At 39.5% G+C, this 57,671-nt stretch carries 61 protein-coding genes (2 of these 61 only partly in view); 46 read left to right on the top strand and 15 right to left on the bottom strand.

The genetic code is table 11. The features are described from left to right. Both MPH60_RS12870 and MPH60_RS12865 read left to right on the top strand, forming a co-directional pair. Positions 1-762 carry the 3' portion of an alpha/beta fold hydrolase gene (locus MPH60_RS12870; RefSeq protein ID WP_241594283.1) on the top strand. 3 nt of this gene lie to the left of the window's left edge, so 762 of the gene's 765 nt are visible here — the last part of the coding sequence; the start codon falls outside the window, past its left edge; it ends in the stop codon at positions 760-762. A 311-nt stretch (positions 763-1,073) separates the two neighbouring features. Beyond that, on the top strand, positions 1,074-1,763 hold the full coding sequence (locus MPH60_RS12865; protein WP_241594282.1) for an N-acetylmuramoyl-L-alanine amidase family protein: 690 nt from the start codon (positions 1,074-1,076) through the stop codon (positions 1,761-1,763). A 535-nt stretch (positions 1,764-2,298) separates the two neighbouring features. On the opposite strand, the gene MPH60_RS12860 is transcribed toward MPH60_RS12865, so the two are convergent. Beyond that, a complete protein-coding gene (locus MPH60_RS12860; protein WP_241594281.1) occupies positions 2,299-2,937 on the bottom strand; it encodes a LexA family protein in 639 nt (212 codons plus the stop codon). Positions 2,938-3,071: 134 nt separating this feature from the next. On the opposite strand from MPH60_RS12860, the gene MPH60_RS12855 reads away from it, so the two are divergent. Beyond that, complete coding sequence (locus MPH60_RS12855) at positions 3,072-3,296, top strand: helix-turn-helix transcriptional regulator (RefSeq protein WP_101221641.1); 225 nt, start codon at positions 3,072-3,074, stop codon at positions 3,294-3,296. A 768-nt stretch (positions 3,297-4,064) separates the two neighbouring features. After that, positions 4,065-5,597, top strand: a complete 1,533-nt coding sequence (locus MPH60_RS12850; RefSeq protein WP_241594318.1) for an esterase/lipase family protein — start codon at positions 4,065-4,067, stop codon at positions 5,595-5,597. A gap of 513 nt (positions 5,598-6,110) precedes the next feature. Here the strand turns inward: MPH60_RS12850 and MPH60_RS12845 are convergent. Further along, on the bottom strand, positions 6,111-6,398 hold the full coding sequence (locus MPH60_RS12845) for a hypothetical protein (RefSeq protein WP_241594280.1): 288 nt from the start codon (positions 6,396-6,398) through the stop codon (positions 6,111-6,113). Positions 6,399-6,762: 364 nt separating this feature from the next. On the opposite strand from MPH60_RS12845, the gene MPH60_RS12840 reads away from it, so the two are divergent. Continuing rightward, the gene (locus MPH60_RS12840) at positions 6,763-7,377 is read left to right on the top strand and encodes a glucosaminidase domain-containing protein (RefSeq protein ID WP_241594279.1); all 615 of its coding nucleotides are present in this window, start codon (positions 6,763-6,765) and stop codon (positions 7,375-7,377) included. A gap of 225 nt (positions 7,378-7,602) precedes the next feature. Here the strand turns inward: MPH60_RS12840 and lexA are convergent, their stop codons facing one another. Then, positions 7,603-8,226 (bottom strand): transcriptional repressor LexA, encoded by a 624-nt coding sequence (lexA, locus tag MPH60_RS12835; RefSeq protein ID WP_101221643.1) that lies wholly within the window; start codon positions 8,224-8,226, stop codon positions 7,603-7,605. A gap of 155 nt (positions 8,227-8,381) precedes the next feature. Here lexA and yneA point away from each other — a divergent pair, with 155 nt between their 5' ends. The 6 genes from yneA to MPH60_RS12805 all read left to right on the top strand — a co-directional run bounded on the left by yneA (position 8,382) and on the right by MPH60_RS12805 (position 12,919). Next, the gene (gene yneA, locus MPH60_RS12830; protein ID WP_101221644.1) at positions 8,382-8,693 is read left to right on the top strand and encodes a cell division suppressor protein YneA; all 312 of its coding nucleotides are present in this window, start codon (positions 8,382-8,384) and stop codon (positions 8,691-8,693) included. Positions 8,694-8,712: 19 nt separating this feature from the next. Continuing rightward, complete coding sequence (locus tag MPH60_RS12825; protein WP_241594278.1) at positions 8,713-9,369, top strand: YneB family resolvase-like protein; 657 nt, start codon at positions 8,713-8,715, stop codon at positions 9,367-9,369. A 65-nt stretch (positions 9,370-9,434) separates the two neighbouring features. After that, positions 9,435-9,668, top strand: coding sequence for a DUF896 domain-containing protein (locus tag MPH60_RS12820; protein WP_241594277.1), 234 nt, complete (start codon positions 9,435-9,437; stop codon positions 9,666-9,668). Between the two features lie 222 nt (positions 9,669-9,890). Beyond that, the gene (gene tkt / locus MPH60_RS12815) at positions 9,891-11,894 is read left to right on the top strand and encodes a transketolase (protein ID WP_241594276.1); all 2,004 of its coding nucleotides are present in this window, start codon (positions 9,891-9,893) and stop codon (positions 11,892-11,894) included. Positions 11,895-12,178: 284 nt separating this feature from the next. Further along, positions 12,179-12,619, top strand: a complete 441-nt coding sequence (gene sirA, locus MPH60_RS12810; protein ID WP_241615834.1) for a sporulation inhibitor of replication protein SirA — start codon at positions 12,179-12,181, stop codon at positions 12,617-12,619. An 84-nt stretch (positions 12,620-12,703) separates the two neighbouring features. Next, positions 12,704-12,919, top strand: a complete 216-nt coding sequence (locus tag MPH60_RS12805; RefSeq protein ID WP_034312934.1) for a YneF family protein — start codon at positions 12,704-12,706, stop codon at positions 12,917-12,919. A 323-nt stretch (positions 12,920-13,242) separates the two neighbouring features. On the opposite strand, the gene MPH60_RS12800 is transcribed toward MPH60_RS12805, so the two are convergent. From MPH60_RS12800 to MPH60_RS12790, 3 genes are read right to left on the bottom strand one after another with little or no spacing between them, the layout of a single operon-like run. Next, positions 13,243-14,379 carry a zinc-dependent alcohol dehydrogenase gene (locus MPH60_RS12800; RefSeq protein WP_241594271.1) on the bottom strand — a complete coding sequence of 379 codons (1,137 nt, stop codon included), beginning with the start codon at positions 14,377-14,379 and terminating at the stop codon, positions 13,243-13,245. Between the two features lie 13 nt (positions 14,380-14,392). Further along, a complete protein-coding gene (locus MPH60_RS12795) occupies positions 14,393-14,755 on the bottom strand; it encodes a spore coat protein (RefSeq protein ID WP_241594270.1) in 363 nt (120 codons plus the stop codon). An 11-nt stretch (positions 14,756-14,766) separates the two neighbouring features. Next, complete coding sequence (locus MPH60_RS12790) at positions 14,767-14,982, bottom strand: spore coat protein (protein WP_241594269.1); 216 nt, start codon at positions 14,980-14,982, stop codon at positions 14,767-14,769. Between the two features lie 175 nt (positions 14,983-15,157). Between MPH60_RS12790 and MPH60_RS12785 the strand changes: the two genes are divergently transcribed. The 6 genes from MPH60_RS12785 to MPH60_RS12760 all read left to right on the top strand — a co-directional run bounded on the left by MPH60_RS12785 (position 15,158) and on the right by MPH60_RS12760 (position 18,307). After that, positions 15,158-15,373: a hypothetical protein gene (locus MPH60_RS12785; protein ID WP_241594274.1), complete on the top strand. Its 216-nt coding sequence runs from the start codon at positions 15,158-15,160 to the stop codon at positions 15,371-15,373. Further along, positions 15,370-15,669, top strand: coding sequence for a spore coat protein (locus MPH60_RS12780; RefSeq protein WP_241594268.1), 300 nt, complete (start codon positions 15,370-15,372; stop codon positions 15,667-15,669). Before MPH60_RS12785 ends, MPH60_RS12780 begins: the two co-directional genes overlap by 4 nt. A 176-nt stretch (positions 15,670-15,845) precedes the next feature. Beyond that, entirely contained in the window at positions 15,846-16,265 is a 420-nt protein-coding gene (locus MPH60_RS12775) for an RrF2 family transcriptional regulator (protein ID WP_101221650.1), read from the top strand. A gap of 101 nt (positions 16,266-16,366) precedes the next feature. Further along, a complete protein-coding gene (locus tag MPH60_RS12770; RefSeq protein ID WP_241594267.1) occupies positions 16,367-16,750 on the top strand; it encodes an IDEAL domain-containing protein in 384 nt (127 codons plus the stop codon). Between the two features lie 51 nt (positions 16,751-16,801). Next, positions 16,802-17,116 carry a thioredoxin gene (gene trxA / locus MPH60_RS12765; protein ID WP_101221652.1) on the top strand — a complete coding sequence of 105 codons (315 nt, stop codon included), beginning with the start codon at positions 16,802-16,804 and terminating at the stop codon, positions 17,114-17,116. A 69-nt stretch (positions 17,117-17,185) separates the two neighbouring features. After that, positions 17,186-18,307 carry an NADH-dependent flavin oxidoreductase gene (locus tag MPH60_RS12760; RefSeq protein ID WP_241594266.1) on the top strand — a complete coding sequence of 374 codons (1,122 nt, stop codon included), beginning with the start codon at positions 17,186-17,188 and terminating at the stop codon, positions 18,305-18,307. A gap of 97 nt (positions 18,308-18,404) precedes the next feature. On the opposite strand, the gene MPH60_RS12755 is transcribed toward MPH60_RS12760, so the two are convergent. The 3 genes from MPH60_RS12755 to MPH60_RS12745 all read right to left on the bottom strand — a co-directional run bounded on the left by MPH60_RS12755 (position 18,405) and on the right by MPH60_RS12745 (position 20,606). Next, positions 18,405-18,647 carry a hypothetical protein gene (locus tag MPH60_RS12755; protein ID WP_241594265.1) on the bottom strand — a complete coding sequence of 81 codons (243 nt, stop codon included), beginning with the start codon at positions 18,645-18,647 and terminating at the stop codon, positions 18,405-18,407. A gap of 652 nt (positions 18,648-19,299) precedes the next feature. Beyond that, on the bottom strand, positions 19,300-19,698 hold the full coding sequence (locus tag MPH60_RS12750; RefSeq protein ID WP_241594264.1) for a DoxX family protein: 399 nt from the start codon (positions 19,696-19,698) through the stop codon (positions 19,300-19,302). Between the two features lie 548 nt (positions 19,699-20,246). Next, the gene (locus MPH60_RS12745; RefSeq protein WP_241594263.1) at positions 20,247-20,606 is read right to left on the bottom strand and encodes a DUF4183 domain-containing protein; all 360 of its coding nucleotides are present in this window, start codon (positions 20,604-20,606) and stop codon (positions 20,247-20,249) included. A gap of 127 nt (positions 20,607-20,733) precedes the next feature. Between MPH60_RS12745 and MPH60_RS12740 the strand changes: the two genes are divergently transcribed. Continuing rightward, positions 20,734-21,123 carry a DUF4183 domain-containing protein gene (locus tag MPH60_RS12740; RefSeq protein ID WP_405389893.1) on the top strand — a complete coding sequence of 130 codons (390 nt, stop codon included), beginning with the start codon at positions 20,734-20,736 and terminating at the stop codon, positions 21,121-21,123. A 184-nt stretch (positions 21,124-21,307) separates the two neighbouring features. Here MPH60_RS12740 and MPH60_RS12735 read toward each other — a convergent pair whose 3' ends face one another. Beyond that, the gene (locus tag MPH60_RS12735) at positions 21,308-21,481 is read right to left on the bottom strand and encodes an aspartyl-phosphate phosphatase Spo0E family protein (RefSeq protein WP_241594261.1); all 174 of its coding nucleotides are present in this window, start codon (positions 21,479-21,481) and stop codon (positions 21,308-21,310) included. A 255-nt stretch (positions 21,482-21,736) separates the two neighbouring features. Here MPH60_RS12735 and MPH60_RS12730 point away from each other — a divergent pair, with 255 nt between their 5' ends. From MPH60_RS12730 to MPH60_RS12695, 8 genes are all read left to right on the top strand, one after another. Further along, entirely contained in the window at positions 21,737-22,444 is a 708-nt protein-coding gene (locus MPH60_RS12730) for a cytochrome c biogenesis protein CcdA (RefSeq protein WP_241594260.1), read from the top strand. A 392-nt stretch (positions 22,445-22,836) separates the two neighbouring features. Further along, positions 22,837-23,313 carry a CcdC family protein gene (locus tag MPH60_RS12725; protein WP_137018031.1) on the top strand — a complete coding sequence of 159 codons (477 nt, stop codon included), beginning with the start codon at positions 22,837-22,839 and terminating at the stop codon, positions 23,311-23,313. A 157-nt stretch (positions 23,314-23,470) separates the two neighbouring features. Beyond that, entirely contained in the window at positions 23,471-24,526 is a 1,056-nt protein-coding gene (locus tag MPH60_RS12720) for a YeeE/YedE family protein (protein ID WP_241594259.1), read from the top strand. 41 nt (positions 24,527-24,567) lie between these two features. After that, entirely contained in the window at positions 24,568-24,795 is a 228-nt protein-coding gene (locus MPH60_RS12715; RefSeq protein ID WP_241594258.1) for a sulfurtransferase TusA family protein, read from the top strand. Positions 24,796-24,923: 128 nt separating this feature from the next. Continuing rightward, entirely contained in the window at positions 24,924-25,229 is a 306-nt protein-coding gene (locus MPH60_RS12710; RefSeq protein ID WP_241594257.1) for a DUF3219 family protein, read from the top strand. A gap of 80 nt (positions 25,230-25,309) precedes the next feature. Further along, positions 25,310-25,738, top strand: a complete 429-nt coding sequence (locus tag MPH60_RS12705) for a DUF2621 domain-containing protein (RefSeq protein ID WP_048685984.1) — start codon at positions 25,310-25,312, stop codon at positions 25,736-25,738. 162 nt (positions 25,739-25,900) lie between these two features. Beyond that, positions 25,901-27,046, top strand: a complete 1,146-nt coding sequence (locus MPH60_RS12700) for an exonuclease SbcCD subunit D (protein WP_241594256.1) — start codon at positions 25,901-25,903, stop codon at positions 27,044-27,046. Continuing rightward, complete coding sequence (locus MPH60_RS12695; RefSeq protein WP_241594255.1) at positions 27,043-30,174, top strand: SbcC/MukB-like Walker B domain-containing protein; 3,132 nt, start codon at positions 27,043-27,045, stop codon at positions 30,172-30,174. The genes MPH60_RS12700 and MPH60_RS12695 overlap by 4 nt, the downstream gene beginning before the upstream one ends. A 64-nt stretch (positions 30,175-30,238) precedes the next feature. Here MPH60_RS12695 and MPH60_RS12690 read toward each other — a convergent pair whose 3' ends face one another. Then, positions 30,239-30,646: an Hsp20/alpha crystallin family protein gene (locus MPH60_RS12690; RefSeq protein WP_241594254.1), complete on the bottom strand. Its 408-nt coding sequence runs from the start codon at positions 30,644-30,646 to the stop codon at positions 30,239-30,241. A gap of 51 nt (positions 30,647-30,697) precedes the next feature. On the opposite strand from MPH60_RS12690, the gene MPH60_RS12685 reads away from it, so the two are divergent. Beyond that, on the top strand, positions 30,698-30,838 hold the full coding sequence (locus MPH60_RS12685; protein WP_241594253.1) for a hypothetical protein: 141 nt from the start codon (positions 30,698-30,700) through the stop codon (positions 30,836-30,838). A 327-nt stretch (positions 30,839-31,165) separates the two neighbouring features. Here MPH60_RS12685 and MPH60_RS12680 read toward each other — a convergent pair whose 3' ends face one another. Then, positions 31,166-32,530 (bottom strand): citrate:proton symporter, encoded by a 1,365-nt coding sequence (locus tag MPH60_RS12680; RefSeq protein WP_241594252.1) that lies wholly within the window; start codon positions 32,528-32,530, stop codon positions 31,166-31,168. Between the two features lie 714 nt (positions 32,531-33,244). Here MPH60_RS12680 and MPH60_RS12675 point away from each other — a divergent pair. From MPH60_RS12675 to ttdB, 3 genes are read left to right on the top strand one after another with little or no spacing between them, the layout of a single operon-like run. After that, positions 33,245-33,553 (top strand): hypothetical protein, encoded by a 309-nt coding sequence (locus tag MPH60_RS12675; protein ID WP_241594251.1) that lies wholly within the window; start codon positions 33,245-33,247, stop codon positions 33,551-33,553. Next, positions 33,534-34,445, top strand: coding sequence for a L(+)-tartrate dehydratase subunit alpha (gene ttdA / locus MPH60_RS12670; RefSeq protein ID WP_241594250.1), 912 nt, complete (start codon positions 33,534-33,536; stop codon positions 34,443-34,445). Before MPH60_RS12675 ends, ttdA begins: the two co-directional genes overlap by 20 nt. Continuing rightward, the gene (gene ttdB / locus MPH60_RS12665) at positions 34,442-35,053 is read left to right on the top strand and encodes a L(+)-tartrate dehydratase subunit beta (protein WP_241594249.1); all 612 of its coding nucleotides are present in this window, start codon (positions 34,442-34,444) and stop codon (positions 35,051-35,053) included. Before ttdA ends, ttdB begins: the two co-directional genes overlap by 4 nt. A gap of 236 nt (positions 35,054-35,289) precedes the next feature. Here ttdB and MPH60_RS12660 read toward each other — a convergent pair whose 3' ends face one another. After that, positions 35,290-36,081 carry a GntR family transcriptional regulator gene (locus tag MPH60_RS12660; RefSeq protein WP_241594248.1) on the bottom strand — a complete coding sequence of 264 codons (792 nt, stop codon included), beginning with the start codon at positions 36,079-36,081 and terminating at the stop codon, positions 35,290-35,292. A gap of 844 nt (positions 36,082-36,925) precedes the next feature. On the opposite strand from MPH60_RS12660, the gene MPH60_RS12655 reads away from it, so the two are divergent. From MPH60_RS12655 to MPH60_RS12625, 7 genes are all read left to right on the top strand, one after another. Continuing rightward, complete coding sequence (locus MPH60_RS12655) at positions 36,926-38,527, top strand: long-chain-fatty-acid--CoA ligase (RefSeq protein ID WP_241615833.1); 1,602 nt, start codon at positions 36,926-36,928, stop codon at positions 38,525-38,527. Positions 38,528-38,620: 93 nt separating this feature from the next. Next, the gene (locus MPH60_RS12650) at positions 38,621-39,889 is read left to right on the top strand and encodes an MFS transporter (RefSeq protein WP_241594246.1); all 1,269 of its coding nucleotides are present in this window, start codon (positions 38,621-38,623) and stop codon (positions 39,887-39,889) included. A gap of 102 nt (positions 39,890-39,991) precedes the next feature. After that, on the top strand, positions 39,992-41,164 hold the full coding sequence (locus MPH60_RS12645; protein WP_241594245.1) for a thiolase family protein: 1,173 nt from the start codon (positions 39,992-39,994) through the stop codon (positions 41,162-41,164). Positions 41,165-41,300: 136 nt separating this feature from the next. Continuing rightward, a complete protein-coding gene (locus tag MPH60_RS12640) occupies positions 41,301-42,449 on the top strand; it encodes an acyl-CoA dehydrogenase family protein (RefSeq protein WP_241594244.1) in 1,149 nt (382 codons plus the stop codon). Positions 42,450-42,507: 58 nt separating this feature from the next. Next, positions 42,508-43,692 carry a thiolase family protein gene (locus tag MPH60_RS12635; RefSeq protein WP_241594243.1) on the top strand — a complete coding sequence of 395 codons (1,185 nt, stop codon included), beginning with the start codon at positions 42,508-42,510 and terminating at the stop codon, positions 43,690-43,692. Positions 43,693-43,779: 87 nt separating this feature from the next. Next, complete coding sequence (locus tag MPH60_RS12630; RefSeq protein ID WP_063576637.1) at positions 43,780-44,184, top strand: PaaI family thioesterase; 405 nt, start codon at positions 43,780-43,782, stop codon at positions 44,182-44,184. Positions 44,185-44,251: 67 nt separating this feature from the next. Further along, on the top strand, positions 44,252-45,850 hold the full coding sequence (locus MPH60_RS12625) for a long-chain-fatty-acid--CoA ligase (RefSeq protein ID WP_245406433.1): 1,599 nt from the start codon (positions 44,252-44,254) through the stop codon (positions 45,848-45,850). A 94-nt stretch (positions 45,851-45,944) separates the two neighbouring features. On the opposite strand, the gene MPH60_RS12620 is transcribed toward MPH60_RS12625, so the two are convergent. Then, the gene (locus tag MPH60_RS12620) at positions 45,945-46,709 is read right to left on the bottom strand and encodes a hypothetical protein (protein WP_241594241.1); all 765 of its coding nucleotides are present in this window, start codon (positions 46,707-46,709) and stop codon (positions 45,945-45,947) included. Between the two features lie 652 nt (positions 46,710-47,361). On the opposite strand from MPH60_RS12620, the gene MPH60_RS12615 reads away from it, so the two are divergent. From MPH60_RS12615 to MPH60_RS12590, 6 genes are all read left to right on the top strand, one after another. After that, the gene (locus MPH60_RS12615) at positions 47,362-48,384 is read left to right on the top strand and encodes a LacI family DNA-binding transcriptional regulator (protein WP_241594240.1); all 1,023 of its coding nucleotides are present in this window, start codon (positions 47,362-47,364) and stop codon (positions 48,382-48,384) included. Between the two features lie 101 nt (positions 48,385-48,485). Continuing rightward, complete coding sequence (gene deoC, locus MPH60_RS12610; protein ID WP_245406432.1) at positions 48,486-49,151, top strand: deoxyribose-phosphate aldolase; 666 nt, start codon at positions 48,486-48,488, stop codon at positions 49,149-49,151. Between the two features lie 60 nt (positions 49,152-49,211). Then, entirely contained in the window at positions 49,212-50,558 is a 1,347-nt protein-coding gene (gene fucP, locus MPH60_RS12605; RefSeq protein ID WP_241594239.1) for an L-fucose:H+ symporter permease, read from the top strand. Positions 50,559-50,636: 78 nt separating this feature from the next. Next, the gene (locus tag MPH60_RS12600) at positions 50,637-51,650 is read left to right on the top strand and encodes an aldose 1-epimerase family protein (protein ID WP_241594238.1); all 1,014 of its coding nucleotides are present in this window, start codon (positions 50,637-50,639) and stop codon (positions 51,648-51,650) included. Positions 51,651-51,663: 13 nt separating this feature from the next. Then, the gene (gene rbsK, locus MPH60_RS12595) at positions 51,664-52,584 is read left to right on the top strand and encodes a ribokinase (RefSeq protein WP_241594237.1); all 921 of its coding nucleotides are present in this window, start codon (positions 51,664-51,666) and stop codon (positions 52,582-52,584) included. Between the two features lie 545 nt (positions 52,585-53,129). After that, positions 53,130-53,702: a hypothetical protein gene (locus tag MPH60_RS12590; protein WP_241594236.1), complete on the top strand. Its 573-nt coding sequence runs from the start codon at positions 53,130-53,132 to the stop codon at positions 53,700-53,702. A 158-nt stretch (positions 53,703-53,860) separates the two neighbouring features. Here MPH60_RS12590 and MPH60_RS12585 read toward each other — a convergent pair whose 3' ends face one another. Beyond that, entirely contained in the window at positions 53,861-54,277 is a 417-nt protein-coding gene (locus MPH60_RS12585; RefSeq protein WP_241594235.1) for a PaaI family thioesterase, read from the bottom strand. A gap of 1,277 nt (positions 54,278-55,554) precedes the next feature. Here MPH60_RS12585 and MPH60_RS12580 point away from each other — a divergent pair. The 3 genes in view from MPH60_RS12580 to MPH60_RS12570 are tightly spaced (at most 35 nt apart) and all read left to right on the top strand, a layout consistent with a single transcriptional unit that may run on beyond the window. Continuing rightward, positions 55,555-56,409 (top strand): MurR/RpiR family transcriptional regulator, encoded by an 855-nt coding sequence (locus MPH60_RS12580; RefSeq protein ID WP_241594234.1) that lies wholly within the window; start codon positions 55,555-55,557, stop codon positions 56,407-56,409. Positions 56,410-56,443: 34 nt separating this feature from the next. Continuing rightward, a complete protein-coding gene (locus MPH60_RS12575) occupies positions 56,444-57,574 on the top strand; it encodes an amidohydrolase (RefSeq protein ID WP_241594233.1) in 1,131 nt (376 codons plus the stop codon). Positions 57,575-57,609: 35 nt separating this feature from the next. After that, positions 57,610-57,671, top strand: partial view of an amino acid permease gene (locus MPH60_RS12570; RefSeq protein ID WP_241594232.1) — the 5' end (the start) only. It continues 1,423 nt past the right edge of the window; 62 of the gene's 1,485 nt are visible here — the first part of the coding sequence; the start codon lies at positions 57,610-57,612; its stop codon lies off the right edge, out of view.

Here is a 57,671-nt window from a genome sequence, read left to right as displayed (position 1 = left end):
AAAATAGAAAAATATAAAGTGGAAACATCAAAAGGGACGTTACAATACAATATTAGTGGAAAAGGCAAACCAAATATAGTTTTGATTAATGGTGGTTCTGGACCGATAGAAGGTTGGATGAAAATACTGCCGGCAATTTCGGAAACAGCATCTGTATTTTCCTATAATCGCTTTGGTGTTGCTGGCAGCGATAAACCGAAGGAAAGCCAAGACGGGAAAAGTATGGTTAATACTTTACGTGAGGCATTAACAACAGTGGGGTTTGAACCTCCATACTTATTGGTCGGACATTCGCTAGGCGGCCTATATGCTAATTTATATGCCCGACTTTACACAAATGAAGTGGGGGGAATAGTTTTTTTAGAATCCAGTACAACGAAAGATATTAGCCTTAATGAATATCAAGGCAAGGCTGTAAAAGCCTTTAATAGGATGTTCAAGGTGTTTGATTCCTTATCCTCGCATAAACAATTCAATGAAGTTAATTTTGTGAAAAAAACTGTGGAACAAATCCAGCAAACTGCTACATTTCCCGAAATACCTGTATTTGTCATTACTGGTGGACAAGAAAATCGAATGATGCCAGAGGAAATTCGAAAAAAACGACTTGAGAACCAATTGGAATTGCTTTCATTGTCAACAAACAGCAAACACATTGTCGCAAAAAAAAGTGGGCATTTCCCGCAATTATCAGAACCAACTATAGTGATTGACTCAATCAAAGATTGTGCAGAACAATTAAATAAAACAAACCATAACTAGATGAATGCAAGCATTTTTAGAGTATTTTGTTAATGTTGCCTTTTATAATCTCTCTGTCTCCTTCTATCACTTTATTTTATAGATGCCCAATAATTCCTGATAGAATAGTATACAAATGGAGGAAGGCTTTTTGAAAAATTACCCGGCCATTTGGCGAATCTCATCATATAATGCCATGACACCTTTAGGGTGTATTTTTTTTGGACCTGTAGCCGAGAAGATGAATTCTTATTTTGAAATTTCATTAATCAGATAGTTATGTGTACAAGCATTTATTGATACGTAACATAAGATTAATAGAGGTGATAGAAATGGTAAAAGTATTTATTGATCCCGGCCACGGCGGTACGGATCCAGGCTCGGTGGGGAATGGATTGAGAGAAAAGGATTTAACTTTATCCATTGCAACTCGAATCAAAGACATCTTATTAGTAGAATATAATAACGTTTCTGTAAAAATGAGCAGGTACCAAGATACGTACCCCTCTTTAAACGATAGGACGAATGCAGCGAACGCGTGGGGAGCCGACTTTTATCTCTCCATTCACATAAATGCTGGCGGAGGCACTGGGTATGAGGATTACGTTTATACGTCTACGAATCAGATTACGAAAACGTATCAAGATCATATTCATTCAGAGGTCATGAAGCTTATCAACATCCAAGACAGAGGACAAAAAACAGGAGATTTACATGTGCTCCGTGAAACGGACATGCCTGCACTCCTGACTGAAAATGGATTTATCGATAATGTCAATGACGCAGCCAAATTGAAAACGGCATCCTTTATCGAATCACTGGCTCGCGGACATGTAAACGGTTTAGTTAAATGCTTCAATCTTAAAAAGAAAAATACAGCTGTATACCACACAGTCGTTAGTGGTGACACCGTATACTCCTTAAGCATTGCTTATGGCAGTACGGTTCAGCAAATTAAAGATTGGAACGATCTTGACAGTCAGTACACCATTACAGTAAACCAGAAATTGCGGGTTAAATGAATCATTAATAGTTGCCTGGTTAAATGATTTTTAACTTCCAGAAGCACACCACACAGGAAGCCCTTCTTAAAAAGAGAGGGGCTTTTCCTCGTTCACGAATAAAATAATCGTGTACATACTACTGTCCTATATGAATGCTTGAAATTAGCGGAAGAAGTGAAAGGGAAAAATAAATAATTTTGCTCAGGAGGCAAAAGAGGAATTTGATATATCTTCGCATTTTCCAGGAAACAAGCCTCTGACGGGATTCGAACCCGCACTCCTTTCGTAAGCATAGGCTAGGGGAGAACACGCTTCCCTACGGATTTTCACCGGCAGGAATTCCACCTGCCTCAGCTTATTTGCTTTTCGGTGCTTCTGAAACCCTTACCTTGCGACCCGGTGGCTACAAATGTTTTCCGGCGCTCTTCCCTTCTAGAGCTACAGAGGCAAATAAAACAATACTAAAAAGCACAAACCATGATGGCTTATACCTAATATGTATCAGTCAATAAGGAGAACTAAAGTAATTTTCCTTAAAAATTCTAAATGGATATTAATCGTATATTTTAATGGCTTGAACCACTTTTCCTAAAATTCGGACTCTATCATTTTTGATGTTATAGGTTTTTTTTTCATAAAAAGGATCTGTGCTGCAGGGAGTGAGTGTGATGTTTTCTTCATCGATACTCACTTTTTTGACCGTAGCATCGTGACCATTTACCAAGACCACTCCAATTTTTCCTTTATCGACGTAGGTTGTTTTTTCAACGAGAATCAATGATCCGTCACTGAATTCTTTGTTCATGCTATTGCCATTCACTCTCAGGAAAAAATATTCTTTATTCGTTTTTAACATCGAATTTAATGTCGGCATATATGCTTCTATATATTCATTGGTGAAATTAGGATCTCCAGCAGGGATATTGCCATAGACTCCAATTAATCTTACATTCTTTTCATTTAGAAATTCCATTCCAGGAGCATTTCTAACGATAGGTGCTCCTTCAATGAGGTGGGATAGCGGTATTTCAAAGCATGCGGACATCATGCTCAATTTATCCATTAAAGGTTTATTCCGTCCGGATTCCCATGCTGATACTGCCGTTGGCGCCACTTTTAATATATTTGCCAAATCTTCTTGTGTCATTTTTCTTTCTTTTCTTAACATTTTAATCCGTTCACCAATGTGCATATTTCTTCACCTCTTACTAGAATATACACCATGAGTGAAAGTGAGTAAACTTAAAGTGCGTGAATTTTGCGAAAAATTGTTGGTAACTATACTTCAAGTGTGATATCATTTTTTTAGATAGGTGGTGACAAGATATGACAAACGTTAAGTTCACACTTAAACAAGCGAGGAAGTATAAAGGTTTGACACAAGAAGAAATGGCTAAAGTGCTGAAAATGGCCAAAAGGACTTACATTGACTATGAGCAATATAAGATTCCTTTGCGAATCGATAAGGCTTATTTGTTTGCTGAATGTGTTGGGTTCTCAATCGACGACATCATTTTTTTTGATCCCCACCTACACTTCAAATGTAGTTAAAGGATCAAGACTATCAACCATTTCTTCACCAAAGTAACCATTCCTGGGGCAAGATTTAAGAAATGATCGAAAGAGAGTGAAAAAAAGAGGAAAGGAAAATCAGATAAACATATTGTACAATCGGAAGAACAGCATAGCCCTGAAATTATTTATCCAGTTCTCATTTGTGAAATACGCGTATGTGGGTTGAGGGAAGGCTTTAAGGAGTTAAAAATCCAAATAGACGATTGATACTGAGATCCCTATGAATGACAGCCAATTGCTGTGAAAGAATTTTTTTCAATAATTTACTTAATGTCTAGGATGGACTTCAAAACACCATGAATAGGAGCAATTGGACAGTGGCAAATTCGAAGAATAATATTTGGATGATCATAAAAAAGTCAAGCCCTATATCCTTTGCAGGAGAAGGGCTTATTCTCTTTTTTGTGAACTTACAGCAGTCGATATATGGATTTATCCTATAAGGATCATTTCATAAATGGAAAATGACTGTATACATAAACGAATCGAAGGCAAACCATCATACTATATCTCCATTTATTATGAATTCTTCTAGTTTTTTTCTCCCATCTTTGTGAAGATAGCAGGTAATGGTATGCAAAAGTACAAATATATACTAATGAAGGCTATGAAAGGCCTGGAAGGAGGGCGTTGATAATAGGATGAGTTCGAAAAAATTCCACTTGATATTGGAGGAGATAACAATTGAAAAGGAATGTAATCAATTATGTCGTTTTTCTTGTCCTCATTCTAACCATATTAATTATGGCTAATCCAGACATTTCCTCAGCAGGAAAATTAAAGCCTCCTTCCGAAACGTTCAGTCCAGGAGATTGGTTTCTTGGAAGTATTCCTCCCAATCTTGATACAAAGAAACCACCGATCGTGTTTGTTCAAGGGAAAAACGGCAGTTCAACCAGCTGGTACGGTGAAACGGATTATCATGGTGTCAATGATATGTATACCAAAGCGTATGAAGCAGGCTACCAAACTGTTTTTGTTCAGCTTCATGATTCAGCTGGAAATGGATCAGTGAGCCAATATGCTAATGGAAGGCTTTTAGCTCAAATGCTTGCAGAAATCAGTAACCATTTCGGGGGCGAAAAAGTAAATATTATAGCTCACAGCAAAGGGGGCCCAGATACCCAAGCGGCTCTAGTGCACTACGGAGCACACCAATATGTTGGAAGGGTGATCACTTTAGCTTCCCCTCATCATGGTTCTCACCTTGCTGATTTGGCTTATAGCTGGTATGCGGGCTGGCTTGGTTCCCTATTAGGTCAAAAAGATGAGGGAACTTATTCTTTACAAGTTGGTAAAATGGCGGAATTTCGTTCTGTCACGGATAACCATGTTAATTCTCGTAAAAACATGTATTTCACTGTGGCAGGCATGAACAGAGGCCCGGTTCTATCAGCCTTATCCATGGGTGGACAATATTTATCTTCATATGGGGAAAATGATGGTCTAGTGAATGTATGGAGTACAAAAATACCCTATGCAACCCATTTATTTTCAGATCCCAACTTTGATCACGACAATATACGAGTTGGCTCAGCTGTATTTTCAAGAATTGAACCATATTTAAGAAGCACTTCCGCCGCTGGAATCCCTGAATATAATGTCAATTATAAAGAACGGGTTGAAGATGATGTCATTACAACCGCACTCGCTCAAACCGTTTTGGGTGATGTCCTGAAACAAAATGTCTGGATCGAACGAAGCTTCCATGTAAATGAAGCAGCCCCAGGCAATATAAACATATATACAGCCTCAAATGATGTCGAGGTTGAATTGATTTCTCCATCCAATAAAAAGTATTCACCTTCCTTAAAGGTGCATTCAGCCAAAAATGAAACTTCCTTTTTTAATGGTGCAACCATCCACTCATTCAATAGAAACAACCTTGAAATGGGTGATTGGAAAGTGCGAATGAAGACAAAATCGTCAAAAGACGCCTACCTGCTCACTGCACAATTTAACGAAAAGAATCCCATTACATTAAGTATGGCCGGTAAAGTTAAGCAAAAAGATGCAAAATTTTTAATAAAGAACCCAATGAATGATAAAAAAAGGCCAATCAGCACAACATTTTCGGTTCATCTAATAGATGAAACCGGTAATGAAATTAGTGAAAAAAGCTCAATTAAGGCAATGGATACTGAAAATTTTACTGGCACCCTTCCAGAAGTACCTAAGTCAGGTGTTTATAATGTAACAATAGATGTCAAGGAAAAAAATGTGTATGGTACTGAAAGAACCCGGACGCTGATTCGTTCGGTCTATATTGAGAAATAGTGAAATCCTTTCTTTTCTTAAGGCTGTTTTCGCATACTTTGTTGCTATTTACTGCTATTTACCAAGTAGTGCGGTGTGGTTGATTTCCCCTCCAGATGCTCGCTTTCCGCGGGGCGGGCGGTGAGCCTCCTCGGCGTAAACGCCTGTGGGGTCTCACCTGTCCCGCTGCTCCCGCAGGAGTCTCGCACTTCCGCTCCAATCAACCTTAAATAGTTTTGTTTTAAAAACACCAATCTTTACGAAAAGAGCCTTTCTTAAAAAGGGTATCAGACTGTAGACAAATTCTAAGTTTCTTTTATTTTAAAAAAGATCCAGTCGATTGCAGAAAATCCGCTTCCTTTCCGCCGACGGTCTGCCAAGCATGCTCGGTTAGTCAGGAGTTTAAAAAACATAAAGGATAACTTACTTTTCCCGACAAATTGATCCCTTCTCTTAATTAAGGAGGGGTTTTTTGGATGTGTAAATGGGATGTAACATGGGTGTTAGTGGCAGAGAGAGACAACCTATATAGGTTTAATCCGTCTTTTTATAGGATTCTCTATAAGACAAAATATCAGTTTTGAGTGCAGCATAATTGCCTATGCTAGCATAGCCATAAAACCAGCCCATGAAAATTCCTGAAACAAAGTGATGACGATGACTGATGAAAATGGAAATGAACAAGCCAAGGGCCAAAGCGATGGCAGGGATGAATTTTGGACGAATATGAAACATGACCTTAATAAGTTGAGTAAGAATCATGATGGTAGGAATGGCTATCACTGCATCCCAAAAGTTTGTATGGATGGTTGGGTAGTCCATGATTTCACCACCTTGAATTGAAGTTTTTAAAATTAATTTTTGTTTTTCATCAATTTTTTATACAATGATTACAAATTTAAAATGAATTATTAAAAGTTTTAGACAAGTTTTGAAGATTTCCAGTGTTCAATTAAAAAAGCCGTCAATCCATTTTAATATATGGATTGGCGGCTTTTCCTGGTTGGTGGGGAAATGGATAAATAGTACGCGGAGCGAACTATTCGAGGTAAGTAATCTAAAAATCAGCCAGATCATCGGAACCTTTTGTACTGGACAAGCTGTAACCTTTTTCATAGATGAGAATACGATAAGAATGAGAATAAACAGTGAAAAATAAAGTAATGCCTATTAGTGGGAGGTTCAAATGAGCAAAGAAACATTTATTAAGGAAATTGCTCCCTATGCCCAGAAAATTCAACAGGAATTTAAAATATTACCTTCGGTTGTCATCGCACAAGCTTGTTTGGAGAGTGGATATGGGACAAGTTTATTAGCAAGCAAAGGAAAAAATATATTCGGTACAAAAGGTGACTTCAAGGGTGAGTCTGTCATTATTCAGACAATGGAATATGTCAATGGTGTGCCTGTTCAAGTATGGAACAAATTCAGAAAATATCCATCGTGGGAAGAAAGTCTTCGAGATCTTGCCAATTTATATGTAAAGGGGACTTCGTGGAACAGAAGTCTTTATACAGCTGTCATTGGAGAAAAAGATTACAGAAAAGCACTCAAAGCAATATTCGATGCGGGGTATGCATCGGATCCCAAATATATTGAAAAACTGGTGAACCTTATCGAAACAAGCGATTTAACAAAATATGATGCAAGCATTGAAGAGGTTTATCATATTGTCCAAAAAGGGGATACCGTCTCTGCGCTTGCAAAAGCATACGGTTCTACACAAGTGCAGATACAACAGTGGAATGGCTTGGTCGATCTTAACCTCATAAAGGTGAACCAAAGATTAAGAGTGAAGTGAATTTTAACTGGGAGCGATAATTGAAGCTCTCTTTTTTATTGTAATCAGATTGTTACCAAAGTAAATATTAGGCGATCGTATAACTCCGATCCGTAATAAAGGATGTTTAAATTCCCAAGAAAATCTGATTCTATTAATAAATATATCAATATCCACTCTTCCATATGCATATTGAGAGAATTCAGGACATAGATTAAACAAACAAAAAAAGCGCGGTTAGCGCTTTTAGTGTATTTGTCTATATAAGCCTATTACTTTTCCAAGGATCGAAACATCCCGTAAAATAATTGGTTCCATATTTGAGTTCTCAGGCTGAAGCCTTATGTAATCCGGTTCCTTAAAGAATCGTTTTACAGTGGCTTCATCATCTTCCGTCATGGCCACGACGATATCTCCATTATTGGCATTGCTTTGTTGTTTCACGATGACATAATCCCCATCATGAATTCCTGCTTCGATCATACTTTCACCCATGATTTCCAGCATGAATACATGGTCATCATGTGGAACCATGCTTTCGGGAAGCGGAAAGTATTCTTCTATGTTCTCAATGGCCGTTATCGGCATTCCCGCTGTTACTTTTCCAAGTAACGGCACGTTCACGACATTGACTTTGGGAATATTGTTCGCTTCCTCCAAATTCATTATTTCAATGGCCCTTGGCTTGGTTGGGTCGCGTCTAATCAGGCCTTTGCTTTCCAGGCGTGATAAATGTCCGTGTACTGTTGAACTTGAAGCAAGCCCCACTGCTTCGCCAATCTCCCGTACGGAAGGTGGATACCCTTTTTGGCGGACCTCTTCTTTAATGAAATCAAGAATATCTTGCTGCCGTTTTGATAGTTTAGTCATTTGTGCACCTCTTCCCCAATGTTCTTTGCTACATTATAGCATGGCCCCCAACTCTATACAAACATAAGTTCGAATTTTGTTGTTGACTGAAACAAACGTTCGTATTATAATTTGACCATAACATACGAACGAACATTCGCTTTGGAGGGATATTTATGAAAAATTTATACAAAAATTATATTTATACGATTCTATTAGCGGGATCAGTATTCATCTTTTCAATTTTATTCTCTTGTACATTGAACAACGATCCAAAAAAGGATTTCCTTTCTATAGAAGTAAGTGAAGGTGATACCCTATGGGGAATTGCCGAAGAATATGAAGAAGCAAATTTGACAAAAAAAGAATTCATTGGTTGGATAGAAGAGCATAATGGAGTCAGGGCGGATACAATTAAACCTGGTCAAGTCATCGTCATACCGGTTAAAGGGGAAGAGCTTGTCCAGAATTTGGCCAGTGAGCAGTAAGTAGTGAAGGTAGGGTATTATGAAGGCGGTAATCTATTGTAGGGTCAGCACAGAAAAAGAGTCACAGGAAACATCATTGGCAAGGCAGGAAGATGAGTTAGTCAAATTGGCAGAAAAGATGGACGTAGAAGTCATTTCCATAATAAAAGAACAGGCAAGTGGTTATGAGTTGAATCGGGATGGCATTTTTGAAATGCTCGAACTATTTAAAACTAAAGAAGCTGATGTACTATTAATCCAGGATGAAACAAGGCTGGGAAGAGGAAATGCCAAAATAGCCCTTTTCCATGTCATCCTTAAAGAAGATGTGAAGATTTATACGCTCTCACATGACGGGGAGCTTGAGTTATCGGATTCGGATGCCATGGTCATCCAGATAGTCGGTATTGTAGAAGAATACCAAAGGAAACTACATAACCTTAAAATAAAGCGCGGGATGATAAGAGCCGTTGAAAAAGGGTACCGTCCTCAAAAAAACCTTCAGAATCAAAGGAATTCCACTGGAAGGGACCGTATGGAAATTCCTATTGAAGAAATTATTAAACTTCGGGCCAATGGATTGACATTTGCAGAAATCGCAGCCACTTTAAGGGGCTTTGGATACAATGTTTCCAAGGCTACTGTGAATAGGCGTTTTCTCGAACATCAACTGAATAAAAAGGAAAGTCAATCTTAGAACTTGTAATTTCGCTTTTTTTTTAATACCATGACAATATCCGGAGATTATGAAGGAGCGAAATTATGTTATCAAAAGAAAAAATAACCCGTATTAATGAACTTTCTAAAAAGGCAAAGACTGAAGGTTTGACGGAAGTTGAGGCGAAAGAGCAAACCCAATTGAGAAGTGAGTATTTGGAAACATTCAGAAAGTCCATGACCGATACGTTGGAGCATGTGAAAGTCGTTGATCCAGAAGGTAATGACGTCACTCCTCAAAAGATAAAAAATATAAAAGAAAAAAGAAACTTACATTAATGCTTGAATTCCTCTCATGGAACGGGGATCCTATTAGCATTTAGGAGTAAAAAGGGAGTGCATGCATGTATGTATTCTCCTATTTAGTTTAATCTAAATAGGGGCTTCTCTTATTTCTAGGAAATTTTAATATTGAGGCAGTAAATAGTGATTTTAGTTGTGATATTATGCTTGTCACTATAATATAAAGAGGTACATTACAGGAAGGGATGTTTTTACAATATGTTAGATAAATTAGATGCACTTTCTATCAATACGATTCGTACATTATCAATTGATGCAATTGAAAAGGCTAATTCCGGCCATCCAGGTATGCCAATGGGTGCAGCGCCGATGGCGTATAAACTATGGACCGAATATATGAACCATAACCCGAAAAATCCAGATTGGTTTAATAGAGATCGCTTTGTTCTTTCAGCTGGACATGGTTCTATGCTGTTATACAGCCTTCTTCATTTATCGGGCTATGGCTTATCTATCGATGATTTGAAAAGCTTCCGTCAATGGGGCAGTAAAACTCCAGGACATCCTGAATTCGGACATACGGCTGGTGTAGATGCAACTACCGGGCCGCTTGGACAAGGTATTGCAATGGCAGTCGGAATGGCAATGGCTGAACGTCACTTGGCAGAAAGCTATAACCGCGATTCTTATAATGTTGTCGACCATTATACATATAGCATTTGTGGAGATGGAGATTTAATGGAAGGTGTTTCTGCAGAAGCCGCTTCATTAGCTGGACATCTACAACTCGGAAGACTTGTTGTTTTATATGATTCTAATGATATTTCCCTTGACGGCGACTTAAGTCAATCATTTAGTGAAAGCGTAGCAGACCGGTTCAAATCTTATGGATGGCAATATATCCGCGTTGAGGATGGAAATGATCTTCAGGAAATTGCTAAAGCGATTGAAGAAGCGAAAACCGACGATGCACGCCCAACATTAATCGAAGTGAAAACGGTTATTGGATACGGTTCACCAAACCGTTCAGGTAAATCCGCTGTTCACGGCGCTCCGCTTGGCGCAGATGAGCTTAAATTGACAAAGGAAGCTTATAAATGGACATTCGAAGAGGACTTCCATGTTCCGGAAGAAGTGTATTCACACTTCAATGAAGCTGTTGTTGATGCAGGCGCTCAAAAAGAAGAAGCTTGGAATGAATTGTTCAAAAATTACAAAGAAGCACATCCTGAGTTAGCACAGCAATTGGAGCTGGCCATCAAAGGAGAACTGCCTGCTGATTGGGATCAGGAAATTCCGGTCTATGAAGAAGGTAAAACATTAGCTTCCCGTGCTTCAAGTGGGGAAGTGCTAAATGCAATAGCCAAGCGGGTCCCTAGCTTCATTGGGGGTTCTGCGGATTTAGCCGGATCTAATAATACTGCCATCAAAGGTGAGACTGATCTATTACCTGGTAATTACAGCGGCCGTAATATATGGTTTGGTGTACGTGAATTCGCTATGGGTGCGGCTTTAAATGGAATGGCACTTCATGGTGGATTAAAAGTATACGGAGGAACATTCTTCGTATTCTCTGATTATCTACGTCCTGCCATAAGAATGGCAGCACTAATGGGACTGCCTGTAAACTATGTATTCACGCATGACAGCATTGCTGTAGGAGAAGACGGACCGACTCATGAGCCAATCGAACAATTGGCATCATTGCGTGCAATGCCTAACCTAGGGGTAATCCGTCCAGCTGATGGCAATGAAACGGCAGCAGCCTGGAAAGTGGCTATGGAGTCTACAAATAAACCAACGGCCCTTGTATTGACTCGTCAAGGATTGCCAACAATTAAAGACACGTCAGAAACTGCGTATGAAGGTGTTTCAAAAGGTGCTTACATCATCTCTGCTTCTAAGAAAGAAGTAGCCGATGCATTACTTCTTGCGACTGGTTCCGAAGTGAACTTGGCTGTGGAAGCACAGAAAGCTTTAGCGAACGAAGGAATTGATGTTTCTGTTATCAGCATGCCATCATGGGATCGATTTGAAACTCAATCTAAAGAATATAAACAAAGCGTAATCAATCCGGCAGTGAAGAAACGTCTAGCTATCGAAGTGGCTTCACCGTTTGGTTGGGATCGTTATGCAGGTGATGAGGGTGAAATATTGGCCATCAATCATTTCGGAGCTTCTGCACCAGGCGGTAAAATCATGGAGGAATTCGGCTTCACTTTAGAAAATGTAGTTGCCCGTGTTAAGGAAATGCTTAACTAATCGTAATGGAGAACTGACACCAACTAGTTTGGTGTCAGTTTTTTTATCAAAAACAATCCTGGTTTATTGCGTGCTCCTATTCTAAAGGGAAATCTTCCATTCGACAAAAAAAGAAGAAAATTTCTCCAGCAAACAACATATCTTTTTAGTTTGTCAATATATAATGAGAATAAATAAATTTCGTTTAAATGTGTCAGTTAAAGGGGAAAGTTATCAATAGTGGAAAATAGTGGAGAGGGTCCTGGTGGTTAGTCCAAAATAGGAAAGCTAGGAGGCATTGGCTGATGAGAACCTATCAAATTTATTTAATCGAAGATGAATTTGCCCATCATTATTATGGAAGAGAAAAGCTATTTTTCAATTTGTTTTTGGAGTATATTCAAGCAAAGGGCAGACTGAAGAGTATTTTGCAAAAACAAATCGAATATGTCACCAAAACAGTCCCGATTATCCAGTTGCAGTTAGCTATTGAACAACGTTTGCAAAAAAAGATGAATTATTGGACTCAAAATGGAAAATACTATTTAGAAAAAACAAACGGATCAAGTAAAGCCGTTTTAATCATTCAGCAAGATTCCATTACTCTAAAAGCTGAAGGAGACTATGAAGCGGAGACGGCTTTCTTTGAAAGTATTCGAAAATATGAAGCGAGTTTTCTGGCCATTGATTTTGAACATGAAAAATACGGTTGGTTAAAACCGATAAAAGAAAGAAAATTTGTCTAAATGGGGGACTTTTCAGTAGCGGGTATTGTATAATAACCTTTGGTCTAGTACACTGATGTTAGACAACACGAAGGAGGAAATAGTATGTGGGTTTACATTCTAGTTGGCGTACTGGCATTGATTGCTGGAGTAGTGCTGGGATTTTTCATCGCTCGTAAATACATGATGGATTACTTAAAGAAAAATCCGCCAATTAACGAACAGATGCTGAAAATGATGATGATGCAAATGGGTATGAAACCATCCCAAAAGAAGATTAATCAAATGATGAGCGCCATGAATAAACAACAAACAAAATAAGTTAGCAATTATAAGATAAGCAAATCATAACTACCGTGAAGAGTGAATCTTTCGTCATAAATTTTCCTTATTTTTGCTTTATCTTTCATTACTAATCCGAAACTTCTTTCTCTGGTGGAAACTAGATCAGAGAGAGGGGTTTTTTGTGTTGTTAGGGGATAAGCAAGAGGGCAATCATGGGGTTTAAAGGTTTCATTTAGAGGGATTCTAGTACATGTGTCTTTCAAGATACTACACAGGATTCATCAAATTCAGAAACTAACTATAATTCATGTATGGTTTCTGAATTTGAGTGCCTGGCCATTCAATTTTCTAAATAATACTTACGGCTTTAACACCACTTTAATGCATCCGTCTGTCCTTGTATCAAATACTTGGTAACCATGTTTAGCTTGATCCAATGGTAGTACGTGGGTTACGACATCGCCAGGATCAACTTTTCCTTCAGATATTAGATTATAGAGATATGGCATATAAGGGATAACGGGAGCTTGCCCGGTCTTGATATCCACGTTTCTTTGAAATATATCTCCTAGCGGAAAGCCATTATAACGCCCGCCGTAAGCACCAGTTATTTGAATGGTTCCTGCTTTACGGACCGCTTGGGAGGCGATTACAATACCACCCATGGCACCGCCATGAAGCTTAAGCCCCGTTGCAAGATATTCCATGGGCGTCATTTTACCGCTCATGCCTGAACAATCAATTACGATATCGGCTCCGCCTTTCGTTATTTCTTTGAGATAATCCCCTACGTTTTCATATTGTTCGAAATTTACAATTTCGACTTTATTTGTCCGTTTTGCATGTTCCAGACGATAGTTGAGATGATCGACGGCAATGACTCTTTTCGCTCCTTTGAACCAAGCGAATTTTTGTACGAGTAATCCAACGGGACCGCACCCTAAGATGATTACAGTATCACCTGGTTTTACTCCTGCATGGTCAACGCTCCAAAATGCGGTAGAAGCTGCATCGGCGAGTAATATCAATTTTTCATCGTCAATCTCACAATCTTCTGGAATCTTAAAAGGAGTGAAATTCCCATATGGAACCCGCATGTATTCTGCTTGTCCTCCAGCATACCCGCCAGTTGTTTCTGAATATCCAAAAAATCCGCCCATTTCCCCATGTGGATTCGAGTTATCGCACTGACTTGTAAGGTCGTTGTCGCAATACCAGCAGCTTCCGCAGCTAACGTTAAAGGGGATGATTACACGATCTCCCTTTTTCAATTTATTTACACCAGGACCAACTTCCTCGACAACACCCATTGGCTCATGACCAATAACATAATCGGTTGGCATATTGGGAATCATTTGATGAATCAAATGCAAATCCGAACCGCAAATGGCCGAAGCAGTAATTTTTACGATGATATCATCGGAATTTTTGATTTGGGGGTCCTTAACTTCTTTAACCTGCACATTTTTATTGCCCTGGTAAGTTACGGCTTTCATTAAACTTCCTCCTCTATTTACTCGGCGTTGCGAACATTCCAAGTCTATCAGTATCGTTAGGGAACAGCTTCATCCCAGCGATGCTGACTGCCATATCAGCTGATTTCAGATCCAATTCAACTTGCTTTCCAACATCATTTGGATAGAGCCAGCCTTTACTGATCATTAAATCGGTTATTTCTGCATGTAAATCAATGGAATGCTCCATTTGCCGGTATAATGCTTTACGCAATTCTGGACTTGCTGTTTCTGATAAAGCGATACCATACGTATGAATACCGCTTTTGACCGTCAGTAGGAAATCCAGGGCAAAAGAGGAATCTGCCATTTCAGGCATATGTTCAGCACCTTGGGGATCTAAAAAGTCCATTTCCATTAAAGCTCACCTCATTGTTTAAAGTTTGTTCGGGCACGATCGTAAAAAGTCTTTAGTTCATTAATGGCTACTATGGATTGCTGTACGTCTTTTTCCATTAATGCTTTCAAATCATTATCAAAACAAATTCCTTGCATTAATTTGGATTTCATTAAGCATATTGTCTTAAAATTTATTATTTCATGCGTCTCCATGGTCTCGTGAAATGCGAGCTTTTCATTTTCCATTCACTCACCTCCTAAGTCTAGGTAACAAAAGTAATTTTCCCTATTCAACACTCAGGTATACAGGGGACTACATGTTGCTTTCCAAATGGTTTTAATCTCCTAATAAAATGAAAAGGAATGAATAAGAGCTTTTGAACAACGAAAGATAAGTAAGTGATTGTTACTGAAAGGAGAGATGCTTCTAGTGGAAAAGTTGGGACTGCATGAAACGTTAGAACTGCATGAAATATTGAACTTCAAAAGCCTTTGTCTATCAAAAGCTTCTACAATGAATGGGTTAGTCCAAGATACGGAATTAAAAAACATTCTTTTACAAGACATGAGCAACGGCAGAGAGCATATTCAAAAATTACAGGAAATCCTGGTAAACCAAGGCGAGGGAAGACAATGACTAACTTTTTGCAAAATATGGCAGGAATGGGTGGTATGACCGATCAGGTGATTGCTACTGACTTTCTGAATTCTGCCAAATCAGGAATAAGAAATACGGCTTTCGCCATAACAGAAACAGCTTCACCTGAATTGAGGGCTGCATTACGGGAACAGCTGAGGTCTGCTGTAGAAACACATGGGTTAATAAGTGATTACATGGTTTCAAAAGGTTATTATCATCCTCTGGATATAAGTGAGCAATCGAAAGTGAATCTAAAAGCAGCTAATACGGCCTTGAATCTTTCTCAACGTTGATATCGGTTTGCAAAATTAGATGAATGAAATTCCCTCAATCCTTTGTGTATAGGAGGGAATTTCATTGCAAGCAAATAGTAATCAACAAAGTGCAGGACTCAGTTGAGTTTTTTGAGTTGACTTTATCAACTGTAAATATTAAAATTACAGTAATCTCCTTGAGGAGGATGCGAAAAGTGAATAGTGATTTTACAATAGCTGTGCATAGTTTGGTCTATTTAGCTTATCTACCAGATCATATGGCAAGCAGTGAGTCCATCGCAGAAAACGTTTGTACAAACTCGGCAAGGATTCGGAAAATGATGAGCTGCTTAAGAAAAAAGGGATTTGTTAAAACGAAAGAAGGCGTGGGGGGAGGCTATATTCTAGACTGTAATCCTGAAGAGGTGAGTTTGGCAGATATTTATATAACGGTCTCACATGGAACCTTGAAACCGAAATGGTGTACAGGTGATCCGGAGAAAAAATGTGTCATATCTTCCAATACCCAGGTAGTCATGGATCAAATATTCGATGAAGCAGAATTGTATTTTGAAAAATATTTGGAAGATATAACTCTCAGCACTTTTTTGGAAAAAATTAAACAATGTCCGTGATATTGATTTAGTTTTTTCTTTGCACAAAATGTATATTTTATTAATACAGTTAATAACTATAGATTTTAATATTAAATGAACATAAAAGGGGTGTTAAGGAAATGGTTGAAAACAATCTGTTCAAAAATGGGGATTGGGTACAAGGAAAATCAAGAGATGGAGAACTTATCCATGGCTTCGTTGAAAACGTGAGCGATAATCGTGAAATTATTAAAGTGAATGTGGTGGAAAGTGACAATGAAAAAGCGGTTGGGAAATCGATTTGGATTCCAAGTAAATGGACTGAAAAACTGCCGGATCTAGAAATCAGTAACGAAACTCATCTTTTGGCCTTAATTGATTTGGCTTTACTTTCTAAAGATGAAACATGGTTTATGGAGTTATCCGGTAAATTGGAATCCATCAAAATCCATCCGAAAATGAATGCGAGGAAATCTGAGGTTTTTATCCCGGGAAATAGAATCGCAAAACTTGATTTTAAATAGATGGTGAGTAAAGACCATAAATATTTCGGATAATACAAGGAGGAAATGATCATGACAATAGAACATGTTACAGATGATAATTTTGCTAGTGAAATCAAGGAAGGTTTAGTATTGGTTGATTTTTGGGCACCGTGGTGCGGTCCGTGCAAAATGATTGCCCCAGTGCTTAATGAAATCGATGAGGAAATGGGTGATCAGGTTAAGATCGTAAAACTTAATGTGGATGAAAATTCAAATACGACTAGCGAATATGGAGTGATGGGAATTCCAGCACTTATTTTATTCAAAGATGGAGAAAAGGTAGATCAAGCTATTGGCTTCCAGCCCAAAGAAGCCATTTCGGCATTAATCGCAAAGTATGCATGATATTTAAATTAGTTTGCGGATTTCAATTTATTATACAAACCGGCGGGTTACAAAATGGAGGATTACTAAATGAATTCTAATTATACACCATTATTTGAATCGTTCAATTTAGGAAAGGGAACAGAATTGAAAAATCGATTAGTGATGGCGCCCATGACAAATTTCTCTTCAAATCCTGACGGAACTGTCACCGACGCAGAAGTTAATTATTATGAACGTCGGTCAAGCGGGGTCGGCATGGTTATAACGGCTTGTACTTACGTGACGGCAAATGGGAAAGGGTTTCATGGGGAATTTGGCGGAGATCAGGATGAATTGATACCTAGTCTAAGTCGTTTGGCATCAGCGATTAAAGCGAAAGGGGCAAAGGCAATTCTCCAGATTTTTCATGGCGGCCGAGAGGTTCCACCGGAATTAGTAAATGGCGATGTTGTCAGTGCGAGCAATATTCCGTCGGAAGGCGAAGGGAAAGCAGTTCCGCGCCCACTTTCTGAAAAGGAAATAGAATCAATCATTCTCGATTTTGGTGAAACCACCCGACGTGCCATTGAAGCGGGATTTGACGGTGTAGAAATTCACGGAGCTAATGGTTACTTGCTTCAGCAATTCTTTTCGCCTCATTCAAACCGTCGTGAAGACAAGTGGGGCGGTTCCCTTGAAAAGCGCCTGACCTTTCCGTTAGCGGTTGTGGATGAAGTGAAAAAGGCTGTTGCTGAACATGCCAAGGATCCGTTCATCGTAGGATATCGTTTTTCACCGGAAGAGCCGGAAACACCAGGAATCACCATGGATGATACACTAGCATTAATTGATGGACTTGTAACAAAGGATTTGGATTATCTTCACGTTTCACTAATGGATTTCTGGTCAAAAGCAAGACGGGGAGCCGACGTTGACCGACCTCGAATAGAAATTATTAAAGAACGTATCGGAGAGCGAGTTCCCTTAATTGGTGTTGGTTCCATCTATACAGCGGATGATGCGATCAAGGCACTGCAATCCGGGATTCCATTAATCGCATTAGGGCGTGAAATCATAATCGATCCTGAATGGGTACAAAAAGTGGAACAAGGCAGGGAAGCAGAAATCGTGACAAAAATTAACAAAGATAAACAGCTGCAACTTGATATTCCAGATCCATTATGGCAAGCGATCATCCACTCTCCAGGATGGTTTCCAGGGGTCGAATAATAAAGTGAAAAATGCAGATGGTTTTCACATAACCCCGGATAAGGAACACATATAAAGTGTTCCTTATCCGGGGTTTTTTATGTTTATGGATGTGGCATTATTCTATAAATTCCGTTACAGAATCTATAACTTTAGCCTCCTCTTCAATTAATCGTCTTGAAACTTCAACAGGTAAATCCTCGGATTCTTCTTGAGTATTACCGACTTCATTTACAAGAAAACTAAACTCTTCTTGTGTCAGTATTTCTCCGCTAAGGCTTGTACCATTTTCCTCGGCAAATCCTATTGCAGCAAGACTAAAAGAGGTTAAAAATACTGTCACAAAAGATAAAAGCCTCATTTATTTTCATCACTCGGGGATTAATATTGTTTATCTAGATATGATCTTTTTTTATTAGAGTCTATATATCTATCGTTTGTATACGGAAAACCATAGGAACAAATTAAAGTACCATTGATTTCTATTATCTTCAGGATTAGATAGGAGCACTTTAACTGTCGCTGAGGGAATATATAACTTAGTTCAATAAAATAATAGCGTTCTTTTGATTCATTGAGGACACACCGGAGATAAAAAAAACATGAGGTTATGATCATTCTCATTATTACTGTACTCTTTATACCTGATTATGAGTCTTAGTTTTTAGACGTGATATTTCAAATTAGGAACTTATTGTTTTCCATCCAAAATTATCTTTTGGGGGAACAGAAAGAATGGGATTTGATGGTACTCTAAAATTTATGGCATTATTCCAACTCATTTGTGAAAATTACTGTGCTGCAGTGATTTCACAGGTAGTTTGTATTTCAATATTGAAACTATTTTAAATATGGGACATCCTATGTACACTGAAGTATCCAGTCCTAGAGTTTTAAGCTTTGATAACCAATATAAAAATTTCTGAGCAATGGGGAAAAAGAAAAAACACGGAGTGGATTAAACCATCCGTGTTATCTGTAATGTAGGAATTTAGCAAACCCAAGCGATTTCCTTAAAATAGAAAGGAATCAAGTGAGTATGGGCCAGCTCCTGTTAAAGCAACGCCAATCGCCACTGCAAGGATGGCAAGATTATATTCATAACCGTTTTGAGTAGCCCAGTAGCCATTTGCACCATGGACTTTAACGATCGCAACGAGCATTGTAAGTGCAATTAATATACCTGCAAGGGGTGTAAAGAGACCTAAAGCAAATAAAGCTCCGCCAATAAGCTCTGATAGACCAGCAAATAGGGCCATGGTAACTCCTGGCTTCATGCCAATCGAATCAAACCAGCCTCCTGTACCTTTCAAGCCATGACCTCCAAACCATCCAAATAATTTTTGAGCCCCATGACCAACAAACGATAATCCGATCACTACACGTATAACTAATAAACCTATACCAATCATTTATGATTCCTCCTGGAATTTTATTTTTAATTTAGATATCTTTAATTCGAGATTCATATCAAAAAAACAAGAGACATTATCTCGAATTAATTTATCTTTAATTAAAGATAATATGATTTTAATGATTTGTCAAACATAATTTTATCTCTTAAGGCTTTTTTCAATAGGGAGGGTTTAGAAAACAGGTGAGCTTCGCCTGGAGAAGAACAATAAATCAGTAACATTCCTTTATCGTAATGTAGGTTAGTTTCAGCATGAATGTCACAGTCGCAATTACTCGTGAAATTCACACTTTTTCGCGTGAATTTTGCACTTTTATGTGTAAATTTCACTTTACTCGTGAGTTTTGCACGTTTACTCGTAAATTTAACTGATTTACTAGTGAATTTGGCGCATTTACTCGTGAGTTTCCTACTTTTACTCGTGAGTTCCGCGCAATTACTCAAAATTACTCAATTTTACTCAAGATCAGTATATGGAATTCAAGTTCAATGTTATTGAAGGAGTCGACCTGGAATTAAGGAATCGTTTAGGAACAGGCAGCTTATTTAAATAATGAACATTTGCAGTATGATTGGTGTCCCTTTTATTGGGATATCAATCGTATTCAATTTAAGTTTTCCTTTTTCAACAGTGTAATTATCATGGGGCTGCAATACGCCATTTATGAATAAATTCATATAGGATACCTTTGATGGATCCAGTATTACCTGATTTTCTATGTCAGTTATTCCGTCTTTTTCTTCATAAATCCGTTGGCAGCCATTTGCAATGGCGTAAAATTCATAAGAAATGATTCTTTTGGGGATCCTTGTGCGAACTTCGTTGGGAGAGCACATAGGGAAAAACAACAAAGGTCTCGGGATTTTTGTATCCTCTTTAATGAATCGGCAATATTTATTGTCCATTTCTAAAAATTCTCCCCTTTTCTTATCTCCTATACATTTTATAAAAAGTACAGATTATCGTGAGGACCATTTTTGAAAATTGTCTATACAATTCCTTTCGCAAAGTCATAGCATGGAGAGAAGAGAGGTGAATATTTTGCCGTTAAAAATAATGAAGTTAGCGATTGCGGCTACCTCGGTGATCAATGTGAATCCATTGGTCACCCGATTATTTTATGAGGCGACTGCCACATCGACTGGTCCAACCACGCTTTCAATTGATCCAGCAAGCTTTTTCTCGGATACTGGTGATCCTGCAACTGTACTGCCTGCATTAAGTGCTGAAAACAGTTCGTATGAGGTGTTTATTAATGGGGTGCTGCAAATGGAGGATTTAACAGCATACACACCAGGTGCCACTGGGGTAGGAAGTCTTGTAATCACTGTTCCGGACGGTTCTTCCATCTTAACTGGATCTCCTATTGTTCTTGTTGTGACAAACTATGCACCGACATCCGATGTTGATATAGCAACGTGATTTCTATGCATTACTTTAAATGAAAAAACAGGAAAACAGGCAGCGCCCAAAGCGCTGCCTGTTTTTTAATATAGCAAAATCATGCCTATGTATTCTAATTGAGAAAGAATATAAAAAGGGGAGATTGACAGCATAAATAAATCATATAATTACATATGTGGTTATCAATGGGAGAGGTACTGGGTTAAAAATTTGTACCGGTATTATAAAAAAGTTCATTATATTTATTTAATAATTGATCAAGTTGCTGGCTGTATTCAACGGCAACATTTGAGTTCAAACCATCTTTAGCGACAATCTTGATAAGTTCATTTCTCTTCAATTCAATCTGTTCGAGAAATTCATTCTTTTTAGCCATTATATTTCCTTTCTGGCCCCAACATTTTTTTATGGTACCCTTGATTTATGTGTTCGTTGTAAAATCTGTATGAATATAACAATTATATCGGCTTGTACTAATGAATTCAAATAAGTTATCTTATGGAACATTAAACCTTCGCCCCATTCCGTTTTAGTAATTGGCTGTCATGAAATATTCAAAGTTCCATAAATGTATTTTTTTATCTTATTTGTTACAATGTTTATAGGTTGACATACATAGGAGTGAGCTTATTTGAATGATATTAATATGTTTTTAGCTTTTGGTGCGGGATTCCTGAGTTTTATTTCGCCATGCTGCTTACCGCTATATCCGGCCTTTTTATCTTATATCACTGGTATGAGTGTTGGTGAAATCAAATCCGAGAACGCCATGCTCCAAAGAAGAAGCATGCTGCATACTTTATTCTTCCTGCTTGGGTTTTCTCTGGTTTTTATTGCAATAGGTTTTAGCACATCATACTTAGGATCTTTCTTCTCGGATTACAAAGAATTAATTCGTCAGATTGGCGCCATCCTGATTATCATTTTTGGTTTATTCATTGTAGGAATCTTTCAGCCGAAATCTTTGATGAAAGACAGCCGCTTTGAATTCAAGAACCGACCTAGCGGATATTTAGGTTCCATTCTTATCGGACTTGCCTTTGCGGCTGGATGGACCCCTTGTGCAGGTCCGCTATTAGGAGCTGTCATTTCACTGGGTGCAACTAATCCTAGTGCTGCCATGAGCTATATGACTGCCTATATTTTAGGATTTGCCATACCGTTTTTCATATTATCCTTCTTTGTCGGAAAATTGAAATGGATCAAAAAGTACAGCCAATACATCATGAAGGTTGGCGGATATTTAATGATTGTAATGGGTGTGATTTTGTTTTTTGATTGGATGACCAAAATAATTGCAGTCCTGTCTAGACTATTCGGTGGCTTCACGGGTTTTTAGTCCATAATAAGTTATTTTTTCAATATTCTAGTTGATTGCCTGCTATTAGGTCTGAGGGTGTCAATTTCGTTGATTTTGGGTCTAAGGTCAGTCACTAAGTTGTCGGTATATCAAAATTAAATCCTGACCAAGGAAATTAAGAAGGAATTTCAGGCCGGGTGGACAGCAAAAATATGAAATATGGTTATCGAAGTCTATAGAGGCTGGGGTGCAAGATTTTATCTTCAAGCCTTTTGATGAGAATGGGGCATTGGAAGCATCAAAAGGGAGCTTAATTAATAACACCTCCTTGTTTATCTCAAATAGGTAATATATACTTTGTTTATAAATTGAAGTCATATATAATTTTTAATGGTACTTACCTATTTTTAGTTAAAAGGGATGGTTAAGAGATGATATATATATCAACAGGTATAGCGATTGTGATGGCTATAGGTGTTTTCATATTACGGATGAAGGAAACGAAAAAACCAGTGAATGAAAAAAAAATCATCTTACCGCCGCTGTTTATGAGTACGGGTGCTTTAATGTTTATTTTCCCGATGTTCCGTGTGACTCGATACGAATTGCTGGAGGCTATTGTTGCAGGGATGCTATTTTCCATCTTATTGATTAAAACATCTAAATTTGAAGTAAGAGATGAAAAGATTTATATTCTGCGCTCTAAGGCGTTCATATTTATATTGATTGGTCTCATGGTAATTCGACTGGTGGCAAAACTGATGCTTGGAAGCACGATTGAAATAGGAGTATTGAGCGGAATGTTTTTCTTACTAGCTTTTGCGATGATCGTTCCGTGGAGAATTGCCATGCTTTACCAATATAAAAAAGTTAAAGCAGCCAGTTTCGGCGGAAGCAGTATGGTGTGATAATCTAAAAAACCTGAGTCGATATTCATGAGACTCGGGTTTTTCATGTGTCTGGGCACTTTTCATGAGTAAAAAAATTAACCCAAAAACCTAGTAATTTCATCCGGATTATATTATATTAGTATTATACTTATTTTACTTAAGGAGGAAACGGTACATGTTACAAATGATTGTGTTTGGGATTATTTGTGGTTTACTGCTGGGATTTGTGCTTCAAAGAGGCCGTTTCTGTGTTGTTGGTGCATATCGTGATTTAATTTTAGCTAAAGATGGACGGATGTTCTTGGCTACTTTTGTTGTTATAGCGATACAAAGCATTGGTGTTTATGCATTGAATGATACAGGGGTCATTCAGTTTGGGAATGATGGTTTTCCATGGTTGGGAACAATCGTGGGTGGCTTTATTTTTGGTATTGGTATGGTTTTGGCAGGAGGTTGCGCCACTGGTACGTGGTATCGTGCCGGAGAGGGCATGATCGGAAGTTGGGTTGCCCTTTTTGGATATATGCTAGGGGCAGCAATGACGAAATATGGTATATGGAAAGTGGCTGGAGATAATCTGTTATCTTATCGTACAAATGATACGTATATTCATGAAACGTTAAATGTTTCTCCTTGGGTGTTAGTGATTATCGTGACACTCTTGGTTGGCATATTGGTGATTCGTGAATTGAGAAAACCGAAACTGCCAATCTTTAAAATGAAACCGAAAAAAACGGGATTGGCCCACATCTTATTTGAGAAACGTTGGCATCCTTTTGTCACAGCATTATTGGTCAGCCTTATTGCAATCATGGCATGGCCGCTAAGTGCAATGACAGGCCGGATGTTCGGACTTGGAATTACAGCGCCTTCCGCGAACATTTTAACTTTCCTAATAACAGGAGATGATGCGTTAATCGATTGGGGAACGTTTTTAGTATTGGGCATTTTCCTTGGCGCTTTCATTGCTGCCAAAGGGAGCGGGGAATTCCGTTGGCGTTTGCCTGATATGAAAACGTTACGTAACAATGCAATTGGCGGTGTTACCATGGGATTCGGTGCTAGTGTTGCCGGGGGATGCACAATCGGAAATGGTCTGGTGAACTCGGCACTATTTGCTTGGCAGGGTTGGATCGCGATTGTCTTTTTCCTGCTGGGTACATGGGTAGCAACTTATTTCACGATTATCCGTAAGCAAAAACAGACAGCGGCTTCATCCAAAGCGGCTTAAGATACGAGTCAAAAACTTTTTAATCAAGGAGTGGAATATAAATGGCAAAAGTATTGGAAACGACTGGGATGGTATGTCCATTCCCTTTAGTGGAAGCAAAAGAAGCGATAGTGGACATGGCAAAAGGAGAGGACTTGATCATTAATTTCGATTGCACACAAGCAACGGAAAGCATTCCGCGTTGGGCTGCTACTGAAGGTCATGAAATCACGGAGTTTGAGCAAATCGATGATGCTAAATGGCGTATAATCGTGAAAAAGGGAAAGTAAATTGATACGAAGAAAGCGTGCTCGGGTTTCCTGTGCACGTTTTTTCATTTTTTTAAGGTTGAATGATTGGCGCTGAAAGCTCCTAGTGATAACATGTCTTTAACCACTTTATTAAGGAGATGTTGATAATGGTAGACGAGGTCATTTTAAACGATGTTCCGCTGCATGTTACTGATTTTGCTTCTGAAACTGTAAAGGATTCCGAAGGTAAGGAAAGCAGAAAAGTCAGTTTTAATTTCAAGGTTACACATAGTGAATATCATGATATTACAACACTGCTTTATCAAATGGTATTTGATTTAAAGATTCCGCAGTCAAACGAGGAATTTCGTGCAGAGATCTTTAACTATGCAACTTCGGTCACGAATCTATATGAAGAAAATGCGGTGGGGGATTTTTCGCTTGTCTTGCTGGAAGTGAACGGTCAGGAATGATTGCATTGCCAGTCTTGTAAAGATATGGGTTACTGTCTATAATAATAGTGACGATCATTCTATACATAAGAGGTGGTACTTTGCTTAGCGGATGGTTTTTATGGTTTATTCTATTTTGGGTAGCCCTTTTAATTATATTGATGAGCATAGGTGGCTTTTTCATGTTTCGAAAGTTCCTGAAAAGATTTCCCAAAGAAGATGGGAAATCCGATATGGATTGGGAAGAATACTATTTGGAGCAAACAAAGCACTTATGGTCAAAGCAGCAAAAGGAATTATTAGAGGATTTAGTGAGCCCTGTGCCAGAACTTTTTCGTGATGTTGCACGTCATAAAATCGCAGGGAAAATCGGAGAGTTGGCGTTAAAGGAAAAAGCGGGCGATATTACGGAAGATTTAGTGATTCGCGGCTATATCATTGCCACACCAAAACGTGACCATAAATTTTTACAAAAAAAATTAGCTGAAAGAAAGGTGAATATGGTTCCATATGAACATTTATTCAGCTAATGATGAAAAAAGCAGGCTCTTTTGGAGTTTGCTTTTTTTATTCTGAATCTTTCAAAAGAAAGGTGCAGTGTGGTAAAAATTAGAACGTCTGTACCCAAACCATGCTATTCGTAAAATTTTTGATATAATAATAGTAAGTAAAAATTAGGACGGAGTGAAACTATGAAATTTATCCATACGGCTGATTGGCATTTAGGGAAAATCGTTCACGGGGTACATATGACAGATGACCAAAGGCATGCGCTCTTGCAATTCATAGAAATTGTCGAAGAGGAAAAACCGGATGCGGTTGTGATTGCCGGTGATCTATACGATCGTTCCGTTCCGCCGACTGAAGCGGTTGAGCTTCTAGATGAAATCCTTTATACGATTAATGTGAAAATGAATACACCGATCGTTGCGATATCGGGAAACCATGATTCTGCGGAAAGACTTTCATTCGGTACATCATGGTATCGTCATAGTCAGTTATACATTCATGGGAAATTGACAAAAGCATGTGAGCCGGTTCGCATCAAGGGCGTGAACTTTTATTGTGTTCCATATGCAGAACCCGGAACGGTTCGCCATCTTTTTGAAGATGATAGTATCCATTCCCATCAAGAAGCGATGAAGCGGATAACCGGAACGATTGCTGAGAATTTCAATAAGGATGAGCCGAATGTCTTCGTAGGACATGCTTTTGTATTAGGCGGAAAAACGAGCGATTCGGAAAGGGTCTTGTCGGTAGGTGGTTCTGGCTGTGTTTCATCCGACTTATTCGATGCGTTCGATTATACGGCACTTGGGCATCTGCATAGTCCAGACGCGATACGTCATCCTAAGGTGTTTTACTCTGGATCACTATTAAAATATTCTTTTTCAGAGGCTAAGCAGAATAAGTCGCTTTCCATCGTCGATATGCAAGAAGATGGAAGCTTTGATATACGCTATCGTTCTTTGGCACCCAAGTTCGATATGAGGGAAATATCAGGATCGATGGAAGAGTTGCTTGATCCCGCTTTTTATCAATCGCAAAAAATGGATGACTATTTAAAAATAACACTAAATGATGAGGGGGCACTCATCGATCCCATTAATCGCTTGCGCCAGATTTATCCGAACGTACTACATCTAGAACGTAAATGGGATTTGACGGACCTTAGGAGAAAAAATTCCTTCTCTTCTGTAAAAGATGAACGGAAATCAGAATTGGACCTGTTCGAGACGTTTTATCAAGAAATGACAGATCGGGACTTTGATTCCAAAAAGCAGGATTTGATGGTTTCGGTAATTGAAGCTGTTAAGAAAGAGGAGGCTTTAAAATGAGACCGGATATTTTAACGATGCAGGCATTCGGACCATATGCAGGAAGGGAAACCATTGATTTTAATTCCCTTGGAGAACGGACCATGTTTGTCATTTCTGGAAAGACAGGCGCAGGGAAAACTACGATATTTGATGGGATTAGTTTTGCGATATATGGTAAAGCCAGCGGTGAAGATCGTAGCGGGCAAGATTTGCGAAGTCAGTTTGCAGAAGATGATATGTTGACGGAAGTCTCATTACAATTTACCCTGCGTGGAAAAACGTATTTGGTGACCCGGTCGCCGCAGCAGGAACGCAAGAAAAAAGCAGGTGAAGGGACAACTACGGTTGGAGCAAAGGCTGAATTATATGAGATATTGGCAGAAGGAAAAAAATTGCTCGGTGCAAATGTACGAGAAGTTGAAGAGAAAATAAAAGTACTCATTGGTCTTGATGCGAATCAATTCCGGCAAATCCTGATGATTCCTCAGAATGAATTCCGAAAACTGTTAACTTCCGACAGCAAGGATAAGGAACAGATTCTTCAGAAATTATTTCATACTGAACTTTATAAACGAATAGAAGAAAAATTAAAAGAAGAGGCTTCCGTCCTAAGAAAGCAAAGTGAAAAAAGTGCTCAACGAAGAATTGAATTAATGAAAAGCATCCAGCCTGGCAATCATGAAGAGTTACAGGCGCAATTACAAGGGGGAGAGCCTAATGAACAGCAGGTCTTGCCCTTGTTACAGGAAGTCATTTTGCAAGCAACAGAAAAAAATGAGTATATAAATAAACAAATACAGGAAAAGCAAAAAGCTCGTGATCAAGTAAATCAAGAACTTTCAAAAGCTGTCGATTTATTAAATCGATTTTCGGAAAAAGAAACACTGCGAAAAGAAAAGGAGGCTCTTGAAGCAAGGCTGCCAGAAATGGAGCTAGTGAAAGTCCAAATAAAAATGGCACACAAAGCGGCATCGCTTGAAAAGCAGGAACAATACTATTTGCGTATCGGCAAACAAGTACAAGATGCTAATGCCGAACTCCAAAAGTTAAGTGAGCAGTCCGAAAAGCTACGGGCTGAGCGCATTGAGAAGCAGGATTCCTATGATAAGGAAATGCTGAAGGAACATGAAAGAGAGCAGGCAATCCGAACTGTTCATCAGCTTGAGCAGGTAAAAGAGGCTGTCATGACTTTTGCAAGCTTGAAAGCACAGGTTACTTCAGACGAAAAAGAGTGGCAAACCAGTAAACGACTTCGTGAAAAAACTGTTTCGGAACATCTGTCGATTGAAGCGGAAGCAGAGAAAGTCGCTCAAGAAAAAACAGAAGCGGAAAAAGCCGCTGCCCTTTATCGTGAGCAGGAAATTGAAGCAGAAAGAAATAATTCATTGTTATCGAAAATTAAAAAGCTTCAAGAAGTTCTTAATGAAATCACTAATACAAAACGGGTTCTGGATGAAAAGAATAATCGGTTCCATGAGTTACAAAGAATACAAATTCAGGAGAAGGAAAAACTGGAAACCCTGAATCGAAACTGGCGATCAGGCCAAGCGGGTATGCTTGCCTCCATGCTCCACTCTGGAGAAAACTGTCCTGTTTGCGGTTCGCAAAGTCATCCAAAACCTGCGCAAATGCATGAGCATATGCCGACAGATTTGGAACTGAAAGAGCAAGAAAACAAACTGAAATTTGCGGAACAACAAAAAAGCCAAGCGGAAAGTGAATATTATCAAGCGAAATCCAAATATGATGCTTTGGCAGAGTCCTCACAAGAAAAGCTTAGTGACTTACAACTTGACATGCCGGAGTTTAGGTTTGAGGAAATTGAAGGGCATTTGAGACAGTTTGTACAAAAAGGAAAAGTGCTGCAAGAGCATCTTAAAGAATTGATGCGGAAAAAGTCTGTATTCAATGATCTGGAAAAAAGGTTGCTGGATTTAAAAGACAAGGCGACCCAGCTAAAGGAGAATCTGATCTCTTTAGAAAGGAAAGAGGACGAAGGGAAAACGAGGTATATTGAAAACTCTACAAAACTAACAGGATTAACAGATTCCCTGCCAGACGGAATACGGACAGAGGAAGAATATAATGCTGCTTACCAAATGGCTGTAAAAACACAGAAACGCTTACAATCAGCCTTGGAAGATGCACAAAAAAACCTTCAACTGGTGAAGGAAAGAGAATCGGCCATCATTGCAAAAACAGAATCCTTGAGTGGAAATATAGAGGCTTTCAAGACAGAATTGAAAGAGGAGCGCGAAAAGTTAATTACGGAGATGACCAATCAAGGCTTTTCCAATTATAAAGAATATACGGCAGCAAAAAAATCGGAAGCTGCTCTTGGAAATTTGGAAGACCAAGTTCAGCAGTATAATCAAAATTGGCAAAGTGTTTTAAGTCTATTTCATGATTTGGAAATGAAATTAAAAGATGTGACCAAACCGGATCTTGAAGGATTGAAAAAGACATTCGATTTTATAGATGGAGAATTGGAGTCTTTACGCCTAAATCAGAATGAGCTGCAGGCTGAAAAACGGACTAACGAAGAAATCGATAGGAAATTGGCGCAAATCAGGGAAGAACAGAAAAGTTTGGATGAAAGGTACAGTATCGTTGGTCATCTGTCTGAGATTTCCAAAGGTCAAAACTCCTTCAAAATAACTTTTGAACGTTATGTACTGGCAGCCTTTTTAGATGATATCCTAAAACAAGCCAATTCAAGGCTGCTGAAAATGACAAGCGGAAGATATCAGTTATTGCGAAAGCTTGATCCTACACGCAGGAATATCCAGAGCGGTCTGGAGTTATCTGTGTATGATCAATATACTGGACAAGAGAGGCATGTCAAAACCCTTTCGGGAGGAGAGAGCTTTAAGGCTTCCCTTGCACTTGCCTTGGGTCTTGCGGATGTTGTCCAGCAGAATGCTGGCGGAATTTCACTTGAAACGATGTTCATCGATGAAGGTTTTGGTACGCTCGACCCTGAATCTCTTGATCATGCAATTGAAGCATTAATGGATATACAAAGCACTGGGAGATTGGTCGGGATAATATCCCATGTCCCGGAATTGAAAGAAAGAATCGATGCCCAGCTTCAAGTTATTTCGACACAAAAAGGAAGCCGGACGTCCTTTTATTTTGCTGGGTAATCAAGAAAAAAGAATGGCTAAGGGGAGGTTCCCCAGGCCATTCTTTTTATTTTTAATGAACGGACTACTCAATGTTAATATCTTCAGCTGTTTTTCCGGGGGAAAACTTATGGATGCGAATCACCAAAATCGGATTCGAGAATTCAGCGGTAATTCTGCGTGAGCAAATCGAAAAGGGGAAAGGGATTTTTCTCTGTGTGGGTAGTTTATCTTCTTTTTTTTCAAGAATTGGCTTATCAGTATCGTCAACGATGATCGATAGCTCATTATCACATAGGCAAACTTTTATATCTTTCACATCATGATTTTCCAAAACCGCTTCCACCATATACTCATCGTCACTTTCGTATATATCAATTGAAAAAAGTTGATGATCCAACGCACAAGTTTCCGGATCCAGAAAAAAACTTTTTACCCATTCATCAAACTTTTCAACCTCATTCATTTGCGATCCATATTGATTGTCTTGCATGTTGATACCCCCGGTTTTCCTTTGATGTATTATATGTTAGGAGCATGAAGAATGGTGAATGAAAAAGTGAAAATGGATGATGATAAAAAGTTTTCCGAAAAAGTGGTTGAAAAAATGAAAAAACAACCAATGCAAAGGAACGATGGGTATGTGGGTATAAAAGGGAAGCAAAAAGTAGATGGATTTCAATAAAAAAATGACCAATTCTAAATGAGTTGGTCATTTTTTTATAAATAATCAAGTTGATCGATCATGCCATTAAAGTTAATACAATTCAAGAATAATTGCGATTCTGAAAATACTCGATCTGTTTCCTCTTAAGCAAACTTTGTTACAAATTCAGCAGAACCGTATCATTTCTGAAATCCCATTGATCACTTTTGAAATTAACAAGTAGAAACTTAGTTTATTATGAATTCACTAAATATATAGTTAGGAGGTAATAATAATGGAAAAAATCAAGAAAACGAGATCCTTCCTGTAAATAGTAATTTAGTGAATTCCTATAAGGACTTTTTTCTATATCGGCAATGCCCCGGTTAATGTATAAACAACTAGGTATATAAGTATAATGGGCCAAGCATAAATTACATACTTTATTTGAAAGTCTATAAAGTTTGTCTCCGTAGAATCAACTAACATATATAAAGCTGGAATAACTGGTGAAATTAGGCGGAATGCTTGTCCCACCATGGAAGCTACAGCTGCTTCGCTAGCAGAAATTCCATATTGGCCCATAACATCTGACATAACCCCGGCAATCCCAAAGTAGAAAGCATCCTGCGGTAAAAATGTAATTGCAGGTGCTGCAATTAATGCGTAGATTGGTGCCATATTTGAGCCTAATGATTCTGGGATCATAGCTGTAATAGATGTTGCTAAAGCAGTTGACATCCCGCTACCTGTTAAGACGCCAGAGAAAACCCCGGCAGCCAAAGTTGCCAAAGCAGGTGCTAAAGCGTCTGCTGCCAAATCATCAATTCGTTTATTAATAAGACTTGTAGACTTATAGTTTACCGTAAGGGCAATTGCAGCACCTATACCAAATAAAACACCGCCATGTGCAACATCCATCACAAGCAAAACTAAAATAGCAAGCGTTAAAATCAAATTAAAAGCATATAGTTTAGGTCTCTTTAATTCCGGATCTTTTAGACGAATAGCGTTTAACATACTTTCCAATTGCTCTGGAGAAATATCTTTAGCAGTCTTAGGATCAAAGTTTAAGCGTTTTCTTTCTTTTATTCCGATAAAATAAGCCATAAAAATTGCAAACACTTCAGCAACTAGCATTCCTGGCAATAAATCTTTAAACAATTCGCTAATACTTACCCCCATTGCCGTGCTTGCGGCAATTGTTGGGCCTCCCCATGGTAACTGATTAAAAATTCCAATAGGAGTAACAATAATTACTGCTAAATAAATTAGCTTAATATTCATTTGTTTATAAAGCTGAAGGAAAGCAGCAACACAAATGATAATAGTTGTAGTGGTATCCCCATTCATAGTGACTACTGTTGCAGTTAAAACCGTTGCCATGGTCACTTTCAATGGGTCCCCTTTTGCCTTTTTTATAAAAAATTCACATAAAGGGTCAAACAAACCGACATTTAGCATTAAACCAAAATACAACACCGCAAATAAGATAACAATAGCAGGTGAAATAACCCCAGTAGAAACCTTCCCTGTTTCTTCATCTACACTAAATAAAATACCTTCTTTAATCCATTCAAAGAGATCCAAAAAGGAAGCGCCCGTTACAAAGGTTGCAATTGCTCCAAAAACAAATGGAATAATTGTTAATGCCCCGAAAACAGATAATTTATTTTTTGAGAGAAGTACAATGAATACAATGATCATTAATAATGCTAGGAATGTTAACATACAAACCAGCTCCCGTATTAAGTATGAACTTAAGTTATTTGTAATTTTAAATAGTTAAGTATATTACTGCGCTATTAAGCGAGAAGGGCCAACTTTTAATGAGGTTTTTAGGTTCTTTTTCATTTACTTGATGAAACTAACTTGTTAGCAATGGAAGCGTATACAAAATGTTCATCCCTTATGATAATACGAAAAAACAAATCGTGTGATGTTGGAGAATACACTGGTAGGGCAATGTTACTAAACGTTTTCTCTTTTTACGTACACCTCCATTTCTTTAATTTTTGAGTGACAGGATTTTTTTCTGAAATCTAAGTTTTCCAGCTTAAGAATGATTACAAAAGGAAATTTTATTTGAAAGCGCATCCATAATATCACCCTTTGTATTTCTAAATTTGATTGTATGTTAATGTATACGTTAATGTCAACTTAATTTTTAGAATATTCAACTTCTTTTAATGTGAAATTTATAAAAAATGTTGAAGAACACATTATATAGAGGAGTAATTGTGTTTTTGCCCAAAAATTAATTTAAATAATGTGAAATAAAAACATTGACTTTAATGTATACGTTATTTAATAATTAGCTCATAAGATATTTACATTACGCTGATTCACATGCAAGAAATCTGAAAAGGTAGGAGAGCTAGCAAAGAAGGAAAAACCTGTTTTGCATCCACCCCTGATGAAGAAATTTGAAAGGAGATAAACAATATGGTTCATGTACTGACTCATTTAGCTCAAGCATCAGGCGTGAAATTTTCTTTTGAAAGCGATTTCCCCCCTTTTAAGTTTGTGGGTATATCGAAAATGGGCATATGGTGGATGCTAAAAGATTTAACGCGATCCTGTTATTTGTTAGTTCACTCTCGTAGCTTAGCAATAAATAAAGCTAGAGCCGGAGTGTTGATGTCAGAAAATTCTTTCATTAGAGCTTTGAAGGCAGTTACCAATTTTCTTCCTTTCTACACAAAAATACTAAAGATAAAAAAGGAGAGTTATTATGAGTGTTATTATGGATAAGTTACAGCAAAAAGAAAAGATGACTGATTTGATGGCAAGGTTTGTCTCTCTTGTCAGCTACAAACTTCCTGATGATGTTGAAAGTAAACTGAAAGAACTAAGTGAAGAGGAAGATAATAAGCTTGCAAAAATCATTTACAAAACCATGTTTGATAATCAGAAGCTGGCTTATGAGTTAAAGAGACCTTCATGTCAGGATACAGGTGTTCTCCAGTTTTTTGTCAAGTGCGGACAGAACTTCCCCCTGATTGGACAGTTAGATAGTATTCTGAGGGATAGTGTGTATAAATCAACACAAGAAACTCCATTAAGACACAATTCTGTAGAAACATTTGATGAATACAATACAGGAAAAAACATCGGTGACGGTTCACCAAGCATCTTCTGGGAAATTGCAGAAGACAGTGATAAAGTGGAAATCTATACTTATATGGCAGGAGGAGGTTGTACCCTCCCGGGAGTGGCGACTGTTCTAATGCCGGGTGAAGGCTATGAGGGTGTGGTAAAGTTTGTACTCGATCGGATGACTAGTTATGGAATAAATGCCTGTCCTCCACTTCTTGTTGGTGTAGGCGTCGGAACTTCTGTAGAAACTGCAGCTATGAACTCTAAAAAAGCTCTTATGAGACCTGTTGGAAGTCATAATGAAAATGAAAATGCTGCTAAAATGGAAAAGCTTCTTGAAGATGGAATTAACGCTATTGGACTTGGACCTCAGGGACTTAAGGGATCTAAATCTGTCATGGGTGTAAATGTTGTGAATACGGCAAGACATCCTTCTACTATTGGAGTTGCTGTTAATACAGGGTGCTGGTCCCATAGAAGAGGAAAGATCACCTTTGACAGTAATTTGAACTATGAAATAAGTACTCACGAGGGGGTAACACTATGAGTAAAAAAGTATTAACCACACCTATAAAAGATGAGGATCTTAGGGACATAAGAATTGGGGATATTATCTACCTATCAGGTACACTGGTTACTTGCAGAGATGTTGCCCACAGGAGACTCATAGAAGAGAAAATCCCTTTACCTGTAGATCTTAAGGGCAAAGCCATATTTCACGCAGGTCCCATTGTTAGAGACCTTGGAAAGGAACAGTATGAAATTGTTTCTATTGGTCCGACAACGAGTATGAGAATGGAAAAATTCGAAAAGGAATTTATCGAAGAAACAGGTGTTAAACTTATTGTTGGAAAAGGTGGAATGGGGAAGAACACTGAAGAAGGATGCAAGAATCATAAAGCACTGCATCTCGTCTATCCAGCTGGAAATGCTGTTTATGCGGCAACAAAGGTTGAACAGATCAGAGAAGTACACTGGAAAGACCTTGGAATGCCAGAATCTCTTTGGGTATGTGAAGTGAATGAGTTCGGCCCTCTTATCGTTTCCATTGATACAGAAGGAAATAACATCTTTGAAGAAAATAAGGTGGAGTTCAATAAAAAGAAGGAAGAACAATATGAGTTAATCAGCAAACAAGTAAGATTCATCAAGTAAGTTATGGGTTGATGTGCTCGTGCAGGTATTACAAAAAACACAAACGATAGTTTGCTATCAGCAACATAACGGAAAAGTATATTACGGAATTTCCATAATGGGTTAGTTTATGATAGTTAACAAAATATCAAAACGATTTATCCATATTAAGTACGACTGTCTAATAAAAAAAGGCTGTAGTTGATTTCTGTGAAATCCCTGCAGCCTTTCTTTATTCATAATGATAGATTCTTACATCATGGAAAAGTCTCGTTATTTCCCGTTTCTTCGGGTAATGGAGGCATAGATTGAAGGGCATCAAGAATTTCGTTGCGCGCTCTATAGCGATGAGACTGCAACATAGTTCGAACAGCTTCAGGCTCGCCTGCTCGCATGACTGCTAAAATCGCCTTATGTTCAGTCACTGAACGTGTTGGCTTTGGGCGAAGCCCAATGGTGTATAAGCGTGCGCGATAGAGTTGGTCAGACTGACTGTCAACAATCCCTCTGAGGCGTGGGTTTTGAGCTAAATCAACAATATAATTATGAAATTGATCATCAAGTTCTGTCCATGCAAGCAGATCGTTTAGTTCCAGTGCCTTTTCTTGTTCTTCAATCAGATGTTCAAGTTGGTTTAACTCTTGGTGAGTAGCACGACCGGTAGCGAGTCTGCCTGCAACACCATCGAGCGCTTCCACCACTTCATAAATCTGTTGAAGATCATCTGCTACAAGTGGTGCAACAATAAAACCGCGACGCGGCATGAGCCGTACCCAGCCTTCCGTTTCCAAACGGACAAGTGATTCACGTACAGGTGTCCTGCTCATGCCCAGGATTTCTGCCATTTCCCTCTCTAGCACAGTCTGTCCAGGCGGCAATTGAAGGTGGCGAATCGCATGTCGAACAGCTAGATAAGCACGTTGTGGCAATCGTGACTCTCCATTTACATCTAAATTGGATAAAAATGAACGAACAGCTAGAGAAAGGTCAGACTGATCTAGTCTTTTAACATTAGAATCAATTGTTTGGGGTGTTTTTTGATTATTCATTTCATTATCACTCATCCCGACAAATTTCAAATTTTATGTAACACATAACCAAATTCTGTTGAGTAAGTTTTGATTAACAAGGTTATATTATGACTTTACAAGTAAAATCATAACAGAAAAGCAATCACTCACTCAATTGATAAAATAGAAAAACAGATAATCTTGGTGAAGGGGAAAAGTGATCATTATCTTATTATTTACAAAAAAAACACTCTATATCCTGAGGATTTGGCCGATTTTTCTTATAGTAAAGGGGTTTTCGTTAGAAAAGGGGTTGCTGTGGCAGCCCCTTTTCTTAATCGACACATAGTTTTTATGAACTGTTCTTCAAACATATCTAAGAGAGATGCTAATTAGTGAAAGTGGCTTGGATGATTCTTGGACACAGCGAAAAAATCTGTCTGCAAATGCGCAAATGCTAAATATCCAGGAATGGAAGTTGAGCTATAGCTTTTTTATTTAATGGACTCGTTAGCCAAGTTTCAGTAAATATTACACTTGCCCATCCTTAGCTGGATGGGCTTTTCAAATTTTTTTAATACAGCATGGATAAGGTCTAAATCACGATTCATGTGTAGTTATAATCTATAATATGGTAAAAACCAATTTTTAAATATTGTTAGAAAACCAATAAAAGCCTGATAGAATTCAAAAATGAATTATTGGCATTTCGATGAATCCCCTACAGAAAGGCATTATATGCTAATAAAATTCATTAATGAATTGAATGTTTTTGATACTAAGCGATTTTACACAAAAGTAGGACTTGGCATGCAAGTTGCATAATCATATAAGTATAAAACAAACATGCACGATATGAAATTCGTTTATGTGTGGAGGGATAATGGTGCGAAAAACGATAAATAAACCATGGGAGCAATGGTATGTTGAAAGTATGAAATCTATGAAGCTACCGGAAATATCCGTCTATTCACTGCTTGATATAACAGCAAGTAAGTTTCCACACCATACAGCCATCATTTATGAAGATCAGTCAATGGATTATGAGAATTTAAAAATGCAGGTAGACAAACTTGCTGGTAAATGGAGAGAAATGGGCTTTGTTAAAGGTGAACGGATTGGTCTGATGATGGCTAACCATCCTTATTTCATTATCAGTTATTACGCTGCCCAGGCACTGGGTCTGTTGGTTGTACAAATTAATCCCATGTATAAACCGCGGGAACTATTGCAAATTTTAATAGACTCAAATACCAAGAATATTGTATTTGACCAAACGGCTGCAAATACAATCGAAGAAACGAAAGCGATATATGAATTTGATGTTTGCATTGATGCGGAAAATGATCAAAACAGTTCTTATTCCCTTCAAACGATGATTGAAACCGGGGATGCGATTAAGAAGCCCGTAGTGATAAGCCCCCATGAAGATACTGCAGTCATCCAATATACTGGCGGCACCACTGGGAAGATGAAGGGTGTCATGCTTACTCACCATAATTTAACCTCCAATGTCGTGCAGAGCTTTGAAATGTATGGGGATTCCCTGAAACCTGGCGAAGAAATCGTTTTGGCAGCTACCCCTCTTTACCATGTTTATGCCATGACAAGTGCAATGAATCTAGGTATCTATATTGGGGCTGCCATCCTCTTATTTCCTAAATTCGAACTTGAAGATGTACTTGCAAAAATAAAAAAGTATCGTCCGACTTTTTTTCCAGGGGTTCCAAAGATGTATAACGCCTTCGTCAATCATCCAGGAATTGAAAACTATGGATTGAATTGTTTGAAAAGTTGTTCTTGTGGTTCGGCGCCCCTGCCGGTTGAAGTAATTAAGCGATTTGAGGAGCTCACCGGTGCCAAAATCGGAGAGGGTTTCGGTTTGTCGGAGGCTTCACCCTCCACTCATCGTAATCCGCCCTTCGGAAAAAGGAAAATAGGAAGCATTGGCATTCCTTTTCCAGGCACGGACTGTATGATCATTGACGATGAAAATAATGAAGTGCCTAACTCATGCGTCGGGGAGTTGCTCATAAAAGGCCCGCAAATCATGAAGGGTTATTGGAATAACGAAGCGGAAACCAAAAAGGCCTTACAGAATGATTGGCTATATACTGGCGATCTTGCTGTGATGGATGACGAAGGATATTTCTATATCGTTGGCAGGAAAAAAGAAATGATCATCGTCGGCGGATTCAATATTTATCCGCAGGAGGTAGAAGGGGTTCTGTATGAACATCCGGCCATTAAAGAGGCAGCTGTGGTTGGCATCCCCCATAAAGAAAAAGGCGAAATAGTGAAAGCGTTCATCGTACCTAAAGAAAGCGCTTCCGTGGATCTTGAAGAAATAGAAGGATATTGTTATTCCCAATTGACGCCTTATAAGGTACCAAAAGTATTTGAATTGAGAAAAGAACTTCCGCGAAATACAGTGGGTAAACTTTTAAAAAGATTGTTAGTTAAAGAGGAATTAGAAAAGGATTGAAAGAGGGGGAATGTGGTTCAAACATCTAAGGTGTAGCCTACGTTGGAAGTCGTGCCAGTTTGTAAACAAAAATTAAGAAGAGGAGGGGTTCATATGCGTTGGGTTGTTCTCATTCTATTATTCTTTGGAGCCGTCATCAATTTTGCAGATAAATCGATCGTGGGTCTCGCAGCTGTTCCCATCATGAAGGAATTCAATCTTACCTATGCGGAGTGGGGTCTTGTTGGAAGCAGTTATTATTGGCTCTACCCAGTAACAGGGATTTTTGGGGCAGCATGGGCTGATCGGCTGGGGGCTAAAAAGGTACTGGGGTTCATCATGCTGACATGGACCGTCTTGCAATTCGGGGTCTTAGCCATCACCGCTCTTCCATTATTAATTCTATACAGGATTTTGCTGGGTGCATTCGAAGGACCTTATAGCCCGATTGCTTACAGTCATGCCGATAAGTGGTTTCCGCCGAAACTGAAAGGCTTTGCCAATTCGGTGGTTGTTGGCGGAGGGACCGTTGGTGCGATGATCGTGGCACCGATCCTCGTTTCCTTAATTACGATATTTGGCTGGAAGGTTGCCTTTGCAGCACTTGGTGCAGCAAGCCTTGTTTGGTTCTTCCTCTTTCAATTTTTAACAAAGGAAAATCCGGTTGAAGTATACGAAAATGTACAAAAGAAAAAGAAACAAAAACTGGAAAAAATAAAAGTGAAAGACTTTTTGCTGCTATTGGCTTCACCTACTGCTTTGTTTACTACGCTCGCTTATTTTTCAACGTATATTTTAGTTGTTTGGTTTTCTGTTTGGCTCCCGATTTATTTAGTGGAAGCCGTAAAAATGACTCCAGGTCAAATGGGAACCAGCGTTGCGATAATCGGAGTCGTTTCCGTATGTATTTATATGGGTGTTTCGATGGCGTCCGATCATTTATTCAAGAAGAACCAGAATTGGCGATCATCAAGGGTATTCGTCGTCGCGGGCGCCATGATTCTTGGTGCATTGTTCTTTTCCTCAATCATGGTATTTCAAAATCCAATCTGGGTGATAGTCGCCATGTGTTTAGCAAAGGGCCTTACATATGCCATTCTACCGATCGGACCAACGATCATGATCAATGAAATGCAGGAGCGGGGGGGATTGATGACAAGCATCTTAACATCATCAGGAAATCTAGCGGGCATTGTTGCACCTCTATTAACTGGCTATATCATAAGTTTAGCTGGAGGAAATCAACTATTGGGTTATAACCTATCGATATTGTTCATGGCCATCCTTGTACTTGCTTTTGGCATCCTGTTTGCGATTTTCGTTAAGCCGGCCGGGAAACTTAAAAATAAAAGTTCTGATAACTTTGACCTTAAGTCCTCATAAGCAGGGTCGGACCTGCTTACATTCAATGAAACTAGTGAAGTGAATAGAGAAGGGATGCCTTCAAATTATGGTGTGAATATAAGGAAAAGGAGCGGATGGGAAATGAATAGAGAAGCCGTCATAGTTTCTGCAGTTCGAACAGCAATTGGAAAGCAGGGAGGTGCACTTGCATCGGTTCCTGCCCATGTATTTGGAGCAGAAGTGATGAAAGAAGCCTTGAAACGAGCGAATGTCGAACCTCGAATGATAGACGATGTAATCATGGGGAATGTGTTAAGCGGGGGTGGAAACATTGCCAGGTTAACTGCACTCGAAACTGGCCTCTCGATTCATCTTCCGGGACTGACTGTCGACCGTCAATGTGGCTCGGGAATAAATGCTGTCAACTTGGCTGCACAAGCGATCTGGGCTGGCGAAGGCGATGTCTATATCGCCGGTGGGGTAGAGAGCATGAGCAGGGCGCCATACTTGATGGACCGACCGGAAAAACCATACAGTTCAAAACCACCGCAGTTCAGAAAGTCCCGGTTGTCCCCGAAAGCGATCGGCGATCCCCCGATGGGAATCACGGCTGAAAACTTAGCGGAAAAATATGAGGTCAGCAGGGAAGAACAGGATGAATTCGCTCTGCAAAGCCAAAAAAATATGGCCAGAGCCGTGGAAGAGGGCCGTTTCAGTGAGCAAATTACGCCTATTTACATTCCCGTCAGAAAAGGTGACGATATCGAATTTAAATTGGATGAACATCCACGACCGCAAATAACGAAAGAAGGGCTAGCCAAATTACCACCTGCGTTTTTAGAAGGCGGGTCCGTGACTGCAGGCAATAGTTCGGGATTGAATGATGCCGCATCAGCATTGGTCATCATGTCGAGGGAAAAAGCGGTGGAATTGGGGATAAAGCCTTTAGCGACGATTAGGGCCCAGGCCGTTGCAGGGGTAGATCCAAATTATATGGGAATAGGACCTGTTCCCGCCATAAGGAAGGTAATGGAGAAATCAGGGCTTTCCTTAAATGTCATGGACATCATTGAAATTAATGAAGCATTCGCCGCTCAAGTCATTGCTTGCAATCGGGAGCTTGATATGAATCCCGCCAGAGTGAATGTGAACGGGGGAGCCATTGCCCATGGACACCCACTAGGTGCGACGGGTGCCATCCTCATTACGAAAGCGGTTTATGAATTGAAGCGTTCTGCCGGAAGGTTTGCTCTTATTACGGCTTGCATTGGAGGCGGGCAGGGAATTGCTACGATAATTGAACGTGAAGCCTGATTTTGTAAGAGTGAGGACCCTAATTTACCAGAATACAATGAATTCCATTGCATGATTAAATGATAACAGCCCTATATGCCCTATGAAGAAGCCTGTAAATGGCTGCTCATGAACAGACCTAAGGAGGAATAAACTCATGACAATCACTTTAACCAAGGAAATGCAGCAAATGAAGGAAATGATCCGTAATTTTGTTGAAAGGGAAGTCGAGCCGTACGCCATACAAATTGAAGAAGAAGATGCCATCCCGGAGCATTTGGTGGAAAAAGCTAAAGACCTTGGCTTATTCGGAATAAGCATTCCCGAACAATACGGTGGAATTGGCTTGAATGCTGTTGGAAAGGCTACCGTATTAGAGCAGTTAGGAAGGACCCATAATGGATTTGTTTCATTAATAAGCGCCCACACCGGGATTGGCAGTACAGGTCTTGTTAAGCTTGCATCCGAACATTTGAAAAATAAATATTTGCCTGAAATGGCAGCAGGCACGAAAATTGGCGCCTTTGCTTTATCTGAACCAGGAGCGGGATCGGATGCAACCAATTTAGCAACAAGTGCAGAAAAGAAGGGTGATTACTGGGTGATGAATGGGACGAAACATTTCATCACGAATGGACCGATAGCTGATGTTTATACCGTATTTGCTTTAACGGATAAAGATAAAGGGGCAAAGGGCGGGATTACAGCTTTTTTAGTAGAAAGAGATTTTCCCGGTTTAATTGTCGGCAAAAAGGACAAAAAAATGGGGTTAAGGGGGTCATATACCTCACAGGTCATTTTCGAGGATTGTATCATACCTGAAGAAAATGTTATCGGCGAAGTCGGAATGGGATATATCTCTGCCCTAAAAATTTTAGGTGAAGGTCGTGTGGGTTTAGCTGCAAGATCAGTGGGATCAAGCGGTAAATTGATTGAATTATCAGCAAAATATGCAAAAGAGCGCATTCAATTCGGCAAACCAATTGCGGACAACCAAGCGATTCAATGGATGCTTGCTGATATGGCAACTGAAACGGAAGCCGCAAGAGCATTGACGATGATGGCGGCACAAAAGATTGATGAAGGAAAAAAAGTGATCAAGGAAGCATCAATGGCAAAGCTGTTCGCTTCAGACGTTTTTAATCGGGTCGCGGATAAAGCGGTTCAAATTCATGGCGGAATGGGATATATGGCTGAATATCCGGTTGAACGTTTTTATCGGGATGCTCGGATAACGAAGATCTATGAAGGAACGAATGAAATCCAACGTTTAATCATAGCAAGGAATGTCTTGGAAGAGTGTTAATTTCTTACTGTTTGATTTGGGCAGGTATGAATCTGGAATTTCAAGGGGGAGAAACAAAATGGGAGAAGATATCGTAATCGTTAGTGCTGTTCGTACACCGATTGGAAGATACGGTGGAGCATTTAAAGAGATTAGTTCCGGTCATTTGGCGAGCATAGCCATCAAAGAAGCGATCAAGCGAGCGAATATTGCAGCAGAACAAGTCGATGAAGTCATTTTCGGGGAGGTTAGGCAAACGACCGAATCCTCGAATGTCGCGAGAGTGGCAGCTCTGCGCTCAGGGATTCCCGATTCTGCACCGGCTTTTACGGTAAACCGGTTATGTGCATCTGGAATGCAGGCCATCACCTCAGCAGCACAGCAGATAAGCTCAGGTCAAGCAAATATTGTCGTTGCCGGCGGTACGGAAAGCATGAGCCGTGCACCGCTTTATTTAAGAAGTGCCCGTTTTGGGGGTGACAGGACTAAGCTAGTGGATTCTAATACTGAAGCAGGGCAGCAGCCTCAAGAAATTTACGGAAAAAGTTTGGGGATGGGGATTACCGCTGAAAATGTCGCACAACGATACAGCATTTCCAGGGAAGAACAAGACGCCTTTTCAGTGGAAAGTCAACGTAGAGCGGCGCAAGCGATAGAAGAAGGAAAGTTCAAAGCTGAGATCGTTCCTGTTCAGGTCTCTGACAGGAAGAGTACGGTTACCATTGAAACGGATGAATATCCGCGTCCGGAAACCACAATGGAAAAACTTTCAGGCTTAAAACCGGCATTCAGGGAAAACGGAACCGTCACTGCAGGGAATGCTTGTGGCCGTAATGACGGGGCGGCTGCATTGGTATTGATGAAAGCGAGTGAAGCGAAACGGTTACAAATAAAACCAATCGCAAAGATCGTCGATTGGGCGACCGCGGGTGTTTCCCCTGAAGTGATGGGAATTGGTCCAGTACCAGCCGTCGGAAAACTTATGGAGCGCACTGGGAAAAAAGTAGAGGAAATCGGGCTTTTCGAATTAAATGAAGCGTTCGCTTCACAGGCATTGGCAGTAATCCGGGATTTATCGCTAGATGAAAACAAAGTGAATGTAAATGGGGGAGCGATCGCACTTGGACACCCAGTCGGATCGACGGGCGCCCGGATCGTGACAACGCTAATATATGAACTGATTCGCCGGAAAGAAAGATACGGAGTGGCTACACTTTGTGTTGGCGGCGGACAGGGAATGGCTATCATGATTGAAACGATATAGGCCAACGATAAAGGAGTGGAAACCCTATACGTTTCTGCTCCTTTCCGTATATAAGTTGAATCGCGCATAAATGAGGGGGGAGAAAGGTTGCCAGTTGAAGTGGAGGATATTCGGAATCAATTCGAAAGTAGTGCATTCTTTTCACATATAGGGTTTGAAATCATTCGGTTTGAAGAAGGGAATGTAACAATAAAGCTAAACATTGAAGAACATTTACTTAATGTTAATGGAACACTGCACGGGGGCATTCATGCCACCATGCTGGATACCATTCTAGGAATGGTGACTCGTTCCGTCACCAAATCTAAAGTCGTGACGACAAGCTTGACTGTACATTATTTAGCCAGCATTTCAAGCGGGGAACTATTCGCGGAAGCAAAAGTCCTTCAAAAAGGATACAAAATTGCCTTTACTGAAGGAGAAATAAAAGATGCTGAAGGCAACATCATTGCAAAGGGCACAGGGATTTTTAAAATCATTCGTGATAAATGAGGAAAGGATGACCAAAGTTGGCTTGCCTATGTTCCATTTTATTAGAAAAGAATGAGGTGTGAAAAAATTGACTAGAAATTGGCATGGATTTTATCCGAAAGAAACTCCTGCTGAAATTGACATTCCTACATTGTCATTATATGGACTCCTTGAACGTTCAGCCCAACTTTACCCAACCTGCAAAGCCGTAATAGATGGGGATCGGGAAATGACATTTATGGAATTAAAGGATGCCTCAGATTGTTTTGCTGTGGATTTAGACAACCGTGGATTTCAAAAAGACGATCGTATAGCAATCATGCTGCCAAATGGTCTAGAATATATCATTGCCTATTACGCCATTCATCGTTTGGGAGGTATGGTCGTTCAAGTGAACCCACTGTATCAGTCGGGTGAATTGGATTATATATTACGGGATTCAGAAGCCAATTGGTTCATTGGGCGTGAGGAACAGCGGGAAAAATTAGTGCTATCAAGTTTTTCTGATAAGTTAACCTTCATATCTGCCGAGCAATTAATGGAAACTGGAACGGGTTTATCAAGGAAAGATAAGGAACTTCCTGCCCTGGCTATCGACCCCAAGGAAGCTGTGGCTGTACTCCAATATACAGGAGGGACTACAGGGAAATCAAAAGGGGTCATGCTCACGCATTTTAATTTGATCTCGAATGTATTTCAAGACTTTGCCTTCACGGCAAATGCGCTTCAACTCCAAAGGCCTGGGGAACGGATGCTTGGCTTGACCCCATTATTCCATGTGTTTGGTAATGGACGATTGAATAGTGCCATATATGCCGGATCGACTTTTATCACATTAGAGAAATTTGAAATAAATAAAGTGGTAGATTTGATTCGAACACATCGGCCAACCATTTTTCCTGGTGTCCCGACCATGTATATTGCTTTACTGAATCATCCGGATTTAACGGCGGACGATTTAAGCTGCTTAAAGTACTGCAGCTGTGGCTCTGCCCCGCTCCCGATAGAAATCATTCAACAGTTCGAAAAAAAATTACGGGTTACAATATTTGAAGGATTTGGAATGTCTGAAACTTCACCCACTACCCACCGCAATCCAGTCATAGGACAGAAAAAACCAGGAAGTATCGGAATCCCATATCCAAATACCGACGCTAAAATCGTCGACCTGAAAACAGGTATTGATGAATTGCCAGCAGGTGATAGAGGCGAACTGATCATTAAAGGTCCCCAAGTAATGAAGGGATATTGGAAGAATTCAGAGGAAACGGCAACTGCTTTGCGGGATGGATGGCTTTACACTGGGGATATCGCGACGATGGATGAAGACGGATATTTTTATATCGTAGGCAGGAAGAAAGATATGATCATTGCAAGCGGATATAATGTTTATCCAATTGAAGTCGAGGATATTATTTATCAGCATCCAGCCGTAAAAGAGACTTGTGTATATGGGGTACCGGATTCTTACCGAGGTGAAACGATAAAAGCGGTTATAGTCTTAAAGAGAGGAAAGGCAGTCACGGAGCAGGAAATCAGGGAGTTTTGCATGCAACGATTGGCCAGATATAAAGTGCCGCGAAGTTTTGAGTTCAGGGAGCAACTGCCAAAATCAGCTGTCGGGAAAATATTGCGCAGAATATTAATGGAGGAAGCATCGCAGAGCCCTACTGCAGGGGAGAGATAAGCATATCAGTAATAATATGGGAGCTCTGATGAAACCTTAAATAAGTGAAACCTTTTTCGAGGTTCCCCTTATTTAGGGTTTATAGACTATTAAACTACTTTCCTTTTAGGGGAATTTCAAATGAAGTCCCATCCACTAATAATTCATGAGACTCACCATCCGCAATATCATCGGTAGTGAATGAAAAGGAATCGAGCCGATCAATGTTTGCCTCGGGATCAACCAATAAACCAATTGTGCCTTTTCTCAATTCTCCTGGTTGGTAATCTGATCGACTTACTTTTTTTGTCCCTATAAAAGTATCCCCGGAATGGATGAAATTTTTAGAAGGCACATCATATGTAAGATCATTATTGAAAGTAACATTTTCCATGCTGAAGAACTGAAGTTCCTTCGAATCCTTATTTTCGACAGAATAAGTAATCTCTAGATAAGAAACCTCTTCATCGATATCCGTTTTAGACAACGCCGCCTGTTGATCGATTTCCTCCATGGATAAATTCTCTTTATAATATATCGAATAGGCCTCTTCAAAACTCAATCCCGTATAGGACTTGAGCTCCTCCCTTGCTTCATCTGTGAGTGATGATAATTGAATCCTGCGGATATCCTTGACTGTGATGACCATGGGTGCCAATTCAAATGACTCATTAATAGACTTCGTTTCTAGTAATATGAATGTTCCCCAATTTTTTTGGCGAACCTTATCGCCGACTTTTTTAAGATGGATCCCGCCATAGTCCTCCACCTCAGGAATTTTGGATTCCTTGGTTTCCGCATTTTTCCCTTTTTCGGTTTTATCGCTCTTGAAATAATTGAAGGCAATTAGACTTAAATAAATAAGCAATAATCCAACCATTGCTGAAATGATCCAACGTTTACGAATTCTTCATCACTCCTTGTCTTAAACCATTGATGTCAAAGAATAATATACCATTTTTTTTGCAAAAGAAGGGAAGAAGAGTGCCTGAAAACATATGCATTACCTTATCCTAAAATTAGGCTGTTTTCGCATCTTTGTTGCTATTTGCCAAGTAGTGCGGTGTGGTTGATTTCCCCTCCAGATGCTTCCGCGGGGCGGGCGGTGAGCCTCCTCGGCGTAAACGCCTGTGATGTCTCACCTGTCCCGCTGCTCCCGCAGGAGTCTCGTACTTCCGCTCCAATCAACCTTATATAGTTTCGTTTTAAAAACAACCATCTTTACGAAAAGAGCCTAAAATTAAAAGAACGAGTTAAAGGACTAAGCGAAAAAAAGGACTAAGCGAAAAAAAAGGAAGTAACCAGAAAAGGTGAAAAAAGACTGGAATGTAAATCATCTCAAGTGACTCGGTACGAAAAATCCATGTAACCGCATACAAAATTGCTTGCTATTACATAAACAACCTGTTAATCTAATTTCAAGAATAATCTAAACGTTTACATTTTTAATTTAATTATTTTAATGATTTTTACTTGTTTTATACACACTTATTCTAAAAAATCTAAACGTTTACATTTTGAGGTGTTAAAAGATGGAGTCAAAGCCAAATATTCAGGATGTTGCAAACCTTGCAAACGTTTCTATTGCAACTGTATCCCGGGTCATTAATAACCAAGGTGGCGTTCGCAAAGTAACGGAAGAGCGGATTCTAAAGGCCATTGAGGAACTGGGCTATATTCGCAGTGCCGCCGCAAGGACCATGAAGCGAAAAGAAACAAATACAATCGGGGTCATTGTACCTGATATCATGAACCCGTTCTTTCCGCTTGTTATGGCAGGGATTGAACAAAAAGCTCGTGAAAAAGAATATTTTACTATTTTAAGCAGTACGAATGAATCACCAAAAATCGAAGAAGAGATTGTGAGGAATTTTATCGAGCGAGGTGTGGATGGTGTGATTATCACTACGGCCAATGAAGATGGTGAACACCTAAAACTGCTTGAAGAACAGGAAATTCCTGTAGTAGCAGTTGATCGAAGCATCAAAAAATTTGAAGTGGATACTGTTCTTGTTGATAACAAGAAGGGGGCCTATCAGGCTGTCCAGCAATTGATTCTTCAGGGGCATGGAAAGATAGCAATTATATGCGGGCCACAAAACACGACCCCTGGTCTAGAACGGTTCTGGGGTTATAAAAATGCCCTGGATGACTACAACATTGAATTAGATGAACAATATATCATTCAAGGAGATTTTGGAGAGCAAAGCGGCTATACGTGTACTGAAAAGCTTTTTGATCTTGATGATAGGCCAACTGCTATTTTTTCTTCCAACAACATGATGACTATCGGCTGTATGAAAGCGCTGGCCGATCTAAATTGGAAGCTTGGCAGCGAGGTGTCATTTATAGGTTTTGATGATGTGGATATAGCGACATTTTTGAGCCCGAAGCTTAGTGTAGTTGCAAGGCCAATGAATGCTATAGGGGAGATTGCCTTTATGCTTCTGCATGAGCGGATTTGTTTCAAAGGGGAGCTTCCGAAGCGGGAGTATCTATTGTCTCCGGAGCTTAAAATCCGGGAGTCTTGCCGGTTGGTGCATCATACATTCTGATTATATGAAAAGGGCACTAGGAATTCGATTCATCTGGTCGCCCGCTACCTTTTTATATATTGAAAGCGTTTTATTCTAACTAGAGAAAGGGAGAGATTAAAATGATTACTGCAAAAATGATTGACCATACCTTGTTAAAGGCAGAGGCAACAAAAGAACAGATAGTGACTCTTTGTGAAGAAGCTAAAGAATATGGTTTTGCTTCTGTTTGCGTAAACCCAGTCTGGGTGAAAACGGCAGCAGAGAAACTTAAAAGAAGCGATGTGAAGGTTTGTACAGTCATCGGTTTTCCACTAGGAGCCTCAACGGCTGCAGTGAAAGCTATTGAAGCAGAGAATGCGATTCAAAATGGCGCCGAAGAAGTGGATATGGTCTTAGCGATTGGTTTACTGAAATCAGGCGAATATGAGGAGGTTGAAGCTGACATTCGTGCTGTTATAGATGCTGTTAAAACAAAGGCACTTGTCAAAGTGATCATCGAAACATCGTTGCTTACTGAGGAAGAGAAGGTTCTTGCTTGCGAAATTTCACTTCGTGCAGGTGCCGATTTCGTAAAAACGTCCACTGGATTCTCAACAGGGGGAGCAACGGTTGAGGATGTTGCATTAATGCATAAGATTGTTAAGGGGAAGGCTGGCGTAAAGGCATCCGGAGGAATTCGTGATTTAAAAGATTTGAAGTCGATGGCTGAGGCTGGTGCTACCCGTGTAGGTGCAAGCTCGGGTGTGAGGATTATGAAAGGTGAAGCAGTAATGGATGGATACTGATACTGATTAAGAATCGTATAAGCGCTTTTAAAAATTATGGACACAAGGGGATGTTAGATAATGAAAAAACAAAACATAATTCAGCTGCCTGATGGTTATTTGAATCGTACACCTTTTTTTCAGTTTATCCTGTTGTCTTTGCTTTTCCCTTTATGGGCAGTGGCTGCCAGTTTGAACGATATTTTGATTGCACAGTTCAAACATGTATTTGAGTTAACTGATTTTGCGAGTGCTTTAGTGCAGAGTGCATTTTATGGAGGATATTTTCTGATAGCTATACCTGCTTCTATGGTAATCAAGAAAACTAATTATAAGTTTGCCATAATTACTGGCTTGCTTTTCTATATTGTAGGATGCTCATTGTTTTACCCGGCTTCGCATATGGCTACCTATACAATGTTTTTATTTGCAATCTTTTCCATCGCGATTGGCTTAGGTTTTCTTGAGACAGCTGCAAATACATATAGTTCCATGATTGGTCCGCGCAAATTTGCGATTCTTCGATTGAATATCAGCCAAACATTTTATCCAATTGGTGCGATTTCAGGAATTTTACTTGGGAAATACCTTGTTTTCCAAAAAGGAGCAAGTCTTGAGGCGCAATTGGCGACTATGTCTCCGGCGGAGGCACAGGCTTTTGGATTGGAAATGCTTGAAAATACCCTAGAACCTTACAGATATATGATTTTTGTCCTTATCGGTGTACTTATACTGTTTATTTTCACTAAGTTCCCGTCCTGTAAGCCGGAAGTGAAAAGCGGCAAAGTTACAGAGAAAACACCTGGAATCATTGAAACTCTGAAATACTTAGGTGGAAACAAACGATTCCGAAAAGGAATTGCTGCACAATTTCTATACGTTGGTATGCAGGTGACGGTTTGGTCATTTACTATTAGGCTTGCGCTCGATTTAAATCCTGACATCAACGAGCGTACAGCTTCAACCTTTATGGTTTATAGTTTTAGTGCCTTCTTTGTAGGGAAGTTCATAGCCAATTTCTTGATGACCCGATTCTCTCCATCTAAGGTATTGATTTGCTACTCCATCATCGGTTCAGCCCTTCTTGCTTATGTGGTGTTTGTTCCGAACATAACAGCTGTGTACGCTGCAGTTGCTGTCAGCATGCTGTTTGGACCATGCTGGGCAACGATTTATGCTGAAACACTTGAAGTCATAAAAGATAAGAAATATACAGAAACGGCAGGAGCAATCCTCGTCATGGCTATTGTAGGCGGAGCGGTCATCCCGGCAGTACAAGGGTTTGTATCTGATTACTTCGGTTCCATGCAATTGGCCTTTCTTGTATCGATGGCATGCTTTATCTACGTCGGCTGCTATTTCTTCGGTGAAATGAAAAAGCAAAATGCATCGGTCCAGCCTTCAGAAAAACCTGTGGAATCAGTCTGATTTAAAAATTGTCATCTGACCAGGACAGTTATAAACTTTGCTGTCCTCTTTGGATATAATAGGAAAGGGATGGTAAGTATGATGGGTACAATTGAACTGCAACGGGACTTTTTCAAGGAAAACAAAACCGTTTTTTTTACCAACAATGAACTCAGTGTAAACTTATTCCGCTATCCATCAGGTATTGAAGCGATTGAGCTAACAAATTCAAGAGGAAGAATGGTTGTCCTCCCATATATGGGTCAGATGATTTGGGATTTGGAATTTGACGGTGTAGATCTTAAAATGAAGAGTATGTTCTCTCAGCCTAAAAAGGTTGAGAGAATCGTAGATACATATGGATGTTTTGCCTTTCATTCAGGATTAATCAGCAATGGCTGTCCGGGATCGGATGATGACCATGAAATGCATGGAGAAATGCCATGTGCCGAAATGGATAGGGCTTGGCTTGAAATAACGGATATTGGTATAAAAATAATTGGCCAGACAGAGTACGTCAAAGGGTTTGGGCACCATTATCTTGCCACTCCGAGCGTTGAAATGTTCAAAGAAAAAGGTTTTATTAAAATGAGCATGAATGTGAAAAATTTATCAGGTGCAGAAATGCCACTTCAGTATATGTTCCACACTAACTATGCATATTTAGAAAATGCCGTAATGAAGCAGAACATTCCAGACGGTGTTTTCAAGCTTAGAGGATCGATTCCAGGTCATGTGAAGCCGACAGAAAAATGGCTGGTTTATAATAAGAAGCTGCTAAATGGCGAAGAATCGCTCGCAGTATTAAATAAACCGGAAATGTATGATCCAGAAATCGTTTTTTTTGCGGATGAGCTGAATCTATACCAAGAAGATGTTGAGTTTGAAATGGCTTCTCCAGATGGAGTTACTTTCTTTACAAGTTTTTCAACAGCGGAATTGAATTATGCTACAAGATGGTTATTGCATAATGCAAATCAGCATGTTGCATCATTCGTGCTGCCTGCAACATGTCGTCCAGAAGGTTTTAATGCTGCAGAAAAAGCTGGAACATTGATTACGCTCGAAGCAGGGGAAGAGAGGTCTTTCACGATTATAACCGGGAAGAAATAAGGGGGAAAAAGAAATGGATATAGCAGTAATTGGATCGAATATGGTTGATTTGATTTCATACATTGATAAAATGCCGAAAGAGGGAGAAACACTTGAGGCGCAGGATTTTAAGATTGGATGCGGGGGGAAAGGAGCAAATCAGGCAGTGGCAGCTGCCAAAATGGGCTCAAAGGTTATGTTGGTAACAAAGGTTGGCGATGATCTCTTTGCAGATAACACCATTCAAAACCTCGAAAGCCACGGAATCGATACTGAGTTTACCAATAAAGTCAGCGGAACATCAAGCGGTGTTGCACCAATTTTTGTGGATCAAGAATCAACAAATCGCATCCTGATTATTAAGGGAGCAAACCAACACCTGATGCCGGCAGACGTGGAGCGAGCAACTGATAAACTTAAGACATCCTCTTTAATTGTCCTTCAGCTGGAAATTCCGCTTCCAACCGTTTACCGTGCAATCGAATTTGGTTATGAGCAGGGCATTCCAGTCATTTTGAATCCGGCACCTGCATCAAAAGAACTTGATTTTGATTATGTGTGCAAAAGTGACTTTTTTATTCCGAATGAGAGCGAACTGGAAATTTTAACAGGAATGCCTGTTTCCTCTAATTCCCAAATTAGACAAGCGGCATACGAGTTAATTAAAAAAGGTGTAAAAAATGTCATTGTGACAATGGGAAGCCGAGGCGTCATGTGGGTAACAAAGGAAGAAACTCAAACTGTCGAGTCACATAAAGTAATTGCGAATGATACTACTGGCGCTGGGGATGCTTTTATAGGTTGCTTTGCACATTTCCTTGTGAAAAATGGCGATGTACTTCATGCGATAAAAATGGCTACAGCATATGCCGCATTAAGTGTCACTAAACGAGGAACACAGTCTTCTTATCCAACTTCTGAAGAATTAGAAGAGTTTTTGAATAAGCGTGATTAACTATTGCATGTGATTCAGAAATGCCGTTTTTATAAGCTATACATAATCAAGTGTGAAACTCATAGCTTTAGGATTGAAGTTTCTTTATAGAGAGGATAGTTAAGGATTTTTCTAGTTGAACGTTAAAAGTACTTTATTATTAATACAAGTCGAAGTAAAAGTATAGCTGGACAGATGGCAAACTATTTGTCATCTGTCTTTTTCATATCTTTTATTAAAGGAAAACTGACTTTACTGAGTTTGACACATTGGGATACCAGGGCATTCCAGTTGTATGTCAATTTCTCAGTAATTGTACAAGCCATTTTTCATAAATATCATATCTTGTTAAGAAGAGAGATTCGTTTGAAACTGGTGAGATACTTGGCGTTTTTTGGATGGGAAATGTGTATTTGTGGATTGTTTTCAGAAAATGAATTCCATGTATACAGCCAAAACACAATCTTTTACTTATTATCGTATCTTCTAAGTATTTTTATTGTTACAGCTCAATGGAACCCAATCTCTCTATTAACAAATATTTTAAAAAAGGAGACGTTTAGGGAATGTGGCCAATTAACAATGGGAAGGAAAGGAAACATCAGCCGAATGAAAGTACAATTCTGTCCATGCAAGAGATAAAAGCCATTGAGTCCTGGATATCTCAAATAGGGATATTCCAATTTTATATAACCGCTGGACAAATAGTATCTACCGCCAGAAAAACGCTAAAGTTCAAGTATAAAATGATCGGGCATGGTCTTAACCGGATCGTCTATGATTTAAATAATGGCTATATTTTAAAAATTGCTTTGTCAGAAGTAGGGTTACTAAGCAATGAAAATGAAGCTTATATATATGATAACTGTAATGAGAAAGTCAAAAAGTATATTTGTCCGGTTAAGGAGCATGGTACGGGCTGGATTATCATGAAGAAGGTGGATACGAAAGTGCCGTTTACAATCAAGGAATATACGAAACTGATCAAGTTGGAATTAAAACTCCTGAAGTACGGGATCATCCCAATAGATTTACGCTTGGATAATGTCGGATATAACGAGAATGACGAAATGGTCGTCATTGATTACGGTCTGTTCACCATGGATCTCAAAAGCCATGTGCTGCGATGGTTGGTTTGATGTGGGGGATATCTTCAAGTAAATATATAATGGAGCTCACAATGAAGTGATTAGGCGAAGCGGTAAATCTTGTGAGCCGTTCTTGATTTACCGAATTATTTAATTGAAAGAAGCATGTTACGAAAAGATTTTTTTGTGCAACATGCTTTTTTATCCGTTTAAAGGACCATAACTGATGACACAACACTTGCCACTTTTTTATTATTTTGAAATAAATCTGCCAGTACATAAGCTGTTTTTTTTCCAATTCGGTCTACTTTTGCTTCAACCTGTACGTCTCCTAATCTTACTGGTCGATGAAAGGTAGTATGTAAATCAATCGATGCGAAGGATTGTCCGATGCTTAATTTAGATGAAATCGCATAAGCCATCATAATATCTGCTGCAGAAGTAACAAATCCACCCATTGCTACACCAATTCCGTTAATAAACTTTTCATCTACTTTCCATACACCTCTCGCAATTCCATCTTGGGCAAAGTTTGCTTCAATCTGTAACGTTAAATCACAATTCGGAGGCTGTTTTCCCTCTGTTATAACTTGTAAAAGCTCGTTTCCTTTAGATGGTTCCCCCATAAAATTACCTCCTTGAATAAGTTGAAACTACAGAATATTCTAACATATATCTTGGTGTCAATGAAGTTATTGATTTACAAATAAAGTAATTAGAGATCCGAACCAAGAATGTAATTTGGTGGTGGATTTGATTTCCACTCCAGGCACTCGCTTTCCGCGGGCGGGCGGGAGCTTCCTCGGCGCGCCTGCGGGGTCTCCCATGCCACGCTTTTCCCGCAGGAGTCTCGTACCTTCCGTTCCAATTAACTTTGTTTTATTTAGATAGAATCCTTTTGTCTACAAACTAGATAATTTTTTTAGCCGACAGTCCTTTTTTGTGGGTTTATAAAAGGGGAACGTTGATTTCCACTCCAGGCACTCGCTTTCCGCGGGCGGGCGGGAGCTTCCTCGGCGCGCCTGCGGGGTCTCCCATGCCACGCTTTTCCCGCAGGAGTCTCGTACCTTCCGTTCCAATTAACTTTGTTTTATTTAGATAGAATCCTTTTGTCTACAAACTAGATAATTTTTTTAGCCGACAGTCCTTTTTTGTGGGTTTATAAAAGGGGAACGTTGATTTCCACTTCAGGCACTCGCTTTCCGCGGGCGGGCGGGAGCCTCCTCGGCGCGCCTGCGGGGTCTCCCATGCCACGCTTTTCCCGCAGGAGTCTCGCACCTTTCGTTCCAATCAACTTTGTGTTTTAAAAGAAAAAACTGTAGGCTGCTCTATTCGGAACTAAGTTTTAGACTAGTTCATCCCTTAAGTTTTTCAGATGTAATCCTCATTGGATGGAAGAAAATTGCGACACTGTGCCGAAAAACTGGCTAGCCTAGACCCCACAGACGCTTGCGTTAGGAGGCTTGGCAGGCAGTCGGCGGAAAGGGAGCGGATTTCAGAATTCAACGGGAAAGTTAAATAAGAAAAGTAGGCTAACCTCATCCCGAATTATTTTTAACTAGATAATCCTTTAAGTTTTTTTACCGTAATAAATAATAGATTGAAGAAAATTGCGGCACTCCTGCTGAATAACTGTCTAGCCGAGACCCCACAGACGCTTGCGTCGAGGAGGCTCGGCAGACAGTCGGCGGAAAGGGAGCGGATTTCTGAAATCAACTGAAATGTTTATTCTTAATATCTGAAAGGCAAATTGCTGCTGAAATTTGAAGTTTATAATTATCAAAAAAATCAAAAAATCTGCTTCTTTTTCTAATTAAATTGTGATAGTGTATAAAACAAAGAAGTATTTCCTTCGTCATTTTATTAAAAAGAAGTATTTGATTCACCAGAAAGGAGTGATAGTGTGGAACATCTTCCATTTAAATTATTAGTGAAAGAAAGATTTGACCATCTATCAACAGGTCAAAAAAAGGTTGCCGCTTACCTGATTGAAAATTTGGATCAAGCTGCCTTTAAAACGGCTTTCCAAATTGGTAGGGAAGCGGAGGTCAGTGAAACGACGGTCATTCGGTTTTCCTATTCATTAGGATTTGAAGGGTTTAGTAAAATGCAGGACAGAATTCAAAAACAGCTGCTGCACCAAAATCAAACGGATATATCCAATAGTGATTCCATTCTTAGCATTGATGACAAGCAAGATCCATTTACCAAAGTGATAGAAAACGAAGTTCATATTTTAAGACATCTATTAGATCATACGAACGTTCAGGATATATGGAAAGCGGTCGATGTCCTGATACAGGCTGACCAAATATTAATTGTAGGTCACCGGATTTCCCATGCCGCTGCCTATTGGTTTTCCTATACGCTAAGTTCATTAAGGGAAAATGTAAGTTTATGTTCTCCAACAGGTGACTTCTATGAAAAGTTTTGTAATCTCACTAACAAGTCTGTGATAGTTGTTTTTTCCCTTCCAAGATATGCGAATGAAACATTAAAAGTTGCGGAGTGTGCAAAAGAACAAGGAGTTTGTTTACTTTCAGTTACAGACCGCCTCCTGTCACCTGTTGGCCGCATCTCTGATATTGCACTGACAACTGAAGAAAACGCAGAAACCGGAACGAATTCAATTGCTTCCGTCATTAGCTTATTGGACTTGGTTATTGCAGGCATACATCAAAAAGACGCAAAACGGATAAATACGCATCAGCAAAAATTAGAAGGGCTATATTCAAGTTATGAAGTGTTTAATGAATGACTTTAAATTCATGTAAAAGGGGAGGTGCATCATTATGAACCCGATTCAATATATTGATCAGCAGCAAGGATTATTGTTAAAGTCCTATCATGACCTGCATTCCTTGGCTGAGCCAAGCTGGCAGGAGGAAAGAACGTCTAGCTATATTTTAAAATGTCTTAGGGAAGCGGGAATAACCGTAAAAACATTTCAGGGCCATTATGGAATCATTGCCGAAATTCCAGGCATCTCAAAAAAGGTTGTGGCATTAAGGGCTGATATGGATGCGCTTGTTCAGGAAGTAGATGGAATTGTAAAGGCCAATCATTCATGTGGACACGACGCACATAGCATAATGGTTTTATATACAGCATTGGCCATTGCCTCCAGCGGAATCCGGCCTAAACATACTCTCCGATTTATATTTCAGCCTGCGGAAGAAAAAGGGGAAGGCGCTCTTCAAATGATCAATGATGGCGCGTTGGAGAATGTTACATATTTATTCGGGATACATGTAAGACCCAGTACGGAGGTTCCTTATATGAAGGCTTCCCCCGTCATTGTCCATGGCTCTGCCGAAACGATAAGGGGAACAATCAAAGGCATTCAGGCCCATGCATCCCGTCCGCAAGATGGAATAAATGTAATCGAGGCAGCAGCTTTGCTTGTCCAAAAATTACAGCAGATCAATCTGGAGACTGAAACTCCTTATTCCATCAAAATGACTCAATTTGAAACAAACAACAAAGCATCAAACGTCATCCCGGAAACAGCTGTCTTTGCTATTGATGCCAGAGCGCAGTCAAATGATGTAATGAATCAACTGAATCACTTAACGAAGGTTGCTATTGACCAGACAATGGAACAAACTGAAACATCCATCTCCTGGTCTGCGGAAGAATATGTCCCCGCGGCGACCTTGCATGAAAAAGCGATAAAGCTGGCTGAGGCCGCAATAGAAGATATCCTTGGGGCGGAAAATGTCGTACCGGTCTGCGTTTCTCAAGGCGGCGAGGATTTTCATTTTTATACAGCTAAAAACCCTGAATTAACAGCAACCATGATAGGGTTAGGCTGTGATCTAACGCCTGGTCTGCACCATCCGGATATGATGTTTAATGTAAGAGCACTTATTTATGGAACGAAAATATTAATTAACACAGTAATGATGACGGCTGGAGAATAAAATTTTCACTAAAAAAATTAATGAAGGGGTGTTTTATGGAAAATACCGCACAAACATCACAAACCGGGGAACAAACAGCTGCTGAAGAAAAACAACT

The organism is Peribacillus sp. Aquil_B1 (genome assembly GCF_022603275.1).
Classification (GTDB): Bacteria; Bacillota; Bacilli; order Bacillales; family DSM-1321; genus Peribacillus.
The sequence above is the reverse complement of the archived record's forward strand: the minus strand, read 5'-3'. Positions and strand labels throughout refer to the sequence as shown.

Bases quoted from the DNA above. Each gene is read 5' to 3' on its own strand.
- MPH60_RS12825 (WP_241594278.1), top strand. From the start codon at position 8,713: ATGAAGGCGGTAATCTATTGTAGGGTCAGCACAGAAAAAGAGTCACAG.
- MPH60_RS12575 (WP_241594233.1), top strand. From the start codon at position 56,444: ATGAACCCGATTCAATATATTGATCAGCAGCAAGGATTATTGTTAAAG.
- MPH60_RS12795 (WP_241594270.1), bottom strand. From the start codon at position 14,755: ATGGAAATGGACTTTTTAGATCCCCAAGGTGCTGAACATATGCCTGAA.
- MPH60_RS12685 (WP_241594253.1), top strand. From the start codon at position 30,698: ATGGTGAATGAAAAAGTGAAAATGGATGATGATAAAAAGTTTTCCGAA.
- MPH60_RS12710 (WP_241594257.1), top strand. From the start codon at position 24,924: ATGGTAGACGAGGTCATTTTAAACGATGTTCCGCTGCATGTTACTGAT.
- MPH60_RS12690 (WP_241594254.1), bottom strand. From the start codon at position 30,646: ATGCAAGACAATCAATATGGATCGCAAATGAATGAGGTTGAAAAGTTT.
- MPH60_RS12715 (WP_241594258.1), top strand. From the start codon at position 24,568: ATGGCAAAAGTATTGGAAACGACTGGGATGGTATGTCCATTCCCTTTA.
- MPH60_RS12645 (WP_241594245.1), top strand. From the start codon at position 39,992: ATGAATAGAGAAGCCGTCATAGTTTCTGCAGTTCGAACAGCAATTGGA.
- lexA (WP_101221643.1), bottom strand. From the start codon at position 8,226: ATGACTAAACTATCAAAACGGCAGCAAGATATTCTTGATTTCATTAAA.
- MPH60_RS12780 (WP_241594268.1), top strand. From the start codon at position 15,370: ATGACTAACTTTTTGCAAAATATGGCAGGAATGGGTGGTATGACCGAT.
- MPH60_RS12725 (WP_137018031.1), top strand. From the start codon at position 22,837: ATGATATATATATCAACAGGTATAGCGATTGTGATGGCTATAGGTGTT.
- MPH60_RS12805 (WP_034312934.1), top strand. From the start codon at position 12,704: ATGTGGGTTTACATTCTAGTTGGCGTACTGGCATTGATTGCTGGAGTA.
- MPH60_RS12650 (WP_241594246.1), top strand. From the start codon at position 38,621: ATGCGTTGGGTTGTTCTCATTCTATTATTCTTTGGAGCCGTCATCAAT.
- MPH60_RS12615 (WP_241594240.1), top strand. From the start codon at position 47,362: ATGGAGTCAAAGCCAAATATTCAGGATGTTGCAAACCTTGCAAACGTT.
- yneA (WP_101221644.1), top strand. From the start codon at position 8,382: ATGAAAAATTTATACAAAAATTATATTTATACGATTCTATTAGCGGGA.
- MPH60_RS12790 (WP_241594269.1), bottom strand. From the start codon at position 14,982: ATGGAAAATGAAAAGCTCGCATTTCACGAGACCATGGAGACGCATGAA.
- trxA (WP_101221652.1), top strand. From the start codon at position 16,802: ATGACAATAGAACATGTTACAGATGATAATTTTGCTAGTGAAATCAAG.
- deoC (WP_245406432.1), top strand. From the start codon at position 48,486: ATGATTACTGCAAAAATGATTGACCATACCTTGTTAAAGGCAGAGGCA.
- MPH60_RS12660 (WP_241594248.1), bottom strand. From the start codon at position 36,081: ATGAATAATCAAAAAACACCCCAAACAATTGATTCTAATGTTAAAAGA.
- ttdA (WP_241594250.1), top strand. From the start codon at position 33,534: ATGAGTGTTATTATGGATAAGTTACAGCAAAAAGAAAAGATGACTGAT.
- MPH60_RS12620 (WP_241594241.1), bottom strand. From the start codon at position 46,709: ATGGTTGGATTATTGCTTATTTATTTAAGTCTAATTGCCTTCAATTAT.
- MPH60_RS12600 (WP_241594238.1), top strand. From the start codon at position 50,637: ATGATGGGTACAATTGAACTGCAACGGGACTTTTTCAAGGAAAACAAA.
- MPH60_RS12700 (WP_241594256.1), top strand. From the start codon at position 25,901: ATGAAATTTATCCATACGGCTGATTGGCATTTAGGGAAAATCGTTCAC.
- MPH60_RS12680 (WP_241594252.1), bottom strand. From the start codon at position 32,530: ATGTTAACATTCCTAGCATTATTAATGATCATTGTATTCATTGTACTT.
- MPH60_RS12735 (WP_241594261.1), bottom strand. From the start codon at position 21,481: ATGGCTAAAAAGAATGAATTTCTCGAACAGATTGAATTGAAGAGAAAT.
- MPH60_RS12655 (WP_241615833.1), top strand. From the start codon at position 36,926: ATGGTGCGAAAAACGATAAATAAACCATGGGAGCAATGGTATGTTGAA.
- MPH60_RS12760 (WP_241594266.1), top strand. From the start codon at position 17,186: ATGAATTCTAATTATACACCATTATTTGAATCGTTCAATTTAGGAAAG.
- MPH60_RS12640 (WP_241594244.1), top strand. From the start codon at position 41,301: ATGACAATCACTTTAACCAAGGAAATGCAGCAAATGAAGGAAATGATC.
- MPH60_RS12745 (WP_241594263.1), bottom strand. From the start codon at position 20,606: ATGGACAATAAATATTGCCGATTCATTAAAGAGGATACAAAAATCCCG.
- MPH60_RS12850 (WP_241594318.1), top strand. From the start codon at position 4,065: ATGGCTAATCCAGACATTTCCTCAGCAGGAAAATTAAAGCCTCCTTCC.
- MPH60_RS12590 (WP_241594236.1), top strand. From the start codon at position 53,130: ATGTGGCCAATTAACAATGGGAAGGAAAGGAAACATCAGCCGAATGAA.
- rbsK (WP_241594237.1), top strand. From the start codon at position 51,664: ATGGATATAGCAGTAATTGGATCGAATATGGTTGATTTGATTTCATAC.
- MPH60_RS12820 (WP_241594277.1), top strand. From the start codon at position 9,435: ATGTTATCAAAAGAAAAAATAACCCGTATTAATGAACTTTCTAAAAAG.
- MPH60_RS12695 (WP_241594255.1), top strand. From the start codon at position 27,043: ATGAGACCGGATATTTTAACGATGCAGGCATTCGGACCATATGCAGGA.
- MPH60_RS12860 (WP_241594281.1), bottom strand. From the start codon at position 2,937: ATGCACATTGGTGAACGGATTAAAATGTTAAGAAAAGAAAGAAAAATG.
- MPH60_RS12800 (WP_241594271.1), bottom strand. From the start codon at position 14,379: ATGAAAGCCGTAACTTACCAGGGCAATAAAAATGTGCAGGTTAAAGAA.
- MPH60_RS12770 (WP_241594267.1), top strand. From the start codon at position 16,367: ATGGTTGAAAACAATCTGTTCAAAAATGGGGATTGGGTACAAGGAAAA.
- MPH60_RS12755 (WP_241594265.1), bottom strand. From the start codon at position 18,647: ATGAGGCTTTTATCTTTTGTGACAGTATTTTTAACCTCTTTTAGTCTT.
- MPH60_RS12845 (WP_241594280.1), bottom strand. From the start codon at position 6,398: ATGGACTACCCAACCATCCATACAAACTTTTGGGATGCAGTGATAGCC.
- MPH60_RS12750 (WP_241594264.1), bottom strand. From the start codon at position 19,698: ATGATTGGTATAGGTTTATTAGTTATACGTGTAGTGATCGGATTATCG.
- MPH60_RS12840 (WP_241594279.1), top strand. From the start codon at position 6,763: ATGAGCAAAGAAACATTTATTAAGGAAATTGCTCCCTATGCCCAGAAA.
- fucP (WP_241594239.1), top strand. From the start codon at position 49,212: ATGAAAAAACAAAACATAATTCAGCTGCCTGATGGTTATTTGAATCGT.
- MPH60_RS12635 (WP_241594243.1), top strand. From the start codon at position 42,508: ATGGGAGAAGATATCGTAATCGTTAGTGCTGTTCGTACACCGATTGGA.
- MPH60_RS12855 (WP_101221641.1), top strand. From the start codon at position 3,072: ATGACAAACGTTAAGTTCACACTTAAACAAGCGAGGAAGTATAAAGGT.
- sirA (WP_241615834.1), top strand. From the start codon at position 12,179: ATGAGAACCTATCAAATTTATTTAATCGAAGATGAATTTGCCCATCAT.
- ttdB (WP_241594249.1), top strand. From the start codon at position 34,442: ATGAGTAAAAAAGTATTAACCACACCTATAAAAGATGAGGATCTTAGG.
- MPH60_RS12785 (WP_241594274.1), top strand. From the start codon at position 15,158: ATGCTTCTAGTGGAAAAGTTGGGACTGCATGAAACGTTAGAACTGCAT.
- MPH60_RS12865 (WP_241594282.1), top strand. From the start codon at position 1,074: ATGGTAAAAGTATTTATTGATCCCGGCCACGGCGGTACGGATCCAGGC.
- tkt (WP_241594276.1), top strand. From the start codon at position 9,891: ATGTTAGATAAATTAGATGCACTTTCTATCAATACGATTCGTACATTA.
- MPH60_RS12675 (WP_241594251.1), top strand. From the start codon at position 33,245: ATGGTTCATGTACTGACTCATTTAGCTCAAGCATCAGGCGTGAAATTT.
- MPH60_RS12720 (WP_241594259.1), top strand. From the start codon at position 23,471: ATGTTACAAATGATTGTGTTTGGGATTATTTGTGGTTTACTGCTGGGA.
- MPH60_RS12585 (WP_241594235.1), bottom strand. From the start codon at position 54,277: ATGGGGGAACCATCTAAAGGAAACGAGCTTTTACAAGTTATAACAGAG.